The following is a 57,671-nucleotide window of genomic DNA, read 5'->3' on the forward strand; positions in this document are numbered from 1 at the left end:
CCCGCAGCGCTTCCTGAAAACAGGCCGCGGCCCGATTATAATCCCTCTGGCGCTCGTAAACCAGTCCCAGATTGTTCAGCGACTCGGCGGCCTCCATGCTGTCCGCTCCGGCCCCTGAAATCCTCATCGCCAACGCCTGGCGGGCATGGGACAGGGCCAGGTCCACCTCGCCGGTCCGCAGATAAGCGACGCCCAGGTTGTTGTGAATTTCGGCGGTGTCCAGTCCTTCAGCCGCGAAGCTTTCCGTCTGAATCTGTAAGGCCGTCCGCAGGCAGGTGATGGCTTCCTGATAAGCCCCTGTTTCCAGCAGCGCCGCGCCGAGGCTGTTGTTGATCTGGGCGATTGCCGGGGAACCCTTTTTCAACCGGCGGCCGGCCAGGTCCAGACTTTTGCGAAACCATGGGATGGCCTGGGGGTAATCACCGGAGCGTTCCAGCGCCAGGCCGAGGTTATGACAGGCCCGGGAATTTCCCGGCGCTTTTTTGACACCGTCCTGCCAGAGAGCGATAGGGGTCAGCCACACGCCATTCCGCTGCCAGGCCCACAGGCCGCAGAGGCAGATCGCCGCCGTCAGGACAAAAGCGCCGGCTCTGGCGGGCCGGAGATGACCGGCTGCCGACGCGACAACGGCCATGACCGGAAAGACCGACGGCAGGTAGGTGCGGTGCTCGAAGATGAGGGGCAGGCCGATGAATGAGGACTCGATGGCCAGGTTGCCCAGAAACCAGAAAATGGCGAACGACGGCAGCGGGTGTTCACGGGCCGCGGCTATTGCCAGGACGATCAGTCCGGCCAGGGCCGTCAGGGCCGCTATCGTGGGGAACGGGTCCGTCAGCGACAGGGACAGGGGAAAGTCGTAATCCACGGTCAGTCGGTCCGGATGGGGGTAGAACAGCAATGACACAAAGTAGATGACCACCCGCGGCTGGGTCAGCAGCCGCTGGCCGGGGGTAAACGGTTTGTCCCGGTACGTCTCGGCTATCCGTTCCAGGGGGTGGCCGCCCAGGCAGACGACGGCAAGCAATCCGCATAGAATCGGGATCACTATCAGCCAGGGAAACCGTTTTTTCAACCAGGCGGCCTCCCGATTCTGGAAGAAATACCATTCATACAGAAAGAGGAATATCGGCAGGGTGACGATCGTTTCCCTGGCGGTCAGACCGACCAACCCGCACAGGGCGCATCCGGAAAACAGCAGGACCCTTTTCCCCTTGCCGGAGGTTTCATTCTGCCTGATCCGTCCCTGAATATAGCAGATCAGTGCCAGCAGGTAGAACATCGTGGCCAGCAGGTTCATGCGTTTGACGATATAGGTGACGGATTGAATGTGCGGCGGCAGCGCCAGCCAGAGGAGGCAGGCCAGAAGCGGTGTCGATTGTGTGCGCTGATGCATTCTGCCCAGGGTAAGCCCTGTCAGATAATATACCAGCAGCGCGTTGGCAATGTGGAGGGCAAGATTGACGAGGCGGTAACCGGTGACGTCCAAGCGGTGCACGGTGTAGTTCAGGAGAAACGTCAGCTTGGCCAGGGGGCGGCGGGCGGAAGGTTCTTCGAATAAATTGGTCAACGCCTGCCAGGTAATGTCGGTGACCATGATCTGGGGGTTGTCGACGATAATACCGTCGTCGTCAAACACGAACGGGGCTGACAAGGTGTGGCCATAGATCGCCAGGGCGACCAGAGCCACAATCCCCGCCACGGTCAGCGGGTGATGGAAAAGGGTCGAAGGGGGAGAATGATTATTCATCGGCCTTGTTACCGGATCTGGTCGTGAGCGCTTTCAACTGCTGCCTGGCTTCGGCATGCTCCGGGTGGTCGGCGAGGATTTTACAATACTGGGCAACGGCCTCGTCCGTCAGGTCCTGCCGGGCCAGAGCTGCTGCCAGGGCCATTCGCAATTCGGGAAAATCGGGCCCCAGGGCCAGGGCCTTTTCCAGGTGCGTGCGCGTGTCCTGGTATTTTTCCTGCCGCAGCAGAAAAAGGCCGAGCTCGGCGCGGGCGGCCGGAGCGTCCGGCGCCAGAAAGACCGCCCGGAAAAGGTGAAATACCGCCATTACGGGGTCGCCCAGCCTGTCGCAGGCGATGCCGATATTGATGTTGACTTCCGCCAGGTCGGGCGACAGCTCCAGGGCTTTTTTTAAGTGGGGCAGGGCTTTGCCGGCATCGCCGGCCCCCAGGAAGATGGCGCCCAGATTGTTTTCGGCGGCGGCGTTTTCCGGGTCCAGCTCCAGGGCCCGGCGGCAGTGGCGGATGGCCGGCTCCACCTGACCGGTCTGATAATAGGCCCTGCCCAGGGCGTTATGCGCGTCGGAATCGTTCGGGGAAAGGCGAACGGCGGTTTCTAGCAGCGGCAAGGCTTCCACCGGGTTTCCTTTTTCGGTCGCGATGATACCCAGATTCGTGAACGCGCCGGCGAAACCCGGCTGCAATGCGATGGCCTGCCGGAATTCGTCTTCCGCCGCCTCCATATCTCCGGATTGATAGGAGAGCAGCCCCCGGTTGTAGTGAACCGGCCCTTTTTCGCCATGGGGGAGAACCAGGGCTTTTTCATACTCGGTCCTGGCCTTTTCCACCTCCCCGGCTTCGGCCAGGGCCAGTCCGTAGTCATTCCGGGGGGCGACCAGCCGCGGCGACTTCATGCAGCCGTCGCGCCAGAAAGAGACCCGGTCCTGCCAGGTGATGTTCCGCTGATACGTCCAGTACCCGTTGGCAATAATGAGTCCACCGGCCAGAATGATCGCCACCCCTCTGGATCGCAAGAGCCGGATCAGTAGAGCGGCCGCGGCCATGGCCGGGAAGATTGAGGGAAGATATAGACGGTGTTCGAAAGCCATGGCCAGACCGATCAGCGAAGATTCGACCGCCAGGGTCCCCAGATACCAGAAAACGGCAAACGACAACAGTCGCTGTCGCCGGGCCGTTTTTACGGCCAGGACGACCAGGGCCGCCAGGGCCGCCAGCGCGAGCGCGGTTGTCATCGGGTCGGTGACAGCACGGGAGAGGGGAAAATCATAGTTCAGGGTCAGCCGGTCCGGATGGGGATAGAACAGCAAGGACAGATAGTAGACCAGAACCGACGGCTGGGTCAGCAGGCGCTGTCCGGGGGTGAACGGTTTGCCGTGATAGGTGTCCGCTATCCGCTCCAGGGGGTGGCCGCCCAGGTAGAGACCGGCGAAAAGAACGCACAGCAGGATCGCCAGAAGCGGTCTCCGCCAATGCCGTCGCAGCCAGCCGCTGTCCAGATTCCGGAAAAAAAACCATTCATACAGGAAAATAAATGCCGGCAGGGTGGCGACAATCTGCTTGGACACCAGACCCGCCAGCCCGGCCAGGCAGCAGCCGGAAAGCCACAGGGCGATGACGCCTTTGCCGGCACCCCGCTCCTGGCGGGTTCGGGCCCGGACATAGCAGATCATGGCCAGGAGATAGAACAGGACGGCCAGGGCGTTCATGCGCTGGACAATATAGGTTACGGACTGGGTATGCGCGGGCTGGACCAGCCAGAGCAGGCCGGTCAGAAGGGACGGAAAAAAAGGCTTTCTTCCTGTCAGGCGAAAGGTCTGCCAGGCCAGGCAGAACACCAGCCAGCCGTTCACTACATGGATGAGAAGATTGGTCAGGTGGTAACCGCTTTCCCGATATTGATGCAGGTAGTAATTGGCGGCAAAAGTCATTACCGGCAGAATCCTGTCGGCGGGATTGTGTTTTATCGCATCAGCGATTTGCCCTTTTGTCAGCCGGGTCAGACGGATATGGGGATTCTCGCGGATCAGGGAAAGGTCGTCGCAATAAAACGGCGCCGGCAGCGAATTGCCGTAGATCAGCGCGCCGATGGCGTAAATCATCAGAAAAACGGCCGGAGCCGCTTTCCGGAAAACCATGGCGCTGTCGGAATGACCGGGGGTCATGGGGTGTCTTTCAGGTGATTCATCATCTGTTGAAAGCGGGGCGTGTCGCGGATCGATTCCAGATCCGGATCGGTCCGTAACGCCTCAATGTCATGATATCCTTTTTCCATCGCTTTTTCCAGCTGCCCCAGGGCGTTGTCGGTCTGGTTCTGCCGGGCATACAGGCAGGCCAGATTGAATGACACCGTCGCTGACCCGGGCAGCAGCTTTTCCAGTTTTTCCAGTACCCCGGCGGCTTCGCCGTATGCCTGGCTGCCGGCCAGGACCACCGCCAGCTGGTTGAGCAGGTCCGGAGCCTCGGGAGCGACCGACAAGGCCCGGCGGTAATAGTAGGCGGCCTCGTTCCATTGCCGCTTTTTTTCGCTGATCAGGGCCAGTTTCGCCAGAACAGCGGGATCGTCCGGTGACAGATCCAGGGCCCGGGTCAGCTCCGTCCGGGCCTCGTCCAGGCGGTTGGCGGCCAGCAGCGCCGATCCCAGTTCGGCCCGGGCCCGGGCCAGTTTCGGCGTGGCTTCCGCGGCCCGGGTGAGAAAGGCGACGGCCTCTTCCGGCCGGTTCAGCGTGTTTAAGGCGATGCCGGCGTTTAAATTGGCCTGGGGGTGGAACGGGAACCGGTCGAGTACCCGCTTCAGGTGAAACAGCCCCTGGTGCGGATCTCCTCCATGCTGCAGCAGGGCGCCCAGCATCACTTCGGCGTCGGCGTTATCGGGATCCACCGCCAGGGCCCGGCTGCAGATCTCCATGGCCCGGCCGATGTCTCCGTCTTTCTGGTAACCGGCCCGGGCCAGCAGGGGATAGGCGGGTGTCAGCCAGGGGGACAGCCGGACCGAGGTTTCCAGGTGGGTGACGGCCTCGTCCAGACGATTTGCCGTCAGCAGGGCCCGGCCCAGGTTCATGTGCGCTTCCGCCAGGTTCGGATTGATCTGGACGGCCCGCTGGCCGAAGTCGATGGCCTTTTCGGTGTCGCCCAGGTCATCATACATTCTGGAAATATTATTGTACGCGTCGGCCGTATTGACTTTGGGCGGGGAAAGGGCGATGGACTGCCGGCAGGCGGCAATCCCTTCCTCATTCCGGCGCTGTTTGCCCAGGGCCATGCCCAGGTTGTTGTAAGCGATAAAGCTGGCGGGCGACTTTTGAATGGCGTCCTGCCAGAGACGGACTTCGTCGGCCCAGATCCCGTTCCGCTGCCGGGTCCAGAATCCGCAAACGGCGATCAGCAGAACGATCGTTGTCATGGCCAGCCGACGGGGGGCGATGCGTTGCAGGAGAACGCAGGCCATGGCCATGAACGGAAAAACCGAGGGAAGATAGGTGCGATGTTCGACCAGCATGGCCAGGCCGATGATGGACGATTCCACCGCCAGGGCCCCCAGGAACCACAAGATAGCGAAGGAAAACAGGCGGCTGCGTCTGGCTTTCCGGACGGCGGTGATAACGGTCAGCAGCAGCAGAGCCAGCGCGGGCAGGGTGGTGGCGGGACGGGTCAGGGACGTGGAAACCGTCACCCAGTGATCGACAGTCAATCGTTCCGGCAGGGGCAGCAGCAGCAGGGAAATATAATGGATGATCACCCGGGGCTGGGTCAGCAGGCGCTCCCCCATGGTAAAGGGCTTTTTTTCATAGGTGGCCAGAATAGCCGTAACGGGGTCGCCTTTGAGATAGATGAAGACCAGGACGGTGAGGATGGCCGCCATGGCAAACAGGGTTGTCGCCTGCCTGCGGATGAAGCCGGTTTCAAGATCGCGGATAAAAAACCATTCATAGAGAAAAATCATCAGCGGCAGGGTGATGGCGCTCTCCTTGGAAGCCAGGGCGCATATTCCCGACAGCCCGCTGCCGATCAGCCACGGGGCCGCGGCGGTCCGCCGGCGCCCGGCTTCGGGTGGAACCGTTCTGGCCCGGATGTACATGGCCAGGGCGGCGAGGTAGAACAGGGCGGACAGGGAGGTCATCCGCTGAACAATATAGGTGACCGACTGGGTGTGAACCGGGTTGACCAGCCACAGGGCGGCGGTCAGGAAGGGTGCCGCCGGAATCTCTTTTTTCAGCAAGGCCAGGGTCTGCCGGGTCAGAAGGTAGACCAGCAGCCCATTAATCACATGAATCAGCCAGTTGACCGCATGATAGCCGGCGACCTGATAGCCGTGAAAATAATAATTCAGGGCGAAGGATAACACGGGGATCGGCCGGGTAATGGAACGGCTCCGGATAATATCAGCCAGGGAGGACGGGGACAGGTCCCGTACCCGGATATGGGGATTCTTCGGGATGTTCAGGTTGTCGTCAAAAACAAAGGGGGCCCGGAGGGTATTGCCGTAAACGGCCAGGCACAATAGACCCAGGGCCATAAAAACGACCGGTATCCGCCACCGCTCTTTCCCGGGCGCCAGAGGATCGATGCTCGCGTGCATGCAAGAGGACATTAAGTGTTAAGTGATTAAGTGGTTAAGTGTTAAGTGGCTACGGGGTATACATCGCATAAGTGTCAGGTGAATTCAAGAATCTTCAAAAGCGCCCGGCGGTCGTTATGGATGACGCGGCGCGGGGGCGATGATACGCCGAAATTTATCCTTGACATTTTTTCGCAATTCGGCAACCATAACACATAAACACTGTTCGCGGATACAAATTCAGGTGCTTGATTATGATCGATCACGCTGTACGATGGGGGGGGATGACCCATCCCGGATTCAAGTTTCGTCTAAAGATATTTTTTAGGATTATCCTTCTCCTCCTGGCGGCCTTCCTGCCGTTGCCTGGTATCGCCGGCATGGACGTTATGACCAACCATGAAATGGGTGAGCTGGAAGGCGGCAAAATGTGTGAACTGGCCATCAGCGACCCGAACTACTATTCTTCCACCACCCCTGTTACCGTGGTCCGGTTTGCCAGCGATATCTACCTGGAAGCATACGGAGAAGTCGGTTCGCTTAAAATGGGAGACTACCCCCGCTCGGTGGCCGAACTGGGGGACATGGCCTCCATGGACTCCAACTACACCATGGTTTACGGCCCGCAAGACCGGTCCAATCCGAGGGGCGGGGGGGCTCAGGTAAATGCAAGCTACATGGGGACCGGCGGGGATAATCCCTATATGACCAATACCAACCGGACCGACCGGATTCATGATCGTTACATGGGCACCGGCTCCAGCACCCTCGACCTGGGCACATCCGCCTATCAGCAGTCCGCCAACGCGCCGTGGGATAACTTCGGGTCCTATCTGGCCACCAATTATCCTGAAACTCAATGGGACATCAACTGGGAGGCCATGAAAACCGGGCTTTCCGCCGAATACCCCCTGCGCATTTACGGTCTGGTGTTAAGGGCGGAGTTTGATCACTGGGGCACCTCTCTCCAGCAGTTGCGGCGATTCGTGATCGGCTCCAATAACCTCTATGGCTATGCCTCGGCCCGGCCCCTGGTGAGCAGCGGCTGGCTGAATGCCGAAATGGCCCGGCTCAATAACGCCGTCATGCCGCTGGTGCGCCAGACCTGTTTTCAGGTCCAGCGGGATCCGATCATGGATCAGTACTGGTCCCTGTCCAGTTTTTATTTCAATCCCGACAACACCGGGGCCCATGGCTCCTTCCGCCAGTTCTGGTTTAATACCTGCATGAACGACGTGACCATCACCCCGGGCATTGCCAACCAGGTCGGCCGGTATCAGGATAAAAATCACGGGTTTTTCCTTATGGTCGACATGACCGACAAGCGGTTTTCCGGATGGAATTTAATCGGCGGCGTCAATGAATACCGGGACTGGCCGCCCCTGGAGCAGGATGACTCCCACTATTTTGAAAACGAGTACCGATAAATCATCAAGATTATTGATTCGGGATGAAGGTATGAAAAACAGCATTTATCGCGCAGTCGTGCTGGGGATTCTGCTGATGGCGGTTGGCTTGACGGGCGTCGATCGGGTGGCGGCCATGCAGGCCCTGTCTACTACCGACATGGGCGGGGTCACGGGCATGGCGGGTCTGACCATCTATTTCAAAGATCTGGACGCCACCCTGATCCAGTTGGACGACTACATGCTGGATTTGAGCCCCAGCGACACCACCGACTGCTCGTTCCGGATTCGCGATGATAACAACAGAACGTCCATGCCCCTTCCACCGGCCGGTTTAGACGGTAACAACATTGCCATGTCTTTTTGCGGGAGCCCCACCGACGAGAGCGTGCCGATCAATGTGGACTTTCTGGGGCTTGAAATCGATATCGGCTACGGGCGCTGCGCTGGTGAGACGATACTGGACGCCGACGCCATAACTTTTTCCCTGACCGGATACGGCAGTACCGAAATGTACAACGTCTGGGACCTGGCCCAGTTCGATCCCCCCACAGCCGCTCCGTTTGACGTGTTCGGTCTGACCCTGGGGGAAATCTTCTGGGCGGAAAAATATATCGACCCGGAGAAGCACCTGTTCATGCATATCCTGCTCTCCCCGCTTTCATCTTATGCTGACGCCGGTTTTGTCGATTCCAACGAAGGCGCCTGGCAGGTTCCGATCGGTACCGGCCTGACCAAGGCCCAGATCCGGGACAACACTGGCGTGGGCGGTGAACTGGGCCTGAAACCGGGCGGCGGCACCTTCGGGTTCACGGGATTTAAAAAGTCCACCGGCAGCCCGCAGCGAGCCACGATCAGCAGTGTCATGCTGGCCGGAAAAATTATCGATCAGGGGACAACGGCCGCTGGCCCTTATGCCTCAGCCGATACCGATCAGTATCCCAACTGGAAATCGATTAACCGGAATTATTATTACCAGGACAGCCTCAACAACTGGAATATCATGGGCGAAGCGGTCATCGGGGTCCACCATTACCGTACCTATAACAGAACCAACTATATTGGAAAGTATGCCAGCGGCGCCAATTTTGACATGTCGACCTTTGCCGATAACGTCATCGGCGCCACCAGCCCCACCCGGCCCCTCCGTTTCCAGGTGGCCACGGCCGACGCCGGTTATGACTGCGACGGTGACGGTCTGCGGGATACCTACCTGATCTCTTATATGAACGGCCACTATTCCCGGACGGTTTACTTTCCGGACAGTGCCGTCTCCTCCATGGGGGCGTCGCCATCAACTTCCCCCACCAGCACCGTCCCCCGGAAAAAGGAGTATATCCTCGGCGATATGCGGATCGGTTTTTCTGAGGAAAGGTACCCTTCCCGAGACTGGAGCAACGGCGTTTTTACCACCCTGATCATCAACGGCAGCGAGATCCGCCACGGCGGCTCCTGGGTGGTCAATGACATATCCCTGGAATACAACAAGGTGGTTATCCCCGGGGACCGGAACCTCGTCCAGGAAACATCCGCCGCCAGCGAGGATTACATCATTCCGGACCGGGATTACGGCAACGACGGCACCAACAACGTCAATCAGCTCGTGTTCCTCGGCGACCCCACCTCCTCTGCCCGTACCATGGAGATTGCCAATCCCTGCGACGGTGATGCCGGCGGTAATTATGGCTTGCCGATGAATGAGGGCGATACGGCAGCGGACCTTTCCCGTCCCAGTACCTGGTGGCGATAGGCCCCTTTTCCCATCCGTAAAGTTTCGAGAAGCCGACACTCCCGGTTCCATTTTTTTCGGAGGGGGGACCGAGGTCATCCTGTTTTGTGCTTTTTCCCTCTTCCGATATCTGATATTCTTCCGTCATGATGCGATACCTGTGGACAGGCCTCTGCCTGACGGCGCTGATTGCCGTCGTCTACCTTCAGACCGGTCGGTTTGAGTTCCTCGGGTTTGATGATCCCCAGCTGGTTACGGAAAACAGCCATGTCCGCCGGGGAGTGACCATGGAAAGCGTCAAATGGGCGTTTTTTTCTTCCTGGCGGGAAAATGTCTTCTATTATCCGCTTTCTCTGGTTTCCCATATGGCGGACGTGAGCGGGTTCGGCCTGGATTCCGGCCGTCACCACCTGACCAACGTCGCTGTCCACGCGGCCGCGGTACTGGCCTTGTTCGCGCTGCTGGCGCGGCTCTCGGGGGGGATATGGCGGGCCGGACTGGCCGCCGGTTTGTTTGCCGTCCATCCCCTGGGCGTGGATTCGGTGGCCTGGGTGACGGAACGGTCCAATCTGCTCTGTGCCCTGCTGACGGTGGCCGCCATGGGCGCTTACGCGCAATACCGGACGAGCCGGCGGAAACGCTGGTACGGCTTCAGCCTGGGGCTGTTTTTCCTGGCCCTGCTGGCCAAGCCCACGGCGGTCATGGCGCCGGTGGTAATGTGGCTGATCGGTCGTCTTGATTTTGATTCCGGTCCGGTGGCCGGCGCCCCCCGACTACCGGTCGTCAGGGACCTGCTGCCGTTTGCCGTCCTGGCGGCGCTCCGGATCATGGCGGTTCTGGCGGCGGAACGCGGGGCCAGCCCGGCGGTATCGGACGGGGTCATGACGACCGGGATGCTGGCCGCCAACGCCCTGACAGCCATGACCGCTTATCTGATCAAAGCGGTTTTTCCTTTCCGGCTGTCCGTATACTATCCCTTTCCCCAGACCCTGCCCCTGTGGCAGCCGCTGGTTTCCGGTCTGGTGATGACGCTGGTCACGGCCATGATCCTGAAGGCCGGCCGCCGGCGGCCCATGGTTTTACTGGGGTGGGTATGGTTTCTGGCTTTCCTGGCGCCGTCATTCGGCGCGGTGAGGTCCGGTCCCTGGCCGGCCATGGCCGATCATTACGTCTACATTCCCCTGATGGGGCTGTTTACCGCCCTGGTCTGGCTGGCGCCCGCGCCCGGCGGTTCACGCCGGCGAAGGACGGCGGCCGGGGCCATTGCTTGTTCTCTGGTGGCGTATTTCGCGGCCGTCTCGTATGTCCACGCCGGGCATTACCGGAACAGCGTCACCCTCTTTACCCGGGCCCTGGAACTGGACTCAAAGAATTTTCTGGCCCGGATCGGCCTGGGTAACGCCTTTCGCCGGCAGGGGGCGATGGCCGCGGCCGAGGAGCATTTCCGGGCGGCTGTCGCCATCCGGCCAGAATCTCCCGGGGCGCATAACAACCTGGGGCTGGTGCTGGCGGAACGGGGAGGCTGGAAGGAAGCGGAACAGCACTTTCTCATGGCCCTGGCCCTGGATCCGGGGTTTGCCATGGCGCGTGACAATTTAATCAACTTAGAGCGGAAGCGGGCGGCGGCGCCGGACGCAGGGGGTGATTCCCCGGGCCGGGCGGCCAGTGAACCGCCAAGAGAAGAATGAAGCGGCAAAAATGAGTCTGACTCCGAAACTCCGGCGAAGTCTCGCGGTTTGGCTGCTGCTGGCAGCCGTCATGGCCGCCGCCTCGTTCCATCGGGTGGGCCGGTATAAGGACCGGCCCCTGTATGATCCCCGTTCGGATGCCGGTTTTTTCTACACCGAGGAGGCCTTCCAGTACCGGTATGCCCGGATGACGGCCGGCGGCGAAGCCATCCCCTGTTTTGATAAAAAGGCCCAGTGGCCCGAAGGCGTCCGCCCTTTCCGGGACCTGACCCTTTTTCAGGAATATCTTCACGGAACGGCCTTCCGCCTTTTTTCGGTTTTTGTCAAAACAGTTCCCCTGCACGTATTCCTGATCTACTTTGTATCGTTTTTTTCCTCCCTGGCCGTTTTGGCGCTGTTTTCGAGTGCCCGCGCTTTGGGCGCGGACCGGGGCACGGCCCTGCTCTGTTCCGCCCTGTACGCGTTTACCGGGGCGGCCTTTGCCCGGTTGCAGTTTTACGAACTGGAAAATACGGCCTTCCCCCTCATGGCCCTTTCTTTTGCTGCCTTCCTGCGGGCCATACGCGGCCGCGGACAGGCCATGACCACCGCGGTTATTTCCGGCGGCCTGATGGCGCTGGCACTGATCACCTGGCATTTTACCCGGTTTTATCTGCTGATTTTCTGGGCGGCCATGGCCGCGGCCTTTTTGCTGCGCGGCGGCAACCGGAAGCACCTGGCCGCGGCCGCCATCCTGCTGGTTTCAGCCGCGCTGACGGGGTTGCTGTCGCCGGTCATGAGAAGCGGCGGTCTGATCGGCTCCCCGACCATGCTGGCCGCCGTTCTGGTGGTGACCGGTCTGCATTTGAATGACCGCCATGGGCTGAATGCGCTTTCCCGGCTGGTTCTGATGCTGATCGGCGGGTTTATTATCCTCATCGTTCTTTCCTTCGGGAACGAAACATACGCCTACGGCCATGTCTGGGATCTGTTAAAATACAAATTGTTTCATGCGCTGGTCAAACCGGCCGATTCGTCGCAACTGCCGTTTGCCGGCCGTCTCCTCTGGAACGGGCCGTTTGACACCCCTTCGCCCGGGTATCTGATTTACCGCTACGGCCTGTTGCTGCCCCTGGCCCTGGCTGCTCTTTTCCGGTTTGTCCGGCAGCGGCGGGGCACCGCCGGATTCGCGGACATGCTCACCGTTGCCATGACGGTGCTGTTTGCAGCGGCCAATATCATGGTGGAACGGTTGACCATCTTCGGCGCTTTCTTCCTGGGACTGTCCGTTGTTTATCTCTTTCCCCCGGCAACGGTCAAGGCCGCGTCGGCCGAGGCCGGGGTCTCCCCCGCCGGTTCCGGCCCCGGCCGGTTCCGGCTGTCCCATTTTTTTCTGGCGGCGTGCCTGATCATTCAGGCGCGGGAAGCGGTGCTGTGCGACCGGGCGTTTCTGGCCGAAGCGGTTCGGCGGCTGTTCCCGGACCGCTCCCCGGTCCCGCTTCTCCCGTACACGTCCGATGAGATGGACATGCTGGCCTGGATCCGTGACAACACGCCCGAAGAGGCCGTGTTCCTGTCCAACCAGGGGAACAGCCCTTCCATTTTGACCTACACCGGCCGGGCCATTAACCTTCACCCCAAACTGGAGACCGAGGGCCTTCGGAAAAAATATGAAACCGCGCTGTTTGCCCTTTTCGGAGAGGATGAAGAAGCGCTGTACCGTTTGCTGGACGCGATGGAAACCGATTATTATCTTTATCCCGCCAACAATCTGCTGTATGCCGGTCCGGACAGCGAGCGGTATATGGCCGGTCGCTCCCGGATATCGCGGGAAAATCTCACCTGGCGGCTGCATTTTGATCCCGGCGGCTTCCGGCGTCTGCGGCTGGTTTACCGGAACCGGAGCTATCAGATCTACCGGGTTCTGGACGCCGGGGCCGGCGCGCCGGCGGTCAATTATGTTCCGCCTTATTTCCCGGTATTTGATCCGGATCTGTTTGGCGCCCGCGGATCCGGACCGGCGGATGGTTTCGACGATGCCCTGGCCCATTCGGTTCTGGAGCGGGTGGATTATGCCGCCCGAATGATGGCGCAGGCCGGATCATGGCTGTCCCGGGGCAACCGCCGCCAGACGCAGGCATTGATTCAGCAGGCCCTGGCCATGGGCCTGCCCGACGGCCGTATCTGTTTTCTGGCCGCCGAATACATGACGCAAATGGAGAATGTCGATCAGGCTTTTTTCTATATCCGTCAGGCGCTGACCTATGACCCGGAAAATATGGCAGTCAAAAAGCTGCTGGCCAGGATTTATCTGCTTCGGGATGAACCGGACCGGGCCCGGTCCGTGCTGGCTGAGATCATCCGTCAGGATCCGGCTGACGCGGCGTCCCATAACGATATGGGCCTGATCCTGTGGCGGAAAAAGGAATTCGCGGCCGCCCGGGACTGTTTTTTGCGGGCGCTTAGTCTGAATCCGGAATTTGAGCAGGCCCGCCGCCATCTGGAGATACTGAACGGAAATTTTCAGTAATGATGAAATCCGACGCGGTTTAAAAAGAGCGACGCCTGAACTTTTCGATGATTTCCGTCAGCACCCGTTCCGTTTTTGTCTCCTGCCGTCCCCGCATCAGGTTGCTTATCATTCGCGGAAGCCGGGAGGGGTGACGGAACAGAGAGATGGCATGAAACTGGATCAGCCCCGTCCATTTTAGCAGCAGCAACCGGTTTTTTCCCAGCAGCGGATTCCATGACGCGGACGGAACCAGGGCGGTGGCGTCCGCCGTCTGGTAGCAGAAGTCGTCGTCGACCGGCACCGGCCGGATGGCGGAAGCGTCGGCAAAGGCCCGTGTCCCCGGCAGCAGGACGAAAGAGGAAATGGCGATTTCGTCAACGTCCCGTTGGGCCAGCCAGCGGATCAGCCGGTAAGTCCGGCGGATGTCTTTTATCGTTTCCGTGGGATAGCCGATGACAAACAGGGCGCTGACGATCATTCCCGCTTTTTTGGCGGCCACAACGGCCTGGCGGAAGCGGTCCAGGTCCAGGTGCTTGTTCATGGCCGCCAGCACGGCCGGGCTGCCGCTTTCCGGGGCGAACTGGATATGGCGGCATCCGGAGCGGAGCATCATTTCCGCCATGTCATCATCCATGACTTCCGGCCGGCCGCCCACCGGCATCTGCCAGCGGATCCCGGGATGACGCGCCAGAATCGTCCGACACAGGTCCCGGATCCACTCCCGGCTGATCAGGGGGCTGATGTCCAGAAACTGGAATTCGGTGATATGTTCTATTGATACGTATGCGGACATTTCGCGCACGATTGCTTCCGGCCTCCGTTTTCTCCAGACGCCTTTCCACATGGCCGGCGCCGAGCAGAAAACGCAACCGTGGGGGCAGCCCCGGGAGGCCAGCATAGTCATGGTCCGGGCCTGGGCCGGTCCAACATACAATTTGTAAGCCTTCCAGGGAATAAGGTCCCAGGCCGGAAAGGGCAGGGAATCCAGTTCGGCTATGGGCGGGCGATCGACGGTTTGATGAATTTCTCCGGTGTCCGGATCTTTCCAGGCGATTCCGGCGATGGCTGCAAGCGGCCGGCCGGTTTCCAGGGCGTCGGCAATTTCCACCAGGGTCTCTTCCCCTTCTCCCAGAACGCAGGCGTCCAGCGGCGCCTGACGGAGACAAAGATCAAACAGGGCGGTGGGGTGCTCGCCGCCGGCGATGACCGGCACATCGGGAAGAACTTTTCTGATTTGCCGGACCAGATCCCTGACCAGGGGCCAGGTATGGGAAAACATGCAGGACACGCCGATCAGATCGCTCTTGGGATCGATCCGGCGGAGAATGTCCTCCGTCGCCAGCCCCTGCCGCAGGAACCGCCTGGATAAGGGGTATGGCACAAACCGGTCAATGGCTTCCCCCACAGCGTCGATCACGTCGACGGTGTGTCCGTGGCGCCGCAGGAAGGCGGCCAGATAGGCCAGCCCCAGGGGAGGGTGGCAGAAGGCGGAATAATGGAACCGTCCCGGCAGGGCCGGCGGATTGATCAGGGTGACGCGCATCCCCGCCCCTTCGGGATATGCCGGATCAGCCGGAGGGCCAGCCAGACGTAGCGGCAATTGATGTAAAAATTGTTTTTGCTGACCCCTTCCTCTCTTCCTTTCCAGACCGTGGGAACCTGGCGGATGGAGGCGTTTTCCAGCAGAGGCTTCAGGGTCGTTTCAATGAAAATCTCATGGAGGGTCCCTTCCCAGGGGATGGCCTCGACCAGCGATTTCTGTAAAATTTTGAAACCGTAAGTCAGGTCGCCGATATCGGTGGCGTAAATCCGCTTGAAAATCTGCTGAAACAGCCAGTTGAGCCACAGTTTCACCGGATGGTAGTGGGTGAACCCGCCGCCTTCCATCCAGCGGCTGGCAACCACCGCCTGGCAACCGGTCCGTTGGATTTCCCTCACCATGCGGTCCACGGCTTCGGGCTCGGTCTCCAGGTCCGCGGACATGATGGCCACATAGTCTCCGGTGGCGGCCGCCATTCCCTCCCGGACCGCCCGGCCCACGCCCGGATTCTCCTGGAAGCGGGATATCACCCGCGGGTCCTCCGCTGACAGGGCCCGGCAGATATCCAGGCACCGGCGGGTGGAACGGGGGCACACCACCAGGATGATTTCGTGGATGTATCCCCGGTCATTGGCCTTCAGCCGTTCGATGGTCTGCTTCAGGGACCCTTCCTCCGAATAGACGGTGATCACGACGGTTAACCGGATCCGCGGATGGATATCATTCATGGCGATGGCCGCCGTGCCTGCGATTGTGAATTTATCATTGGACATTCCGCAAAATAAAAATACTATATACAGGATAGGGGGTGATGGCAATCGTTGTTTACCCGCTTTGACCGCATATAATATGACGCCTAAACCTTTTCATATCGTACTGACGACCATTCGCGTGCCTGACGTGCTGGACAGCTATCTGGATAACATCCGGCAATACGGGCACCTGGATGAGGTCAAAGTGTGGGTCATCGGTGACCGCAAGACGCCGGCCACGGCCGGGGATTGCGCGGGCAGGCTGACCCGTCAGGGCCTGGAGACGGTCTTCATGGATCCGGGGGACCAGGAAAAGTGGGGGAAGCGATGCGCCGACTTCTGCCGCCGTCTTCCGGTCAATAATGAGACCCGCCGGAACATCGGGTACCTGCGCGCCCTGGAAGAGGGTTGCCGGACGCTGATTGCCGTCGATGACGACAACTTCCCGACCGATTCTGATTTTATCGCCGGTCATGGCGAAACCGGCGGTCCTGCCCGCGGCCGCGCCCTGACCAGCGCCGCCGGTTTTTATAACGTCTGCGACCATCTGAATCTTGACCGTGCCGGCCGGGTTTACCCCCGGGGATACCCCTTTCTGCTGAGAAACGGATCGATCCCTGAAGTGACCCTGACGGACCTTGCCGATGGCGCCGGGTACGGCATCACCATGGGACTGTGGACCGGATCCCCGGACCTTGACGCCGTCACCTGGCTGAACGGCCCGGTGACCAGCCTGGCCTACACCGGGGCAAACCGTTACGTTCTGGCCCATGATACCTGGATCCCTGTCAGCGGGCAGAACGTGAGCGTCGCCCGGGACCTGATTCCGGCCTATTGCTGCATTCCCATGGGATGGCCGGTTCCCGGGGGGAACATCCAGCGCTATGGAGATGTCTGGGGGGGATATTTTCTGCAGGCGGTAATAGACCGCACGCCCTATCATGTGGCGTTTGGCCGGCCGGTGGTGGATCACCGGCGGAACCGGCACTGCTACCTGGACGATCTGCGGCATGAATACTGGGGCATGATGCTGACCGACTGGCTGGTCGGCCTCCTCAAGTCCGAATTTCATCCGGCCGCGTCGGGAATCCCTGACCGGACGATGGAGCTGGCGGGTTTCCTCGCGGATAATGCCGTGGCACGGATGCCGGAGTGGTGCCCGGATGAATTAAAAGCGTTCCTGCGGCAGACCGCGGACAACCTGTCTGCCTGGGTATCGGCCTGCCGCCGTTTAAGCTAATGTCTTTTGGGTCGGTAAATCCCTTTCAAGGCGCGGCGGGCGAAAATCGGCAGGTAGAGCGATAGCTTGTAAGGCTGGGGATAATTTTTCACCAGGCGGGCCAGCCGGGCGGGATTCAGAAAAAACCTCCGGTTGGCCCGGCGCTGACAGGCAAAGAGAACATGGTCCGGCACATCGGAGAGGTTGACGGCCAGGCCGGCATACTCCATGTCGTCATAGTTGATGCGTCGCAGCCGATCCGGGAACTGCTTTTCCGCCAGTCGGTACATCTCCGTGTTGGGAAAAGGCGTAGTGGTAAAATAGGAAACCGTGTGCAGCCGTGACCGGCAGGTGACGTCGATGGTCATCTCCAGATCCGCTTCGGTTTCCGTGGGGAATCCCATCATGGCAAACCCGTTGGAGAGAACGCCGAGCGAGGCCGCGTAATCCACGTTTTCAAGATACTTGTCAATATCCAGATTTTTCCGGATCAGTTTCTGAATCCGGGGGGAACCGGATTCCAGGGCGAAGCTGGCGTAGTACATGCCCATTTCCACCAGCAGATCAATCTCATCCCGGGTGAGGATATCGGTGCGGACGCCGTTGGGGAAGACCAGTTTCGTCTTGAGCCCCCGCCGGTTGATCTGCCCGGCAAGGTCCGCTATCCGCTGTTTGTTGAGATTGAAAATATCGTCCAGAAATTCGAAGTCCCTGATGCGGTGACGTTTTTGCAGCCAGGCCATTTCGTCGGCGATACGTTCGGCCGAATGCCAGCGGAAGGCGTCGCCGAAGATCCGGTGACAGTAGATGCAGTGGTAGGGGCATCCCCGGCTGGAAAACAGAGAGGCGTAGCGCCGGGTCGGCAGGGGCGGCATGGACTGGGTCTTCCAGTACGGGGCCAGATCGATGAGGTCATAGGCCGGCGGCGGCAGCGAGTCGATGTCGTTGATGTAGGGGATATTGCCGGGGTTGGCGATAATATCGCCGGCGCCGTCCCGACGATATATTCCGGGAACGGATTCAAACGAATCCCCTTCAAAACGGGCCCGGATGATCTGCTCCAGGGCCAGTTCCCCTTCCCGGGGTACCGCCAGATCGGCGCTGTTGTTCGCCAGGGACCGGGACTCAAAGGCGGATACATGGGGACCGCCGATGATGATCAGCGCCCGGGGAATCATTTTCTTTAAGTGGCGGGTCAGGTAGGGCAGGTTATGCGCCGTGGGCGTTGTCGCGCTTAACCCGATGATGTCGGGCTGAAATGAAACGGCCCTTTCGATGATGCGGTCGTTGGAGCAGTTCTCGACCTTCTGGTTGATCAGCAGAATATCGGCATCGAATTTTGACCGGACATAGGCCGCCAGGTACATGATGCCCAGCGGGGGGGTGACCAGCGGGAATTCGACCTGCCTTTTGCCGATATTGGCCAGAAAGAGTCGAAATCGCTTCAAGGCCGTCTTCCTCCGGCGATTATCTGTTTTAGCCGTTGCCGCGGAAATCGGTTGATGACCTTACCTCCAGCAGTTCAATTTCGATGATCATCAGCTGATTGGGGCCGACACAGCCGCCGTCGATGAAATTACCCATGTCTCCGTATGCCAGCGCGGAAGGGATGAAAAAGCGGTAGTGGCTGCCCGTGGGCATAAGGGAAAGGGCTTCTTCCCAGAAGGGAAGTTTGCCTTTGACCGGGACAAAGGTCGGTTCGGCAGTGGTGGACAGGGCCGTGACGATGGTGCCGTCGATCAGTTTCGCCCGGGAAAGGATCCTGGCGTAACCGTCGGCCGGGGGAGAGGGGCCGTCTCCTTTTTCCAGAATCTGGTATTGCAGGCCGCTGCCGGTGGTCATGATTCCCTCCCGGCCTTTATTCTGTTCCAGAAACGCGGTCTGCTCGGACAGGTTTTCCCCGGCGTCTTTCATGATTTCCTGGTTTCTGAAAATGCGTTCTTCTTCAAAAACCAGGGCCTTGATATCAAAACCCTGTTGCTGAGTCAACAGGGGGGGGGACTTTTGAAAGGCGTCCCGGATGCCTTTGATGAAAGCCGCTTCATCAATGGTCACGGTCTCCAGGCTGGAAATCGCGCCCACGGCCTCATAGCCCATGACATAACTGAATTTCTGGTCGACCGTGTCAATGGCGACATCATCATTTCCGCCGGAACAGGAAGTCATCAGGCAGATGAAAATCGCAAGGATGGTCATCATAAATGTTGTTCTCATGCGTCATTCTCTCTGTCAGTTCGCCGCCGAAGGCCGGCGGCAAGCGTGTTGTTTTGGATGCGCCCGGATAAACAGAAAACTTTTTACAGCGGGACGGGGGGTTTGTCAAACCGCTTTTTCATGTTGGTTTCACGCTGCCGTGTTTTCCGAAGTCTTTCCGGCGCGGGCAGCGGTAAAAAAGCGTGGACAATCGCGACGCTACAATAATATTATATACCGATTGCAAATCAAAGCACTCTCTCGGACAATATCATGAATTCGGCAAAAATCTTTTCCGGCACCATGGCCTCCGTTCTGCTGTTTGCTTTTTGTCTCGGCTGTTATGCGCTGATGGCCTACGGCGGCATCCGTACCGCCGACGGAGAGATCGTATACCGCACCGGTGAGGCCCTGGCCACCACCGGCTCTCTGGCCCTGGACGAGGACATGGCCGGATGGCGGGGATTCGCCGTGGCCACGGGAGTGGACGGCCGCCTTTATTCGGTATTCGCGCCGGGACAGTCGATCCTGATGGCCCCCTTCATCCGGCTGGGGCTGGCCGTCAATCAGACCCGCTGGTACGAGAGCGGGCGGTTTGCCGTACCGGTCAGTTTCACCGTTGATGAGGATTCCCTGAAGGATTATTTTTTCAACCGCCGGCCGGCGTATCCTGAAAAGCATGCCCGGCGCTTTGTGACATCGTTTTTTAACGCGGTTGTCACCGCCCTGGTGGCGGTGACTTTTTTCTTTGTCCTCCGGCACCTGGCCGTTTCAATACCAGCGGCGTTGGCGGCCGCTCTTCTGCTGGGCCTGGCTACGCCCCTGTGGAGTTATGCCGGCACCATGTTCAAAGAGCCGCTGACCATGCTCTGGACCCTGGTTGCTTTTGACTGCCTGATCCGCAATGACCCTGACGCCGGCGCGGCAGGGAAAAACCTGAGCCGGCTTTTCTTGGCCGGGCTCTGGATCGGTCTGGGCTTTTTTACTCACACCACCGTCATCCTCTTTGTCCCTTTCTTTTTCGCTTATGGTGTCTATCCCTTTGTGAAAAGTTCCGGACACGGCCTGAATCGTCCGGCAGCGGCTGCTCTGGTGTTTATCGCCGGGTTTTCCCTGTTTACGTCGGTTTTCTGCTGGCTGAACTACACCCGCTTCGGGAGCATTCTGCAAACCGGCCGGTCGATGTCTCCGGTAGCGTACGGCGCGGTGGTCGCTCCCTGGGAAGGATTGGCCGGACTGCTGGTCAGCCCCGGCAAGGGCCTGCTGCTGTTCTGCCCGATCGTGCTGGCGGGCATAGTCTGCTGGCCCCGGTTTCACCCGTCCCATCGTTTCCTGTCCACGACGCTGGTCGCCATGATCGCTTTCCGCTGGGTTTTTATCTCCTGCTTCAGCGACTGGCATGGCGGGTTCTGCCTGGGACCACGGCACCTGCTGCCGGTGGTGCCGTTCTTTCTGATCCCGGTGGCGTTTTATCTCTCGGAATGGTTTGCCGCCGATCAGCGGAGAACAGGCGGGATGAAGATCCCGGCGGCAATCTTCTTCTCGGCCTGCGTCATTCAGCAGATTTATTTCTGCCTGGGTGAACCGATTTCTTTTTATTATCTGCTGAAACAGTATGGACTGGAAAGAGGGGTTTCCATTATCTCCGATAACAGCATCTATTTCCAGTGGCGGGCGTCGCCGCTTTTTTATCTTCTGGAAGCCAACCGCGGCCCGTTTCTGCTGAAACATGTGCCGCTGGATAACTACAGGCTGTTTTTAATGGCTGTTGCCGTGATGGCTTTAACGGTATTTTTGATTTTTATACTGGTCCGGATGCTTTGCCAGACACGTTCTCGGCCCCTCGGCCCCTCGACCCCTTGACCCCTTGCCATCATTATCGGTACAGAACCAGTTTGATTCCCGTCTTCAGCTTTCCCGCGATGTCCTCCCAGCCGGTCAGATGGGAGAGGTATCGTTTCATCCGCCGGGGATGAAAGTAGTATTTCAGGTAAAATGTCTTGATCAGCCCGCTGATTTCCTTTTCCGGGATATGTGTGGTCCAGAGGCTGATTCGGGCGCGGCCGGCCGGATTTTCCACGAATCGCCGGAACCATTGGCTGTCGTAACCGGGGTCGCCGGAGGCTTCCTCGAAAATCTGCGTGCCCGGAAAAGGGATGAGGGGATTGCAGAAGACAAAATCCGCGTCCAGCCGGAAGACAAACGCAAAGGTTCGCCGGATATCTTCGGCGGTCTCCCAGGGGAATCCGACGATAAAGTTGCCGACGGTGACAATGCCTTTTTGCCGGCACAGAGAGAAAGCCCGCCGGGTCTGCTCCGGGCTGATGTTCTTGTTGATGCGGTCCAGGGTATACTGGCTGGCAGATTCGATTCCGAACTGGATCCGTTCACATCCGGCCGCGGCCATCCGGTCGATGAGCTCCGGGTCGACGCAGTCCACCCGGGTCTGGCATGACCAGGGCAGGCGCAGTCCGCTGGCAATTATTTCCTGACAGAGGGCCAGGGCATGTTCGCGGGAACAGGTGAACACATCATCGCAGAACTGGACGGATCGATACCCCAGTTTCTGGCACTCCGCCATTTCTTCGATCGTCAGGCCGGTGTCCCGGGGGAGAAAATACCGCTCCCGGTTATTACAGAAACTGCACTGATACGGACATCCTCTGCTGGCCACCATCAGGGCGCAGGGGTTGTGCCGGTTGACGTAGAAGTTGTGCTGGCGGATATCCAGCGCCGTGCGGTCGGGAAACGGCAGGGCATCCAGGGCGTCCCGGTCGATGGGGTCGGGGGGGTGGGTGATGACCTTGCCCCCGGACAGTCTGGCGGTCCCCGGGATCCCGTCCAGGTCACGGCGGTGAGCGACCCGGTTGGCGATTTCCAGAAACGGTTTTTCCCCCTGGCCCTGGACGATGATGTCGAATCGGCCCCGGCTGATGGTCTCTTCCGGATAGGTCCACATGTGGGGGCCGCCGCCCGCGATCACCGTTGCCGGCCGTCGGGATCTGATGGTTTCGGTGATCAGGCAGGTTCCGTACCAGAAGGGCGATAATACCGAAATGCCGGCGATGTCAGGCTGGAATTCGTTCAGGTGCGCGATAAAATCATGAAGCGAAGGCGGTTTCGGCTTCTGGAAGTTGAAAACATCGACCCGCACCCGGGAATGTTTTTCCAGAAAGCTTTTAAGGTAGAGCAGACCCAGGGGCGGCGCGAAATCGTGCATGCGGAAGGCGATCCGGTCATTGATGCTGGGAAAGACCATGCGGCCCGTATGGGGGGGGTTAATTAACAGAACACGGATTTTTTCGAGGCTCATATGTCGGCTCTTGTCCCGGGTTTGGCCTGAAGATGAAGATGGATGGTCCGCTGCTGGCGGCTGAAGCGGGTCTGGAACCCGGTTTCAGCGGGGCAGCCCCGGCAGGCGTCCGGCCGACCATTGCCGGAACGCATGTTCCCGCGAAACCGGTTGTAGTCGTTGTTTTTCCAGACCGCCTTCAATCCACCGGGGTCGGTGGTGCGGCCCATGCGGGCCATGTTCAGGCGGAAGAAACAGCAGGGGTATATGTCGCCGTTCCAGTTGACCACGGATATCAGCCACGGCCACAGGCACTTTCGCCCTTTTGCCCGGCGTGGAGGTTCCCTCCTCTGGCCGTCGGAATCGGCGGCGATGCCCGGCGGGCAGGCCCGCCATCGCACTTCCCTGAGCTCAAACCAGTCGCAGCCCTCTTTCTTGGCCATGGCGGTCATGGCTTTCGTTTCATGGCGGTTGTGGTCCATGACCAGGAAACGGAAAATAATCAGCGGTGTTTTTTTCTTCAGTGTTTTTCTGGCCTGCCTGACATGCCGTACGCCGCTGAGGACCTGATCCAGCCGCCCGCCGCGGTGATAGTGTGCATACGTTTCCTGAGTGGCTCCGGAAAGAGACACCACCATAACGGAGAGCCCCGACGCCACCAGCGCTTCGGCTTCCGCCGGGGTCCTGACAAAATGGCCGTTGGTACTGATGATCGAGGCGATGGCGTTTGCCGTCAGCAGGCGGATCATGTCCACGGCCGCGGTATGAAGCAGCGGCTCACCGGAGTTATAGAGTACCGCCAGGGCGGTATACCGGGCGACCTCGTCGATCAGCGAGGCGAAGGTTTCATAAGGCATCATCCCCTGATGGCCGTTGTTCCATCCCATTCCGGTGAGGCAGCCCGGGCAGCGGAGGTTGCACATGTCGGTGATGTCCACCTGGATTACTGGCGGCGGCAGCGGCGGCGGCCGGTTGAACAGGCTGGCCAGCAGATTGACGGGAACGCCCGCCAGCCGGCGGATGTCGATCTGCCTGAACAGCAGGAGGCGGCCGAGGACGTTAACCGTCTGGCCGTGTCTGTTGAAGAACTCTCTGACGGGTTGAAGCATGAAGCCGTTTTCTTATGTTAATCCGTTCGACAACCTTGCAAAACCTTCCGATTCGATTATGATGAAGTTGTAATATAAACGTTTCCGGATAACAACAGGCAACTGGGGGGTCTATTAAAAACGAATCGAGACAGGGCGGGTCTTCCCGCATTTCAGTCCGGGCACTGATCACGCTGGCCCGTCCGGGTCATTACATCAAGAACGGTTTCGTGCTGGTACCCCTGTTTTTCGCTCACCGGTTGACCCACGGCCCGTCCCTGGCCGCGGCCCTGACCGGATTTGCCGGGTTCTGCCTGGCGGCCAGCGCCGTCTATGTTTTTAATGATATAATGGACCGGGTCGGAGATGCCGCCCATCCGGTCAAACGACGCCGGCCGATTGCCGCGGGAAGGATCCGTGTTCCGCAGGCGCTGGTGTTCGGCCTGCTCCTCTCCGCCATGACCGGAGGGGTCTGCCTGCTGATTTCCCGGGCCGTGTATTGCCAGGTGATCCTGCTGTATATGCTGCTGAACCTGCTCTATTCCGTCAGGCTGCAGAAGATGGCGGGTATCGGCGCCGCCTGCGTGGCCGCCGGTTTTGTGCTGCGCGTTTATGGCGGGGCTGCGGTTATTGACGTGCCCGTTTCCGGCTGGCTGGCGGGATTGACCTTTCTGCTGGCCCTGTTCCTGGCTTTCTCCAAGCGGCGATGCGAGCTCATGGCCTCGGAAGAGGCGAACACGGATGGAAGTAAAAATCCGGGGCGTGCCGGCCTGTTGTTCCTTGCGGCCGCCTGCCTGGCCGGTTATGTGGCGTATACGCTTTCTCCGGCGGTTATCCGGGAGCACGCCGCGCCGCGTCTCTATCTGACATCCCTCTGGGTAGCCCTGGGGCTTTTCCGTTATCTCCGTATCGGAACGGATCCCGGGGGAAATTGTTCTCCTGTCTCCGTTCTCTTCAGGGACCGGCCGTTGCAGATTTATGTCCTGCTATGGATCGGCACGCTCTGGTGGATAATTTACGGGGCCGGTACTTGAGTCCGCGTCATGAGTATACTCCCGCCGTCTTACCGGATTCCTTGTGACGTTTTTGGGAAAAAGCGGGTACGGGTAATATTTTCCCGGCCGGGTAAAAAATATACACCCTTTATTTTCACAACGATTTGGTATCACTACATATAAAATTTGGCATGGATTTTGATAAAGCCAAGGCGCGACATCGTTCATCATCAACCACCGCTTACCTGATGGCGGTGTGTCATGAAAGAACAGACAAAAGCGTTGACGGTAGTCCCTCCGCGTCTTCCGCTGGCAGAAGATGACAGGAGGGTGAGGGGGAGGTGAGGGCCATTCGTCACCGATCCGGAGGGCTTGACAAGGGCTCTTCCGGTACTTATTGTTTAGGCCGGATTTTTTCTAACGGGTTGATTTGGATGAATAAAGACTGTGTGGACCACAAGGAGGAGCCGTGAGTGTAGAAGCGTTGAAACACCGGGTTGAGGAAGCCCATGCGATTGTCAGCAGCATCCGCCGGGAGATCGCCCGGGTGGTGGTGGGCCAGAACGAGATGGTGGACGGTCTGCTCATCGGCCTGTTCACCAAGGGGCATATTCTCATCGAAGGCGTGCCGGGGCTGGCCAAGACCAGCGCCGTCAAGGCCCTGGCGGGAACCGTGGACGCCTCCTTCAAGCGGATCCAGTTCACGCCTGATCTGCTGCCGGCGGACCTGATCGGCACCGAAGTCTACCTGCCCAAGACCGGCGAGTTCACCATCAAGAAGGGGCCGGTCTTCAATAATATTATCCTGGCTGACGAGATCAACCGGGCGCCGTCCAAGGTTCAGTCCGCTCTGCTGGAAGCCATGCAGGAGCGGCAGGTGACCATCGGCGACAAGACTTTCAAGCTGGCCGACCCTTTTCTGGTCCTGGCCACCCAGAACCCCATCGAACAGGAAGGCACCTACCCCCTGCCGGAAGCCCAGGTCGACCGGTTCATGCTCAAGGTGACGGTGGGCTATTCCAGCCGGGACGAAGAAAAAGAGATCATGCGCCGGGTGGGTTTTGAACCCGAGGCCGCCGTCAGCCGGGTGATCACGCCGGATCAGTTAAACGGCATCGTGCAGCTGGTCAAGGATATCTACATGGAGGAGAAGCTGCGGGACTACATCGTCGATCTGGTTTTTGCCACCCGCAAGCCGGCGGATTACAAGCTCGACATGGCTCCCTACATCCGCTACGGCGCCTCCCCCCGGGCCACCATTTATCTCAGCCTGGCGGCCAGGGCCTACGCCTTTCTCCAGGGGCGGGCCTATGTCACGCCCCAGGACATCAAGTCCGTCGCCCCTGAGATCCTGCGGCACCGCATCATTCTGACTTACGAGGCCGAGGCCGAGGACATGACCACCGACGACATCATCGGCCGGATTTTCGACGGCGTGGAAGTCCCCTGATTCTCTTCCTTCCGGTTGGAGATGCTGCCCATGTTTTCGCCTGAAGTCATCAAGAAGATCAAGCGGATCCATATTAAGAGCGGTCGCGTGGTGGATGCCGTCATGGCCGGCAATTACCGGTCGGTCTTTCGCGGGGTCGGCATGGAGTTCGAGGAGGTCCGGGAATACGCCGTCGGTGACGAGGTCAAGAGCATTGACTGGAACGTGTCGGCCCGTCTGGGACGGCCTTACATCAAGGTTTACCGTGAAGAGCGGGAACTGGTCCTGATGCTGCTCATCGACGTCAGCGGCTCCATGTCCTTCGGCACCACCGGCGTCCGCAAGCAGGACGCGGCCGCCGAAGCGGCCGCCATTCTGGCATTCAACGCCATCAGGAACAACGACCGGGTCGGCGCCATCCTTTTTACCGACCGGGTGGAAAAGTATGTTCCCCCCAAGAAGGGATCGGCCCATATCTGGCGACTGATCCGGGAGATCTTTACCCATCACCCCGAACATGAGGGAACGGACATCCAGGCGGCCCTGACCTACCTGGGGCATGTCTGCCACCGAAAGACCACCGCCTTTCTGATATCGGACTTTTTCGCGGCCGACAGCCGCAAGGGGCTGCGGACGGTTTCGCGTCGGCATGAACTGATCGGGCTCCATGTCAGCGATACGGGGGATTATGAGGTGCCGGCCGCGGGGATTATTCATATGCGGGACCTGGAAACCGGCCGGCGGCTGTTGTTTGACGCCTCGTCGTTCGCCGGCCGCCGGGCCCTGGCCGGTATAAAAGAGAAGAAGCGGCAGGCGGTCCTGGAGATGCTCAAAAAAAGCGATATCGACTGCGTGTCGATTTCGGCTGACGCGGCTTCCGTGCGGGAGACCCATGTGGCCGACACCCTGGCCGCCTATTTTCGCATGCGGGAGAGGAAACTCAGGTAAATGGCTTCGGTAAAAACCCAATATCTGCGTTGCGCCGTATCCCCTTTGGAGAAGTTGATCATGAAAGGCCACAGGGCCGGGAAAGGTTTTTTCGCTCGGATTTCTTGCGGCGACGTCCTTCATCAGACACGATCAATTATTTTGACAACGATTATAGCACTGGGGGCATTGATAGCGGTACCGGCGGCGTCGGCGGGATCGGCAACGGTTTCACCCGGGGTAACGGCCCCGGCCGGTCCGGCTGCGGCCCAGGTGCCCCTCCGGCCGGGGGCGCCGGCGAATCCGGGCCAGAGCGGTCAGCCCCAGGCGGCCGGTCCCACGGATATTCATGACATCCGTCAGCCGGTTCAGGTGGGCGTCAACCCCATGATCTATTACGGGATCTTTGCCGGGGTCGCGGCCCTGGCCGCCGGGGTCCTGATCTGGATCCTGGTCCGACGCCGGATGAAGAAAAAGAGCGGCGGCGTCACCGAGGTGACGGCCGCGGTTTATCGAACTCCCGAGGAGGAGGCCCTGGAGAACCTGACGGCGCTGGAAAACGGAATGTCCGGGGAGCCGGCCCTGTTTTATTTCGGCCTGTCGGCGGCTTTCCGCCGGTATCTGCAGCGGCGGTTTAATATCGACGCCCCGGAAATGACCACCGAGGAGCTGCTGCCCCGCCTGTCGGCTCTTGACGTTGAAAAGGAAATCCAGGCCGGTTTAAAGTCGTTTATCAAATTCGGGGACCAGGTCAAGTTCGCCCGGGCCCTGCCGGACCGGTCGGACATGACGGCCCACCTGGTCCTGGTGCGGGACCTGGTCAACCGGTTTGTCCCGTCTGAACCGCCCGCGGCCGGACAGGCGGAGGTGAAATGATGTTCCGTCTGGCTGATCCCTGGCTGGCCCTGCTGCTGATCATCATTCCGGCGGCTTTTTACTGGAGAAAGCATCGCTGTCCGCGGCCGACCCTGGCCGTTTCGGAAACCGACTCCGCCGGCGCCATCGCGCCCTCATTCCGGATCCGGACGCGATGGGTCGTGCCGGCGCTTTCGGCAACGGCTTTTGCTCTGCTGGTCCTGGGCCTCTGCCGTCCCCAGTGGGGAGAAAAGAAGATTGAGACCATCACCGAGGGAATCAATATCGTACTGGCGGTGGACCTGTCCGGGAGCATGGCGGCCATTGACTTCAAACTCAAGAAAGAGATGGTTAACCGGCTGGAGGCGGTCAAGAGCGTCGTGTCCGAGTTCATTGCCGGACGGGACGGCGACCGCATCGGCCTGGTAGTGTTCGGCACCAACGCTTATACCCAGGTGCCGCTGACCCGGGATTATAATACCCTGACCTTTATCCTGGACCGGCTTAAAATCGGGGCCGCCGGCGATACCACAGCCATCGGCGACGCCATCGGTATTTCTTTAAAACGACTGAAGGACGTGGAAAGCAAATCCAACGTCATCATCCTATTGACCGACGGCGTCAGCAACGCGGGAGAAATCACTCCGGCGGACGCGGCCGGCATTGCCGCCGAACGGGGGGTGAAAATCTATACCATCGGTGCCGGTTCGGCCGGCAAGGCGCCGTTTCTGGTTAATCATCCCCTGCTCGGCCAGCAGTATGTCTATCAGCAGGTGGACATGGACGAGGAAGCGTTGAAGGCCATTGCCGATAAAACCGGCGGACTGTATTTCAAGGCGGAAAACACCGAGGCGCTCAAGCGTATCTATGAGACCATCGACGCCATGGAAAAGACCGAAGCCAAAGCGAACGTCTATGCCGTGTATAATGATCTTTATCCCTGGCCGGTGCTGCTGGCCTTGCTGCTGCTGCTGGCGCGGATTGCGCTGGAAAATACCGTTTATCTGGAGGCACCGTGAATTTCGCGCATCCTTATTTACTGCTGTCCCTCTGGGCGGCGGTGCCGCTGCTGCTGATCGTTTTCTGGGGGGGAGCCCGACGCAAAAAAATCCTGGCCGGATTCGCCGCCGCCAACGGGCTGGTCCGGATCGCGGCGGACGCCTCCCCGGCCCGGCGGACCGCAGCGGGGCTGCTGCTGATCCTGGCCTCGGCCTCGGCCCTGGTCGCCCTGTCCGGACCGCGGTATGGGTTTCGCTGGGAAAAGATCGAACAGAGGGGCGTGGATATCATGGTCGCCCTGGACTGTTCCCGGAGCATGCTGGCCGAAGACATCAAGCCGACCCGGCTGACCCGGGCCAAGTATGAGATCATCGACCTGCTGCGGATGCTGACCGGCGACCGGGTCGGGCTGGTCGCTTTCGCCGGCAGCGCATTTTTGCAGTGCCCGCTGACCATGGACTACAGCGCCTTTCATCTGTTTCTGGACACCCTGTCGCCGGATATGCTGCCGGTGGGCGGCACCGCCATCGGTGATGCCGTGCAGACGGCCATTTCCGGATTCCATGAAAAGGACGCTTCCGACAAGGCCATTATCATTATCACCGACGGCGAGTCGACGGCCGGTGCCGATCCCCTGGAAGCGGCCCGGCAGGCGGCGGAAAAGAAGATCAGGATCTTCTGCATCGGCGTCGGCGGAAACGAGGGCGCGCCCGTTCCCGAGGCCGCCGGCGGATTTAAAAAAGACCGGGAAGGGAAAATCGTTCTGACCCGGCTGGACGAGGAAACCCTCAAGCAGATGGCGGCCGCCACCGGCGGTATTTATGTCCGCTCCGAGGCGGGCGACATGGACCTGGAGAATATTTATCAGGACCGGATCCGGGGAACCATGGAACAGACCACGCTGGAGAGCGGCCGGAAGAAGATCTGGGAAGACCGGTTCCAGTGGTTCCTGGCGCTGGCTTTGCTCCTTTTGGCGGTGGAGATGTTCCTTCCCCGGGGCCGGAAGGCCGGTCCGGCTGTTCTGCTGGTGATGCTGCTGGCCGTCTCGGGCGCCTCCGAGGTCCGGGCGGGCAATGTCTATGATGACGTGCGCCAGGGAAGAGAAGCCTATGACGGCGGTCAGTATGATCAGGCCCTCAAGCATTTCATTGACGCGCAACTGGCCGATCCGGACAATGCCGAGCTGTATTACAATATCGGCAGTGCCTATTACAAGGCGGGCAAACAGGATGAAGCCGTCGCCCATTATAAAAAGGCCCTGGAGCTGATCAGGAATAATGAGCCGTTCCGGGAGAATGTGTGGTATAACCTGGGCAACGCCCATTACCGCCGGGGAGATTTCACCAGCGCCATTGACGCCTACCAGCAGGCATTGAAAATCAATGCCGGCGACAGGGAGGCCGAGGAAAACCTGGCTCTGGCCAGGAAAGCCGAGGAAGAGAAAAATAAACAGCAGAACCAGGACCAGCAGAAGCAATCGTCTGATCAGGACAAACAGAAGACGGACCAGGAGCAACAGCAGCACCAGTCCGGTCAGGATCAGAACCAGGCGTCCGATCAGAATAAGTCGTCTGGTGAAAATCAGCCGCAGTCTTCGGAGCAAAACCGGCAGCAACAGGCAGGACAGCAGCCGGAGGATGAGGGCCAGCGGTCGGATAACGGTGGTGATGACCAGTTGACGGACGGACAGAACATTCAGCAGGAGAGTCAGCCGGATCAGCAAAGCGGAGGCAGCCAGGCCGCCGGAGGCGGCGACCAGGAGCCGGAGCAGGAACAGGCAGCGGGGAAGGCCATGGCCGGCCGGCAGCCGGGCGCCGATCCGGGCGATAACCGACTGAACCGGCTTCAGGATAGGCCCGGGGCTATTATGCTGCCGGAATACCGGAAAAAGGAGGTGGAACAGGACTGGTGAAACGACTGGTTTTTCTCGCATCATTCCTTGTTCTGACGGCACTGTCGGCCGCGGCGGCACACACCGCCAATGTCAGCGCCTCGGTCGACCGGACACGGATTACCGACGGGGAGACGCTGACCCTGACCGTTACCATCGAGGGCGGCAAAGGGGAGGTAAATGTCGGCGGGATCCGGGACTTTGAAGTGGCTTCCCGGGGCACCTCGTCCTCCTACAACATGATCAATGGCAATGTGTCCAGCCAGACGGCATATATTTTTACCCTGGTTCCCTTGAAGAAAGGGCACCTGGTGATTCCTCCCCTGCCCGTAGAAACCGGCGGCAAGACGGTATACACCGAAATGATTCCCGTGGAAGTGGGCGACAGTCCCCGGGCCGGCGGCGGAGCGGATACGGAAACGGCGGATGCGTTCACGCAGTTGTCGGTATCCGGCGACTCTCCTTTCGTGGGCGAGCAGATCACCTGTCGGTTTTCCCTGTATAACGCTGTCCCCATCGCCAACGCCGCCGTGAGCAAGGCACCAGATTTCCCCGGGTTTTCGGCGGAAAAACTGACCGATAACCGGTCCTATTCAAAAATCGTCAACGGCCGCCGCTTTGACGTCACCGAACTCGTCTACGTGCTGACGCCCGAACAGGCCGGCGTCCATGTCATCGGTCCGGCAACGATTTCCTGCGATCTGGTTGTCCGGACCGCCCCCCGGAGCCGGTCGCGGTTCGACTCTTTTTTCAACGATCCCTTCTTCGGCGGCGGCCAATCGCTTCAACCCCGTCGCCTGACCGCCGATCCCGTGACGGTGAATGTCCGGCCGCTTCCGGAATACAAAGGCGCTGAACCTTTTTCCGGTCTGGTCGGGGAATTTTCCATTGCCGCCGAAATCGGCCAGACCGAACTTGCCGAGGGCGACTCCTGCAATATCGCGGTGGTCATCAGCGGCCGGGGCAATATCAAATCGGCGGCGGCGCCGCGGTTTGATTTTCCGGCCGCTTTCAAGGTGTATGAAGACACGCCGACCGAAGATGTCACGGTCGGGGAAACCGGCGTCTCCGGGAAAAAGCGGTTCCCGGCGGCACTGGTGGCCGTCTCTCCCGGGAAATACACCGTGGGGCCATTTTCACTGACCTATTTTGATGTCAAACGGAACGCCTATGCGACCATTTCCACGGCGCCAATTGACATTACTGTCAAGCCGGGCGGGAAACGCCAGCCGGACGCCGTCGCCGGGGATAACTCATCCGATGGTGAAAAGATGTCCCCGCCGGTCCGCAAGCAGGCCGTGGAATTCACGGGCCATGATATTTTCCCCGTCAAACCGGATCTGTCGGCCCTGGAACACGCCCGGCCGGTTCCGCTGACCCTGTTCCTGCTGATGACGGGCGGGCCGTTTGTCCTTTACGGCCTGGCCGCGGCGGTCATGTCCCGGGTCCGCCGGAAGACGGGCGACGCCACCCTGATGTCCCGCAGGTCCCGGGCGGCTTTGAAAGAAGCCAGGCGCGACCGGCTGACCGCTGAAGCGCGCCTGGACCTGCTTTTCAAAGCCGTGGTTTACGCGGTTTACGCCAGGGCGGGCCGGAAAGGGGAATCCCTCACCTACCGGGAAGCCCGGCAGTTGCTGACGGACAACGGCTGTGATGAGACAATTGCCGAAAAGTCCTCCCGGCTGCTGGAGGAGATCGAACAGGCGCGCTACGGCGGCCGGGCGGTTGACCAGGATTTCATGACAAGAACGCTGGCCTCGGCCGGAACCCTGATCCGGAGGATTGTGCCATGAGCATTCGTTTCAGGCTTTTTATTTTTCCGGTTTTATTTTTTCTCCTGGCGATGATGCCGCCGGCGGCCCCGGCCCAGGATCAGGCCCGGGTGTTCCTGGATGCGGCCCGGGCCTATGACCAGGGTGACTACGTCGCTGCCAGGCAGGGGTTTCTGTTCCTGGCCCGGGAAGGCGTGGTCAACGGGAAACTTTACTACAATATCGCCAACGCCTGCTTGAAATCCGGGGATATCGGACAGGCGATCCTGTGGTATGAAAAGGCGCAGCGGCTGATCCCCGGTGATCCGGATCTGAAGTTCAACCTGGAGTACGCGCGTTCCCGGGTCAGGGACAAGGCACCGGAGGGCGTCTTTCTGCCGGAGATGCTCTTCTTCTGGCGGTACTGGCTGAATCACCGGCTGGTTGTGTTTCTGGCAGCGGCTTTCAGCTTTATCCTCTGCCTGCTCCTGTTTTTTCGAAGACACCTGATGCTGAATCCGCCCGGTTTCCTGCTTTACGGCGCGGCGGCGCTTTTCGTCTTTTTCAGTCTGACCGCCGCCGGAAATTATTTTTTTGAACACCGCCTTCCCCAGGGGGTTGTCCTGGCTGAATCATCTTCCGTCCGCTCCGGTTTTTCGGACCTGTCCACCGAACTGTTCGTGCTGCACGCCGGCAGCCGCGTGACCGTTGAGAAAAAAGAGAAAGATTCCTATCGCATTCGTTTCGGAAGTGATAAAATCGGCTGGGTAAGCCGAAACGAGATAGGAATCATTTGAGGCCACCTCTAAAAATTGCCTTTTGTCTCGATTTCGGTGTTGCGCTCAGATTTTAATCCTCGAAATACTCCCATGTATTCCTGCGGTTAAAATTTTCGCGCGCCTTGAACTCGAACCCCAATTCTAATTTTTAGAGATGGCCTTGATCTATTCAGGCAAGCCGAACATAGCCCGGATGGCCGGCTGGTTGCTGTTGCTGCTGCTGGCCATCATGTACCTGGCCTGGCCGGGTGATCATCACTGGGGAGACCTGGATCAGTCCCTGTATGTCAACCTGGCCCTTCAGGCCAACCAGGAGGGAAGGCTTTCGACCTGCTGGCGCCAGGGCAATGCCGGTATTCGTTATCATCCCTTTCCCATCTGGGTTTATCAGTGTTTTCTGGCACTGACCCACGATCTGGTTCTGATCAGTTTTGTCAAGGCCCTGCTCACCCTGATCGCCTGCCTGGGCGGGTTGTATTATCTGTCCCGGGTACTGTCTTATCCCCGCTGGGTTTTACTCCTTTTCTGCTTTTTCCCTCACTGCTACCTGTATGGTTCCGAGTTTACCGACGACTCCTGGCTGGTTCCGGTTTCTTTACTGGCAGTAGCTTGTTATGCCCGATTTTCTGAAAAACTGTCAACGGCCGCGCTGGCCGTGACGATTTTTCTGATGACCCTTTTGTTTTACCTTCATCCCCGGGGAGCACTGCTGTTTTTCCCGGTCATTTTCACCATGGCCCTGTTCGACCGCCAGCGACTGAAAAACAAACCGGCCTTTGTTTTACTGATCGTGGCGGCTATGCTTCTGATCATCTTCCCCTATCTGACACCGGTGAAAGATACCGTGCCAGGTGATGTCGCCGGCCTTGCCGTCCCATTTTCCGGCAGAGCGGCTCGATTTCTGTCCGCCGCCCTGACCGGCGGTCTGTTTTTCAGCTACGATTTTTTTCAGTTGCTGATCCCTCATCATTTCACCGGCAAAGTGCTGACCCCCGTTATGAAGGTCATAATCGGGTTAACCATGCTCAGCTACCTGCTTATGATCAGCGGTATCGGTATTACCGTTGTCAGCCTGATTCGAAAGCGCCGCAGCAAGATTCCGCCGGACCTGGAGGATCGGCTGGGCGGTCTGTCACTATTTTCCGTGGTCGTGTTTTCAATGGTCATGGCTTTTTTCGACCTGTTTCATGCTGTTGAATACTATTCAGCGGTTTGGTTCTGTTTCTTTTTTTTCATATGGCGGGCGATCAAAATTTTTCAGGAAAGGAGATACCTGAAAATCCTGCCGATACTGTATGGGCTTTCCATGGCCTTCTGCTGGATCTGTTTCTGGTTGATGGTTCACCTGGAAGGTGTTGGTTTGACGTTGGATAATGCCATGGCGGCAGCCCGTCAGATCAGTCAATATTCTCCGGAGAGCCGGGTGGTGCAGAAGGTCAGCCTTGAAAACGGAAACATGGTTGACATCATGAACGCCAACCTGGAAAGCGCTTTCGGGAATGTCTGGTATTATAGAGAAAGCGTTAATCTACTCAACAAAAATGAAATTCTTCAAAAATGTCTGAAGGGTAGTTATATTTATCTCGCCCTGGTCCCCATGTTGAATATCTATTACGCCGGACAGGATCTGAAGAGGCTGCCGGTCAGGACAGTCCGGTTGAGTTATCGCGATGCCGGGGGCAAGAACCATTTGACGGTGACGGTGGAACCGGAAGATGCTGCCCCGTAGCGCTGGGGGCAGGGCCGGATTCAGAGAGAGGCATGCAGTGAAGACGGGCATAAGGATTGACCGCATGGACCGGGCCCATATCGTGCGTAAAGACTGGAAATTTTTTGTGTGTGTGATAGCGGCGCTGTCCGTGTCCCTCGTCTGGCCGGGTGATTCGTTCTGGGCGGGTAATGAACAGGCGGAAATACTGGATCTGGCTTTACAGGCCAACAGCGCTCACCGGCTGGCTTCTTATCAGCGCGGCGGCAGTACGGCTGCCATCCCTCATCCCCTGACGATCTGGGTGTATCAGTTGTTTTTGCTGGTTACCCATGATGTCGTTAAAATTATCGCCGTCAAACAACTGATGGTGCTTTGCGCCAGTCTGGCGGGATTATGGTATCTTTCCAGAATTTTGCAGTTTTATAACTATCCGATATTAATCATTTTCCCATCGTTATGTTTTTACGCTTTAAGCAGGCAGATAGAAGACAGCAGCTTTCTGGTGGTCCTGTCCATGATGTTGTTTGTGTGTTACGCCTGGTTTTATCATCATAAGGGATACGTTTCCTTATCGTTTCTGGCGGTTTGTATCGTTGCTCTGGTCCATAACAGTCACCGGGGAATGATCGCCGCGATTCCTTTTGTTTTATGCTTTTCCGTTTTCGAATATGGCTGGGTGAGGCAACACCGTCTGGGCGTACTGGTGATCACCCTGGGGGCGCTGGCGGTTTGCTCGCCTTATCTGATGAAAATAGCGCAGCAGTTCTATACAAGAGGTTTCCCCGGAGACTATCCTTTTCCGGAAAGATCCGTCTCTCTGGCCTGGCTGTTTACAGCAGTGTCCGGTGGAATCTGGTACAGCTACGATTTGTTTCAGTTGATTCCGGATGAGTATTTTGACCGGCATGAAAATTTTTCCATCATGATCAGCGTGCTGTCGGTTATAACAATGGCGGCGCACCTCTACCTTGTTCTCGGGCTGGGGCAGACCATATCAAGTCTGGTAAGACGGTTCAGACAAGGCAAGCCGCTTTCTCTGGAAGACCGTTTCGGCGTCATCGCTCTGTTTACCCTCATTTTTTATATGATGCTGCTTTACGTGTTTCGACTTTTTAACCACTGGATCTATCATTCCGGGTTGTGGTTTTGCAGCTTTTATTTTATATGGAGAGCGGTGTCGACTTTCCACCGGGAAAAAATGTTGAAATATGTTTTTCCCGCTTATCTGGTATCCATGATGGTATTGTGGCTGGGCACCCTGGTCTATATTCACATGAACAATGACCGGTTGTTTACCATTCAAAAAGCCACCGATCTTGCCGCGAAAATAGCCGCCTATTCTCCGGAAAGCGATATTATCCAACTGGTCAACGCGGCGGAAGAGGCGGAAAGACTGGCTGATCTGGTGATTGCCAATTCAGATCGGGCGTTTCTTGGATTCTATTACCGGGCGGCTGGTTTGTCCCTGAAGTCAGCCAGCCGGGCGCTGCAATCGCTTCATGTCAACCCGCTGTATAATGCCCTGAAACCACTGGTCTATATCCAGAGACAGGGGAACAATGATTTTCTGCCTCCGAGAACGTTGATAATCAAGAAGGATGACGGGCCGGGAAAAAAAGGTGTGGTCCTGATTGAAGACCCCGCGCAGGTCCGGGTCGAGTTGAACCGGCTTCGTTAATTTTTAAAAAAATTATTTTTGACTTGTAAGTGATGATTGATGTGTTATAATCCAAAACCTTACTTGGAGCCGGTTGTTTTAGAGATGAGCCTGTTAACGATTTAATGGACAAAATAAGTTGAGATTAAAAAGGAGGGATACCTGATGAAAACACTGGTTGGTGGCGCGATCGCGTCGGTAGTTGGTCTTATTCTGCTGGCCGTCTGGTTTGATGCTTTCTTGCAGATTCTGGCGGGAACGCTTCCGCTGGTACTTCTGCTGGTCGGCTGCCTGGCGCTTTATCTGGGATTTGACGAGCTCAAGGATACCTGGAAGAACGAGGGGGCGAACGCCGCTTCTGAAGATAAAGAGTTGAAGTAGCGGAAGATCGACCGGTCGATAACACGAGTTTAAAAGCCCGCGCTTGGGTAAAGCGCGGGCTTTTTGTTTGGGAATTTCTACCCGGAATGTTCTTCTATGGCGGCCACGGCCAGACGGTCGGCCGTTTCGTTCTCAGGAATGCCGGCGTGGCCTTTGACCTTGATCAGTTTCAAGTCCCTGAATCCGGCCATGGTCTTTTGGATGGATTGAATCAGTTCATTGTTTTTCTTGGGTTTCCACCCCAGCGTCAGCACGCCGTGGGCATAGGCGCTGTCCGTAAATATCCTTACGGGCAGTTTTTTGTTTTTGATTTCCAGAAGCGCCGCCTGGATGGCCGTGAGCTCGGCGATGTTGTTGGTGGCCTGGCCGATGAACCGGGAGATGCATTTCTCCTTGTCCTTATAACGGAGCAGGACACCGATGCCGGAAGGCCCGGGATTGCCGGATGAGGCGCCGTCGGTAAACGCCAGGACGGCATTGTCCGGCAGGTTTGCCGTGATGTCTCCGCTGGCTTCCGCCCCGTCGCTTCTCTTGTCCCGGCTTTTCTTGTCCCCTGTTTTTTTCTGCCCAGCGGACCGGCCGATTTGTTCCACGGGAGCCACGCTGCTTTTGTGGACCCAGTATTCGTAATCCTGGTTCACCTGGTACTTGATGAGTACCTTGCCGTCTTTTTCCAGTGGCCGCTGCTCTTCATCAAGGGCCATCCAGACCTTGTTGCCTTTAAAGGCCATTCGTTTCCAGCCCGGTTTGTCGTCGCTCACGGTTTCATGCGCCTTTATTTATAAAGAAAATATTCTCTGCTGACAGCGGAGAATCGATCCAGGTCTTCGGTCCAGGATGCTTCCAGGCTTTCGATGGGCTCCTGTTGTTCCAGGCGACGACGGATCTCCGGGTTTCCCAGGATCAGGTCGATGGCCGGTTTCTCGTATTCATATTCATAGGGCTCCTTGCTCCAGGCGAACCGGTCCGGGTACAGTCGCAGGACCGCCCGCAACAGGGCCAGGGAAGCCGAGTAGGGCCGGAACCGGCCCGGTTCGGTTGGGTGGATCTGGAATCCCCGGCAGGGCTGTCCCGCCCACTTGTTCGAGGTAGGCTCGAACAGCACCGGGCGGAGAACGGCGCCGGCAAGCCCTTCCGGGCCGATGACCGCCGTTATTTCCCTGGGGTCAATAAAGGGCGCCCCGAAAAGCTCAAAGGGGCGGGTGGTGCCGCGGCCTTCCGACACGTTCGTGCCTTCCCAGATGACCTGTCCGGGATAGACCACGGCGGATACGGGCGTGGGCAGGTTCGGGGACGGCGCCACCCAGGGCAGGCCGGTCTGTTCAAAGAACATGTCCCGCCGCCAGTTTTCCATGGGGACCACCGTCAGGTCACAGCCGATTTCAAAGTGGTCATTGAACAGCCGGGCCACTTCGCCGACAGTCAGGCCGTGCCGCATGGGAATGGGGAACCGGCCGACAAAGGAGGCGTATTCCGGGATCAGCAGGTTGCCTTCCACGATGTTCCCGCCGACCGGGTTGGGACGGTCCAGCACCACCACCTGCTTGCCGTGGCGCCTGGCCTCTTCCAGGCAGTAGGCCATGGTGTAGATAAAGGTATAAACGCGGGTGCCCACGTCCTGGAGATCGATGATCAGGGTGTCGATGGGCGCCATCATCTCCGGGGTGGGGATGCGGGTTTGGCCGTAAAGGCTGAATACGGGGACGCCCAGTTCCGGATCGACGAAATTGTCAGAGGCTTTCATGTTGTCCTGCTTGTCGGCAAAAAAACCGTGCTGGGGGGCATACAGGGCAACGACGCGTCCGGGAAACGCCTGGCTGATCCGGTCCCGGGCATGGACAAACCGGCTGTCCACGGAGGCCGGGTTAGCCAGGATGCCAAGGCGTTCTCCCGGAAGATAACGGGAAGGATTTTCGCACAATACCTCTAAACCGGTTCGGGTCCGCATGGGTTCTGCTCCGGGGAAATATATTTAGTTTCCATCCATAAATGGCCTTTTTCCGCAATCTCTGCGTCAAACGACGGGGCTTTTTGTGCGGCGTACTTTAAGTACGCCTCCGCAAAACCCCTTGTTTTCCTTGACCTTGCGGAAAAATTCACCTTTCTGGATTGGAAACTGCTGCTTTGCTCATGTTATAAAAAGGATGGGCACTATTTACAAAAAGAAACGAGCATATTATAACCGGTTCATCAAAATCCAGGCCCGGTGAAAATTGAAAAGATGCTATCATAATTGATGAATTTGTAAAAAGTGAATTTTGAAGACGACCCGCTTTTTGTGTTGCCGTCTTGGAGAAACAAGCGATGAAGTTACAACCGCCCGAATACGTCCTGGCCGTCAAACCTTACGCTCCCGGCAAGCCGATCGAGGAACTGGAAAGAGAATACGGTTTGACCGGCTCCATCAAGCTGGCCTCCAATGAAAATCCCCTGGGGCCGTCCCCGCTGGCCCTGGAGGCCATCAGCCAGGCGCTTTCCCGGCTGCACCGCTACCCGGACGGCAGCGGTTATTACCTGGTCCGGAAGCTTTCCGAAAAATTCGGGGTCCGGCCGGAAAATATCATCCTGGGCAGCGGGTCCGACGACATCATCGGCATGCTGACCCGGGCCCTGCTCTATCCCGGGGACGAGGTCATCATGAGCCGGCCGTCCTTTTCCATGTATGAGATCATGACGCGCGTTTCCAATGCCCGGCCGGTCTTTGTGCCCCTGCGCTCACTGGCCGTCGATCTGGATGATATCGCCGGCGCGGTCACATCGAAAACACGGATGATATTTCTGACCAACCCCCACAATCCCGCGGGCACGATTTTCCCCGCGGACCGGTTCGGGGATTTTCTGAAAAACATCCCGGAAACGGTGACGGTCGTTCTGGATGAAGCCTACGTGGAGTTCGCCCGGGACCCCGCCTGCGCCGACAGCCTCGACTTTCTGGATGACGGACGTCCCCTGGCGGCCCTGCGGACCTTTTCAAAGATTTACGGATTGGCCGGCCTGCGGGTGGGCTACGGCTTCATGCCGCCGGAAATGGTGTCCCTGCTGAACCGGGTCCGGCAGCCCTTTAACGTCGGGTCCCTGGCCCAGGTGGCGGCCGTGGCCGCCCTGGATGATGATGCTTTCCTCCAAAAGACCCGGCAGGTCGTACATGATGGACTGGATTTTTTATTCCGGGAACTGAAACGGATGGGCGTCACCTGCTTCCCCACCCAGTCCAACTTTTTCCTGCTGGATGTGGAGCGGAACGCGGATGAGGTGTTTACAGCGCTTTTACGGGAAGGGGTGATTGTCCGTTCCATGACGTCATACGGGTATCCGACATACCTGCGGGTCAACGCCGGCCTGCCGGAAGAAAACGTCCGTTTCATCGAGGCCCTGGAGAAGGTGTTATCATGAGAGATATGGTGATTACGATCGACGGCCCGGCCGGGGCCGGTAAAACCACCGTCAGCCGCCAGCTGGCCGGGCGGCTGGGTTATCGCTACGTGGATACCGGCGCCCTGTACCGGGGCATCGCCCTGGCGGCCAGGGAAAAAGGGGTTGACGCCGGCGATGATGCCGGGCTGGCCGCCCTGTGTTCCGGCCTGACCCTGGAGTTGGTCGTCGGCCCGGACGGCTCCCGCCTGCTATCCGGCGGGGTCGATATCTCCGGCCGGATCCGGACACCGGAGATCAGCATGATGGCTTCGGCGGTTTCCGCCCGGCCCGTGGTCAGGGAGTTCCTGCTGGGGCTCCAGCGGAAGATGGGCCAGGATAAGCGGGCCGTGTTCGAGGGCCGGGATACGGGCACCGTGGTTTTCCCCGGGGCCGACGTCAAGTTTTTTTTGAGCGCCGCCGTTGAGGCCAGAGCCCTGAGACGGTTCAAGGAACTTCCGCCGGGCGCCGGCCTGACCCTGGAACAGGTGGCCGATGACATCCGGCTCCGGGACCACAATGACCAGACCCGCAGCCACGCCCCGCTGAAACCCGCCGAAGACGCCATCATGGTCGACTCCACGAATCGTACTCCGGACCAGGTCGTCGATTTCATGATGGAGCATATCCGGGGACGCAGTAAGACGTAAGGGTTTTAAGTTTTAAAGTGTTAAGTGTTAAGTGTTGTATGCCCTAAAACCTTAAAACGTGTCCATTCCCGTCCCGGCTGATCGCGAAACCCGGCATGAATCGAGAAAGAGAATATCCCGGTATGCATATTATTTTTTTGTTTGCTTTTTGAATGGCGTGTTGATAGGTTGCCAAGGTTGTTTAAGCTGTCATGGTACAGCCAAATAAAATAAGGTAAGGGGGTTTAAAGTTACATGGTAAACAAATTAACAAACAACAAAGACATGATGGAAGATGACGACGATCTGGATCTGCAGGAAGCCGGGCAGGGCGAATCGTCCGGCGAGAGCATGGAAGCCCTGATGGGGATGTATGAAGACAGCATCAAGCAGTTCGCCGAAGGCGAAGTGGTCACGGGAACCATCGTCTCCGTGGACAAGGACTACGTGCTGGTGGATATCGGCTACAAATCCGAAGGCCAGATCAAAACCAACGAATTCCGGGGCGAAGAAGGCAAGGCCAAGCTCAACGTCGGCGATCCTGTCGACGTGATGATCGAGTACTGGGACGAAGAAAGCGAAACCCTGGTCCTGTCCAAGGAAAAGGCCGTCAAGGTCAAAGTCTGGGAAACGATCAAGGACACCTACGACAAAGACGGTATCATCAAGGGCGTTATCGTCAGCCGGGTCAAGGGCGGTTTTTCCGTGGACGTCGGACTTCAGGCCTTTCTGCCGGGTTCCCAGGCCGATCTGCGGCCCATCCGGAATTTCGACGAGATGGTCGGCCAGACCTATGACTTCAAGGTGCTCAAATATAACCGGCGCCGCAATAATATCGTGCTGTCCCGGCGCGTGCTGCTGGAACAGGATCTGAAAGCCAAGCGCGCCGAGGTCCTGGAGAATATCGCCGAAGGCCAGGTGCTGGACGGCATCGTAAAGAACATCACCGAATACGGCGTGTTCGTTGACCTCGGCGGCGTGGACGGTCTGCTCCACATCACCGATATTTCCTGGGGCCGGGTCCGTCATCCGGCGGAGATGTTCAAGGTCGGCGACAATATCAAACTGAAGGTGCTTTCTTTTGACCTGGACAAGAAAAAGATTTCTCTGGGCATGAAACAGTTGTCGCCGGATCCCTGGACCTTTGTCAGCGAAAAATATCCGGTCGGCAAGAGAGTGTCCGGAAAAGTGGTCAGCATCACCAACTACGGCATTTTCATCGAGCTGGAAGAGGGCGTGGAAGGCCTGATTCATGTATCCGAAATTTCCTGGACCCGGAAGGTCCGCCATCCTTCCCGGGTGGTGAATGTCGGTGAGGAAGTGGAGGCGGTCGTCCTGGACGTTCAGCCGGACAACCGGCGCATCTCCCTGGGCATGAAGCAGATTGAACCGAATCCCTGGGAAGTCGTCAGCGAAAAGTATCCGGTGGGAACGGTCATCGAAGGCCGGATCAAGAATATCACCGACTTCGGTCTGTTCATCGGCATCGACGATGACATCGACGGGCTGGTTCATATCTCGGACATCTCCTGGACCAAACGCATCAAGCACCCCTCCGAGATCTATAAGAAGGGCGATGTCGTCCAGGCCGTGGTTCTGGAGATCGACAAGGAAAACGAACGGTTTTCCATGGGCATCAAACAGCTCGAGGCCGACCCCTGGGAAAGCGTCAGGGAACGGTATCCCATCGGGACCAAGGTTTCCGGCCTGGTCACCAACGTGACCGATTTCGGGATTTTCGTGGAACTGGAAGAGGGGATCGAAGGACTGGTCCATGTGTCGGAGATCAGCACCGAACGGATCAAGACACCGGTCGGGCAGTACGAGGTGGGTGCGGAACTGACGGCCCGCGTCATGAACGTGAACGTGGATGAGCGGAAGATCGGCCTGTCCATTAAACGGCTTGAAATAGATGATGAAAAGAGCCTTCTCAAGGATTATGTCGATAATTCCAAGCCGGCCCGTTCCGCTTTCGGGGAACTGCTGCGGGAGAACCTCCAGGAAGGATTGAGCGATATCGGCAAGAAAGGCAATAAGGACAAGGACGCGGCTGAAGACCCGGGAGCAAAATAACGGCATGCCCGGCGAAGTCGGATGAAATGAAAGCCATTCGACAGCGCCTTGATTTGACTCCATGACGGGTCGGACGAGAAAACAATACAGCAAAAACCGGGAACCGGCTGCCGGTTCCCGGTTTTCTTTTTAAGGTCACTCGATTTTTATCCTGTCGGAGGGGCGTGATGTTTTCCAGAAGGCATCCGTTTTTATTTTTTATCCTGATTTTTACCGGCATGGCGTTGAGTGCCGCCGTTGTCCTTTCGGCGCTTTTTGTCCTTTCGGACCCTGCTTCCCTCGAACTGGGAGAAAAGGTGGGAATTGTCGAAGTCATCGGCGCCATCATGGATGCCGGCGGCGTCATTTCGGATTTAAAGACATTCCGGGAAAATCCTTCCATCAAAGCCGTTGTTGTCCGGATCGACTCTCCCGGAGGGGCGGTGGGGCCGGCCCAGGAGATATACCGGGAGATCCGCAAAACCGCCGGGAAGAAGAAGATCGTCGCCTCCCTGGGTTCCGTAGCCGCTTCCGGGGGGTACTATATCGCCGCGGCGGCCGACACAATCATGGCCAACCCCGGCACCATCACCGGCAGCATCGGCGTCATCATGAGCTATACCAACCTGGAAGAACTGTTTGGTAAAATCGGGCTTTCGCCGGTGGTCATCAAAAGCGGTGAGTACAAGGACATCGCCTCTCCGGTCAGGACAATGACGGAAGCGGAGCGTGCGCTTCTCCAGGAATTCGCCGGGGATCTCCACGACCAGTTTATCAATGATGTTGCCACGGGCCGTGGCATGGACGTGGCGGCGGTCCGACAACTGGCCGACGGCCGGGTATTCTCCGGAAAAAAGGCCCGGGAAATCGGCCTGATCGATAACCTGGGCAACCTGGAGGACGCCATTGAAATGGCCGGGCGGATGGCCGGAATTGAAGGCGATGTCGTTTCCGTGTATCCCCCCAAAGAGGAGCCTTTTTCGCTGCTGGAGTGGATCTCCGGCATGTCGGCCGTGGAATGGGTTGGTCACATCACCACCCAGCTGGGCGGGCTGTCCGGCGGGTATCTTTTCCAGCCTGGAAGATAAACAACAACTTTATTGAAAAATACCGATATCCCCCAACCCCTCTCTTATCACTTCAGGCTCATCATTAATAAGGGAAATCACGCTGGATGGTTGTGACGGGACCGGCCCGCCGTCGATGACCACGTCGATCTGCCGGCCGTAATGGTCGTCGATAAACGAGGGGTCGTCAAATACCGTCTCGTCCGGGCTGGTGGCGCTGGTGGAGAGGATGGGATGGCCCAGCCTGCGGACGATATCCAGGCAGATGGCGTGAGCAGGCACCCGGATGCCGGCGGTTTTTCTTTTGGTCATTAAAATCTGCGGCAGCAGGCGGGATCCCTCCAGGATAAAGGTGTAGGGGCCCGGCAACAGCCGTTTCATGGTTTTGTAAGCGTAATTGCTGACCTTGGCATAATCGCTGATGTTTTTCAGGTCGCAGCAGATAATGCTGAAGGGCTTGGTCCGCGTCCGCTGTTTCATGGCGTAGATTTTCTCCACGCTTTTCTTGCAAGTGATGTCGCATCCGATACCGTAATAGGTATCCGTGGGGTAAGCGATGATTCCTCCGTCCCGAAGGATATCCACCACCCTGTCGACCAGTCGCTGTTGAGGGTTGTCCGGGTTGATACGAATGATCATAATCCAATATCCGCGTTATTCCGTTGCCGCTGTCATTGCGGTTTCCCGGTATTTTCGTCGGGTTTGAGGCCATGTAATATCAAAATAAAAAAGATTGTAAAGTAAATTATCTTTTGTTATGGGATGCTAAACAGCTCTCCCGGAGCCGGTGCCTTATCGCCAAAACAAGAATTTCATTTTTTGTCATGAAAAAAGTGTTCGGAGGTTCAATGGTCATGAAAATGTCCCCGGAAGAAGTTTACTCGTTTGATGATGTGCTGCTGATCCCCAGTTACTCCGATGTGCTGCCGGAAGATGTGGTCACCTCCACCCGGCTGACGAAGAGCATCATCTTGAATATTCCCATCGTCAGCGCGGCCATGGATACGGTTACCGAATCAGCCACGGCCATCAGCATGGCCCGGGCCGGAGGGATCGGTATTATCCATAGAAACATGAGCATAGAGAACCAGGCCCTGGAGGTCGGGCGGGTGAAAAAGTCCGAAAGCGGCATGATTGTCAACCCCGTGACCACGGAACCGGACCAGCCCATCAGCGCGGTACTCAGCCTGATGAAGGAATACAATATCTCCGGGGTACCGGTCACCAGGGGCAGCAAGCTGGTGGGCATCGTCACCAACCGGGACCTTCGTTTTGAAGGGGATTTGAACCGCAAGGTCTCCGAGGTGATGACCAGCAAGAACCTGATAACCGTCCCCGAGGGCATTACCCTGGAGGAGTCAAAGGAGCTGCTCCATCGCCACAAGATCGAAAAACTCCTGGTGGTGGACAAGGCCGGCGGCCTGGTCGGCATGATCACCATGAAAGATATTGAAAAACTGAAAAAGTTCCCGCAGGCCTGCAAAGACAGTTTGGGAAGGCTTCGCGTGGGCGCGGCCGTCGGTGTCAGCAGCGAAACGGCCGAACGGGTGGAGGCCCTGTTGAGGGCCGGCGCGGATGTCATATTAATTGATACCTCTCACGGCCATTCGGCCAATGTGATCCGGACGCTGAAGATGATCAAAAGCGGTTTTAAGGACGCCGAGGTGATCGCCGGCAATGTCTGTACCGCCAAGGGAGCCGAAGAGCTGATCGAGGCCGGTGCCGACGGGGTCAAGATCGGAATCGGGCCGGGATCGATCTGCACCACACGGGTGGTGGCCGGGGTGGGCATGCCGCAGCTGTCGGCCATCATGAACTGCAAATCCATATCCAACAAGACCGACGTTCCCCTGTGCGCCGACGGCGGCATCAAGTATTCCGGGGATATCACCAAGGCCATCGCGGCCGGGGCCCACACCGTCATGCTCGGCGGGCTGTTTGCCGGAACCGAAGAAAGTCCCGGCGAAACGATCCTGTTCCAGGGCCGCAGTTACAAGGTTTACCGCGGCATGGGTTCGGTGGAGGCGATGAAGCAGGGCAGCAAGGACCGGTATTATCAGACGGACGACGTGGATGACAGCCGCCTGGTCCCGGAGGGCATCGTCGGTCGCGTTCCCTACCGGGGGACCATCGCCAACAACATCATTCAACTCATCGGTGGGTTGAAGGCCGGAATGGGATATCTCGGCTGCCGGACGATCGACGAACTCAGGGAACGGGGCCGGTTTGTGAAAATAACCGCCGCGGGCCTCCGCGAGAGCCACGTCCATGACGTCATCATCACCAAGGAAGCGCCCAATTATCGGGTAGAATAAAAGAAAAGTTTTAAGTGATTAAGTTTTAAGTGTTAAGTTTTAAGTTTTAAGTGTTAAGTGGTTAGGTGTTCAGGGGTTTAGGCTTATATTCCTTAACACTTAAAACTTAATCACTTAAAACTTAAGAGCACCTCTGAAAATTGCCTTTTGGCCCGATGTCGGCGTTGTGCTCAAATTTTAATCATCGAAATACTTCAATGTATTCATCCGGTTAAAATTTTCGTACCCCTTGACCTCGAACCAAAATTTTAATTTTTAGAGATACACTTAAAACTTAAAACTTAATCACTTAAAACTTAAAACTTCCCGGAAAGAGCAATGACCGATATCCCTTCCCAGGATTTTGTCCATCTGCACGTTCATACGGAATACAGCCTTCTGGACGGTATTATCCGGCTGGAATCCCTTATGCGGCGTGCCGTGGAATACGGCATGCATTCCGTGGCCATTACCGACCACGGCGTCATGTTCGGTGTCGTTCATTTTTATAAGGAGGCGGTCAAGGCCGGACTGAAACCGGTCATCGGATGCGAATGCTATCTGGCGCCCAGAACCATTGCCGACAAAACCCCCCAGGATCATGAAGGGCTCTCCCATCTGGTGCTGCTGGCGGAGAATATGGAGGGATATCATCATCTCTGCCGTCTGGCGTCCATCGCCTCCATCAAGGGGTTTTATCATAAACCCCGCATCGATAAGGATTTGCTGCGGCAGTATGGGTCGGGACTGATTGCCCTGTCCGCCTGCCTGAAAGGGCAGATCCCTCAGTCGCTGACTAAAGGAAGGGTGGCGGAGGCGGACGCGGCGGCGCGGGAATTCCAGAAAATATTCGGCGAGGACCGGTTTTTTCTGGAAGTGCAGAACAACGGCGTTAAAGAGCAGGTTGCGGTCAATGAAGCCCTGCTGGACATGAGCCGGCGGCTGTCCATCCCCCTGGTCGGCACCAATGACTGCCATTACCTGGATTCCGGCGACAGCGGAACCCATGAACTCTTCCTGTGTCTGCAAACCGGCAAGACCATCTATGACGCGGATCGCATGAAGTTCGAGACCGATCAGCTCAATTTCAAACCCCGTCATGAAATGCGCGCTTTTTTTCAGGATTTTCCCGGCGCCGCCGACAACACGGTGGCCATCGCCGGCCGATGCAATGTGGCGCTGGATTTCAAAACCCTGCATTTTCCCCGTTTTGAAACGCCGGCGGAAAAAACGGTGGATGATGTTTTCGATGAGAAGGTCAGGGCCGGTTTTGAACGGAAAAAAGAGCGGATCCGGGAGAACAACCCCGGTGTGAATGAATTCGTATACGAGGAACGCCTGGCCTATGAAATCTCCGTTATCAAGAAGATGGAGTTCCCGGGTTATTTCATGATCGTGGCGGATTTTATCGAATATGCCAAGAACTGCGGCATCCCGGTGGGCCCCGGTCGCGGATCGGCGGCCGGCAGTCTGGTGTCGTACTGCCTGGGCATCACCGATCTTGATCCGATTGAACATGGCCTGCTGTTCGAACGATTCCTGAATCCGGAACGGAAAAGCATGCCGGATATCGACGTGGATATCTGCATCAACGGCCGGGACCGGGTCTTTAAGTATCTGGTGGAAAAGTACGGCGGTGACGAATACGTGGCCCACATTATCACGTTCGGTTCCATGAAGAGCCGGGCCGCCATTCGCGATGTGGGTCGTGTGCTGGATATCCCGCTGTATGAGGTTGACCGGATCGCCAAGCTGATCCCCCCGGACAGCAAGAGCCTGGATGATGCCCTGGAAAAAGAGCCGGCGCTTAAGGAATTGATCGGCTCCAAGCCGGAATTCGGCGAGCTGATGAAGGCCAGTCGCGTCCTGGAGGGCCTGCCGCGGCACGCCTCGACCCATGCGGCCGGCGTGGTCATCGGGGACCGGCCCCTGTTCGAGTATGTTCCGCTTTATTCGGTCAATGAAGGGGAAGTGTCCACCCAGTACGACATGAAGTGCGTCGAGGCCATCGGGTTGGTCAAGCTGGATCTGCTGGGTCTGCGCAACCTGACGGTTATTCAGGACACCCTGACCCTGCTGGAAAGTCAGGGCCGGACGCCGCCCGACATGTCCCGGCTGAAGCTGGATGATCTTTCGACCTATCAGCTTCTTTCCCGGGGGGATACCACCGGTGTTTTCCAGCTGGAAAGTTCCGGTATGAAGGAACTGCTGGTCAAGATGAAGCCGGCGGCGTTTGCCGATGTCGTCGCCCTGGTGGCGTTGTACCGGCCGGGCCCCCTGGGCAGCGGCATGATCGAGGATTTCATCGAAAGAAAGCACGGCCGCAGGAAAGTGGAGTACCTGGTTCCGGAACTGGCGCCGATTTTAAAGGAGACGCACGGCGTTATCCTTTATCAGGAGCAGGTCATGAAGATCGCCCAGGTTCTGGGCGGTTACAGCCTGGGGACGGCGGATGACCTGCGCAAGGCCATGGGCAAGAAGATCAAGGAAAAGATGGCCGAACACCGGGATTATTTTGTCGCCGGAGCGGTTAAAAACAACATCAACGAGGCCCGGGCCCGGGAAATCTACGAGCAGATGGAGTACTTCGGCGGCTATGGCTTCAACAAGTCGCACAGCGCCGCCTATGCCCTGATAGCTTACCAGACGGCTTTTTTAAAAGCCCATTTCCCGGTCGAATTCATGGCGGCGCTGCTGACCAGCGCCATGTCGCATCCCGATGACGTCGTCAAGTTCATTGCCGAGTGCCGCACGGCCGGCATTGAAATCCTGCCGCCGGACATCAACGAGAGCGAAAAGCGGTTCGCCGTGGTGGACGCAAAAATCCGGTTCGGTCTGCTGGCGGTCAAAAACGTGGGGGAAGCGGCCATTGAAGTGATCGTTGAAGAACGCCGGAAAGACGGCCGGTATACTTCTCTGTTTGATTTCTGTGAGCGCGTCAGTCTTTTCAAGGTGAACAAGAAAGTCGTGGAAAGCCTGATCAAGTGCGGCGCTTTTGATTCCACCGGAGCGGAGCGGGCCAGAATGATGGCGGCGCTTGAAGACGCCCTGTCTCACGGCCAGACAGTCCAGCGGGAACGGGCCGATGCCCAGATGACCTTTTTTGACATGGGTGACGTCAATAATACCATCAACGCGCCGGTTCTGCCGGAACTGCCGGAATGGCCGGAGAAGCAGCGACTGGCCTTTGAAAAAGAAGCCCTGGGATTCTACGTTAGCGGGCATCCATTGTCCAATTTCCGGGACCTGCTGGCCCGATACGCCAACGCGGATTCGGTCACTATCCGCGAGATGAACGACAAGGCTCATGTCATCATCGGCGGTACCATCACCACCATCATCCGGAAGCGCACCAAGACGGACAAACAGATGGCCAACCTGGTGATTGAGGACATATACGGCCCTTTAAGAGTCGTCGTGTTTCCGGATGTCTTCAAGGTGGTCGCGGATTTTCTGGCTGAGGACGTGCCGGTATTCGCGGAAGGAACCCTGGAAAAGTCCGAGTCCACCATTACCCTCCAGGCGGACCGGATCGTGCCGATCGAAAAAGCGCCTGAAGCCTGGCGGCCCAGCGTGCATTGCACCATAAACGCCGATACCGCCACCCGGGACACGCTGTCCGAGTTGAGAAAGATATTTAATGAGAATCCCGGGCCCTGCAACGGTTTCCTGCACCTGATTTCCTCGAGCGGAGGGGAAACGGTCATCGCCCTGCCGGATTCGATAAAGCTCTCGCCGGGTAGTGTCCTGACGGATAGAATCGACGGGCTGCTGGGGTACAGATCCGTGCGGGCCACCTGTCAGCTGCTGCCGGGAGCGGAGCAATGGGGCCCCCGCAGGTCTCCCCGGAAGAACGGCTTCGGCGGCAACGCCAGAAGAGGCCCCAATTGATGTCGCCGCCTACACTTTGAATTTACCGACCATCTGATTCAGTTTTTCCGACAGCGTTTTGAGCTCTTCGGCGCTGCTGTTGACTTTGGCGCTGGTCCGAGAAATCTCTCCGGCCGAATGATCGACGTTGCCGATTTCGTCGGCGATGCTGATGGCGGCCGAGGAACTGTAGGCGATCTCGTTGTTGGTGTCCTGGATCCCCTGGGACGCCTGCCCCACGTTGGCGGCGATTTCCCTGGTGGTAACGGATTGCTGTTCCACCGCCGTGGCGATGGTGGAAACGATGCTGTTGATCTCTTCGATGACCCGGATGATATTATCGATTCCTTCCACGGTCAGCATGGTGGAATTCTGGATCCCGTCTATTTTTTCCTTTATTTTTTCCGTGGCGTCGGCGGTTTGACGCGCCAGCACTTTTATCTCGTCGGCGACGACGGCGAACCCTTTTCCGGCCTCACCGGCGCGGGCCGCTTCAATGGTAGCGTTTAAGGCCAGAAGGTTGGTCTGCTCGGAAATTTCCGTGATTGCTTCCGTGACCATGCCGATTTCTTCGGCTGACTTTCCCAGTTCGTCAATCTGCTGGGAGGCTTTTTTCGTTTCCAGTACGGCCCGCTCGGTTATCTGGTTGGCTTTACCGGAGTGCTGGGCGATGTCGCTGATGGTCGCCGTCATTTCTTCGGCGGAAGAGGCGATGGAATCCAGCGTTGCCGATCCCTCTTCCATGGCGGTGGCCACGGAGTTGACTTTAGAGCTCATTTGTTCCGCCGCCCGGGCCACGGAGTTCGCCTTAAGAGAAACGGTCTCGGCGCCGCGCGACATTTCACCGGCCAGGGTGGAGAGGTCGCTGGACGAGTTGTTCAGGGTAGAGGCATGCCCGCTGATATTTTTGATCATGGAATGCATGCTTTCGATGAACACGTTGAACCAGTGCGCCAGTTCACCCAGTTCGTCCGCCTCGTTGGCGCCCTTGATGTTGAGCCGGCGGGTAAGGTCGCCTTCCCCTTTGGCGATTTCCCTTAACCCTTCCACGACTTTGGAAATCGGGCGCATGGCTTGCTTGATCAGATACTGGTTGGTGGGGATAAGAATGATAAAACAGATAAAGAAAACGATCAGCAGCGTTTTTATCGCCTGCAAGGTATGCGTCCAGGCGGTTTTGGTGGATATCAGCGAAACGATGACGCCGATGCACTTTGATTCGCTGTAGATCGGCAGATACCCGGCGAAGAAGCCGCCGTTGCCCTTGACGTCTATGGTTTCGTGATAAATATTTTGCCGGTCAAACTGCCATTCCGATGAGATGTCGGGGTATTGCTTGGCAATCTGCTGAAATGACGCCAGCGTTCCGGAGGTCAGTTTCCGGTCGATGAAGATGTTGATGGCGGTTTCCGTTAATTTCGCCATGTCTTCTGCAAATTTCTGGTTGAATCGATGATAGGAAACGACCCATCCGACCTGAACCGGTTCCATGGCGTCCGTTGCCATGTTGTATTCCAGGACGGTGGAGGGAGTTCTGATGACCACTGAAAGGAAACCATCCGTAATAACAAAGCCCATATTTTCGTTGCCGAAAATGGTACTCTGGGTAAAACGCAGATCAATTTCGGGCAGGGCCGAGCGGGTGGCCCAGTCCTGTTGCTGCAGGTTCATGTCGGCGCCCAGTTCCGTCAGATAAACCATCTGTTCACCCTGGTCCCGGAAAGGATAACCGATGACGGACTGACCGTTTTTTTCCATGGCAAAGGCGGACAGATCACCCTCCATGTCGTAAATGGCGATTTTATGGGTATCGCCGTCCTGGATAATCGTGTACAGGGTGTGGGCGACATTCCGGAAGGCGCTTTCGGTGAGAACGGTTTTCTCGTCGGCTTCTTCCTTTGCCATTTGTTTGAACTTGATCCACATGTTGCTGGCGGCAGCGGCGCTTTCCGCCTGGTCCAGTAACTTTTCCTTGATGGAGTCAATGCTTTTGCGGATGATATTAAACGTCAGATTGATAGCCAGTTGCGAGGATTGACGGTTTTGCGAAAAAAGCAATATGGAGAGGGCAATCGAGAGGGCGACCAGCAGCACCACCAGAACGAGACTGATTCGTAGCGTGATTTTATTACCGAGTTGCATAGTGAGTTACCTTTTCATAATGGTTACGGCTTCGTAACAGGGCTTTCTCCATCGCTCCGCTGTTTTGAACGGGCAAAGGGCCCGTTCTTTAAAAATAATATGAAATTTTTATGAATTTTTATCATATGCCGAAACATGAAATATGTCAACACGCGAAAACCGATAACCACCCGATATCCTTATCCCTCGGCGGGTCCATGAAGTCGCCTGAAAGGGCGCGGGGCATGACGGGCCTCTGGCGCGGTCAGAAGGATGTCATGGCAACCGGTTCTGCGCGTCGGTAAAAAGCCGTTCCATCTCTTCTATCCGGGAGGACGGAAGAGATCCCTTGTCCCGGGCGATGCGGAGGGTATGGATCCCCAGCTGGCAGTAAATGGCGAGCAGGTCGTTCTTGTGCCCGTAAATGCCGTTCACATGATCGGCGATGGTTTTGGTGTCTCCCCTGGCGATCGGTCCGGTCAGCGCGTCGGGAATGCCCGCGGTTTTGATGTTGGCCAGCGTCCCCTGGATGAGCGGCGCAAGAATGGTCATGGCGTCAGGACGCCTGATTCCGGCGGATTCCAGCAGGGAAAAGGCGATATCGACGATCGCGACCAGGTAGTTTGACGCCACCACCGCGGCGGCGTGATACAAAACCTTGGACTCGGTCGCAATGGTAAAACAAGTGACCCCGAGGGCTTTACCCAGAGCCGCCGCCGCCTCCAGCGCCCGGGGATCACCTTCGATGGCCGCCATGATTCCCTGAAACGGGTTGCTGTCCGTTGCGCCGACGGTGGCGAAACTCTGCAGGGGGTGGAACGATCCCCTGGCGACGCCGGCGGCGCCGGGGGAAGTCAGAATCGTGGAAGGATGCGCTCCGCTGCAATGGAGCACGGTCGTTCCCGGAGAAAATCCGTTGTGCGCCACGATGGAGGCATAAGCGCCGGCGATCTCCCCGTCCGGGGTCGTCAGCAACACCAGTTGCGCGGGCCGGGTGATCTCCCAGGGATCGGTCACCGCCTTTCCCGTTCCGATGGCGGCTGCCGCCTTGAGGGCGGATGCCATGGTCCGGCAGCAGACGCCGGTGATCCGGTAACCGGCCGCGGCCAGGTACTTTCCCATGGCCGTGCCGAGCTTGCCGCCGCCGATAATGGCAACCGCTGTCGTCATCTTAATCCCTCCGTTTATTTCTCCGCGATATGGAATTGGTATAGCACGCCCTGATGCTTAAGACAACATGCCGGGGTGGTCCGATTTGTCTTTGACTTGGTGATGGTTTTGTGAAAAAATTTAAAAAATTGTGACGACTGACTGCGAAAGTCAGGGGATCATAAGGATCTGAATGGCGGATTTACCTATGGCCAGAAAAAGCGACAGTGGCGCCAGTAAAAGGCGCTGGAAAAGATATCAGGTAAAAAACGGCGCCTTTGTCATGATTTACAAGCCTTCTCTGCTGAAACTGGGTAAACCCGCGCCGGTGAAGCTGGGACCAATCAAGGATATCGGCATGAAGGGGCTGGCGGTGCAGTACATGGATCAGAAGAACCTTCTGCGCAACGTGGAAGAATTGGCCATCGCCCTGCCGGACGGAACCATTGCCGTGGACAAACTGAAATTCACCCCGGTTACGGATTTTGAAGTCGCTCAAATGCCCAATGCCCGGTCTATCCGGACGCTTTGCGTCTCCTTTTCCGGTTTGCTGCCTTTGCAGAAAATTCAACTGGAACGTTTTATCGATGAATACGGCCTCGAAATGGTCAAAGGGCCCTGTTGAAAATCAGCTATGTCCTCATGACTTACCGCCGGCGGCATAGTCGGGGTCGAATGGTTTCGGCAGGAATTATAATAGAGTAACCCAGCCAACGGCAGCTTTCCCGGAGCGTGATGGATGAAATACGTCGGCGCGCATGTCAGTGTATCGGGCGGTGTCGAAAACGCCCCCCTCAATGCCGCCCGGATTGGCGCCCGCGCTTTCGCCCTTTTCACTAAAAATCAGCGGCAGTGGCGGGCAAAGCCCCTTTCAGGGGAATCGGTTGACGCTTTCCGGAAAAACTTTGCCGACAATGGATACCATCCGCGACATATCCTTCCCCATGACGGGTATCTGATAAACATCGGTCATCCGGACCGGGAAAGCCTGAAAAAATCCCGCGATGCTTTTATTGATGAAATGAACCGGTGCCGTCAACTGGGGCTGAACCGCCTCAACTTTCATCCCGGCAGTCACCTGGGCCGGATGACGCAAGACGCCTGCTTAGACAGAGTCGCCGAATCCCTCAACATTGCCTTGGACCGGACGGACGGCGTGGTTGCCGTGGTCGAAAACACCGCCGGCCAGGGGAATAATGTCGGTTTCCGGTTTGAGCATATTGCCCGGATCATTGAGGCCGTGGAAGATAAGACGCGGATAGGCGTCTGTCTTGACACCTGTCACGCCTTTGCCGCCGGCTATGATTTGCGGACGAAAAAGGCCTATGAAAAAACCATGGCGGATTTTGACCGGGTGATCGGATTTCGGTACTTGAAAGGCGTTCATCTTAATGACGCCAGGTCCGGGCTGGCCAGCCGGGTCGACCGCCATGAGCGTCTCGGTGACGGCACGCTGGGACTGGCGCCGTTCCGGTTGATGATGAACGATCCCCGGTTCGACGATATCCCCATGATCCTGGAGACCACGGACAGCGATATCTGGGCGGAGGAGATCGCGTCCCTTTACCGGATGATCAAGAACGGGATGAATGGCAAGGTTGCCGTATAAATGTTTAATTGAGAGAAGGGGAACATATGGGCTTTCTTGAAGGCAGAAAGGCGATCGTGACCGGCGGTGCCATGGGCATCGGGTTGGCGACGGCCAGACGACTGCTGGCGCAAGGGTGTGATGTCACCATCTGGGACATGAACCGGGATGCCCTGGAGAAGGCGTCGGATGAATTGAAAACCCTTAAACAAGGCGCTGTTTACGCCCACCTCTGCGACGTGACCGACCGGGAAAAGGTGATGGCCCTGGCGTCAACGGCCGAAAGGGAAATGGGCCGCGTCGATATTCTGATCAATAACGCCGGCATTGAAAAGCACGGCCGGTTCTGTGACGTGTCCCTGGACGAATGGGAACGGGAGACGGCCGTCAATTTCCGTTCCATCCTGTACACGACTCACGCGATTCTGCCCGGGATGTACCGGAGAAATGAAGGTCACATCGTCAACATTTCCTCGGCGGCCGGCCTGATCGGGGTGGCGGACGTGGCGGTTTATGCCGCCACCAAATGGGCGGTGTTGGGGCTGACCGAGTCCCTGAGGGCGGAAGCCGTCATGGACGGTAAAAACATTGCCTTTACGTCGGTTCATCCCCATTTTATCAGGGAAGGGCTGTTTTCCGGCGGGCGGCTTAATCTTCTGGGTGAATTGCTGGTGCCGCGCATCCGATCCCATGATGTCGTGGCCCGGGCCATCGTCGACAAGGCCCTCCGGCGGAGGCGGAACGTCGTCAAGATTCCGGTGACATTGCACCTGGGGTTGCTGTTCCGGGCGCTTCTGCCGGATCGATGGCTGCAGGTAGTGCTGGTCCGCCTGATCGGGACCGGCCGGTGCATGGAAAAACTGGTGGGATACGGAAACGAAAAACATTTGTAAAACATAACAACATAGCAGGGTGACCAACATGATGATGAAAGTTAAAAACGAAAATGGTATTTCCGGGGGCTGCCTGTCGATGATTTTTTTCTGCCTGGTGATGATGGCGGTTGCCGATGTAACCGTCAGCCGGGCGGAAGATACCAAGATAGGCATCATTGATACGGCCAGGATCGTTCTTCAATCTCAATACGCCCAGAAGGTCAAGGCGGATTTTACTGCGGAAATGGAAGAACAGCGGAATGTGCTCGACAAGAAAAGAGAAGAGGCCGAGAAACAGCGGCAGAAAGTGTTGAGCCTGAAAGAGGCGGGGAAAGATTCAGCGGCGACCAAAAAACAGGAAAAAGAACTGGAAAAGATGGTCCGGGAATTGAAATGGTTGAAGGAGGATTTTGACAAGGATCTGGTGGAGATGGATAACGCGCTTCTGGAAAAAATGAAGGAAAGGGTTCGCAAGGTTCTGGATCAGTTTATCGCCACCACGGATTATTGCATCATCATGGAAAAGCAGCGGGTGGCCGTTTATTGCAAAACCGTTGACGTCACCGATGAGATTATCAAACGGCTGGATAACTACCGGGAATAAATATCTTCCGATTCCGCTGACATCGGCGGAGAGAAGCTTGACCTGGCTGATTTGATAAAGGTGAAAAAGCGTCGCTGATCCTTTGCAAAAAAGAGGAGGAGGATAATGAAACATTTAAAATATGGCGCATGCCTGTTGCTGTTTCAGTTTCTGGCCGTCTGGCCCCTTTACGCGGAAATCAATTCCTGGATAGACGAAAGCGGGATCAGGCGCTATTCGGATACCGCTCCTGATAATCCCGAGGGATCCGTCGAGGTCCTTGAGGGAGTAGAAAACAAGGAACCTCCGAAGGCGGTTCAACCGGGAAACGATGGCCTGGAAAGCACTATCGATCAAATAAAAGCCGAAGAAGAGGCGGCTAAAGAAGGGGACATAACAAAAAAGCAGAAGGCGGAAAGAGAGGAAAAAGTAAAAAGCGCCTATGACGCCCTGGTGAAGCTTAAAAATAGCGTTACCGGAAAAATCGACTGGCGCGAATATGAAAGATTGCTGGCGGATGCGAAACAAAAGGTTGACGAACTTGACGGCATTCAGGAAATAAAGGATGTCAGAACACGGTTGATTGAGGCATATGAGAGCTACGAGGTCGTAATCGAACTGAAAAGCTTTGAAACGGCGGGACAGAAAGCGAGTTTAAATAATCGGATCAGGAAAATGAACGAAGACTGGGGAACGGCGGCTCCGGAAAATTATTTCAAGGCCCGGGAAATATGCTGGCAGCGCGCGGCTGACCGGCTAAACAGATCCGGCATCTCCCCATAGCCCGGGTCCGCGGCTCCTTCCCGGCGGTTCGGCAGGGCGTGTTGGCGGATATTCACGATTCCGCTGAGAAATATCCGGTGATCAAGCCCCTTGCCTTTTTTTGTTGAAGGCTTACCCGCCGGACCGCTCTTTGGCGATCAGAGCCGCGCCCATGGCGCCGACGGTATCCGGCAGT

General features: G+C 57.6%; 43 protein-coding genes (1 of these 43 running past the window's edge). 28 read left to right on the forward strand and 15 right to left on the reverse strand.

All coding sequences use genetic code 11. The annotated features are described in order from the left end of the window. The 3 genes from AB1724_12440 to AB1724_12450 form a co-directional block, all read right to left on the reverse strand. A partial coding sequence (locus AB1724_12440) for a tetratricopeptide repeat protein (GenBank protein ID MEW6078616.1) occupies positions 1–1,747 on the reverse strand: 1,747 nt, incomplete at its 3' end. Next, complete coding sequence (locus tag AB1724_12445) at positions 1,740–3,908, reverse strand: tetratricopeptide repeat protein (protein ID MEW6078617.1); 2,169 nt, start codon at positions 3,906–3,908, stop codon at positions 1,740–1,742. The genes AB1724_12440 and AB1724_12445, both read right to left, overlap by 8 nt. Further along, positions 3,905–6,322 (reverse strand): tetratricopeptide repeat protein, encoded by a 2,418-nt coding sequence (locus AB1724_12450; GenBank protein MEW6078618.1) that lies wholly within the window; start codon positions 6,320–6,322, stop codon positions 3,905–3,907. The genes AB1724_12445 and AB1724_12450 overlap by 4 nt, the downstream gene beginning before the upstream one ends. 233 nt (positions 6,323–6,555) lie before the next feature. Between AB1724_12450 and AB1724_12455 the strand changes: the two genes are divergently transcribed. From AB1724_12455 to AB1724_12470, 4 genes are all read left to right on the forward strand, one after another. After that, positions 6,556–7,728: a hypothetical protein gene (locus tag AB1724_12455; protein ID MEW6078619.1), complete on the forward strand. Its 1,173-nt coding sequence runs from the start codon at positions 6,556–6,558 to the stop codon at positions 7,726–7,728. Between the two features lie 31 nt (positions 7,729–7,759). Continuing rightward, the gene (locus AB1724_12460) at positions 7,760–9,457 is read left to right on the forward strand and encodes a hypothetical protein (GenBank protein ID MEW6078620.1); all 1,698 of its coding nucleotides are present in this window, start codon (positions 7,760–7,762) and stop codon (positions 9,455–9,457) included. 125 nt (positions 9,458–9,582) lie between these two features. Then, the gene (locus tag AB1724_12465) at positions 9,583–11,124 is read left to right on the forward strand and encodes a tetratricopeptide repeat protein (GenBank protein MEW6078621.1); all 1,542 of its coding nucleotides are present in this window, start codon (positions 9,583–9,585) and stop codon (positions 11,122–11,124) included. A gap of 10 nt (positions 11,125–11,134) precedes the next feature. Continuing rightward, on the forward strand, positions 11,135–13,633 hold the full coding sequence (locus AB1724_12470) for a tetratricopeptide repeat protein (protein MEW6078622.1): 2,499 nt from the start codon (positions 11,135–11,137) through the stop codon (positions 13,631–13,633). A 19-nt stretch (positions 13,634–13,652) separates the two neighbouring features. Here AB1724_12470 and AB1724_12475 read toward each other — a convergent pair whose 3' ends face one another. Both AB1724_12475 and AB1724_12480 read right to left on the reverse strand, forming a co-directional pair. Further along, positions 13,653–15,158, reverse strand: a complete 1,506-nt coding sequence (locus tag AB1724_12475) for a radical SAM protein (protein ID MEW6078623.1) — start codon at positions 15,156–15,158, stop codon at positions 13,653–13,655. Beyond that, positions 15,143–15,883, reverse strand: coding sequence for a glycosyltransferase family 2 protein (locus AB1724_12480; protein ID MEW6078624.1), 741 nt, complete (start codon positions 15,881–15,883; stop codon positions 15,143–15,145). The genes AB1724_12475 and AB1724_12480 overlap by 16 nt, the downstream gene beginning before the upstream one ends. Positions 15,884–16,004: 121 nt before the next feature. Here AB1724_12480 and AB1724_12485 point away from each other — a divergent pair, with 121 nt between their 5' ends. After that, entirely contained in the window at positions 16,005–17,147 is a 1,143-nt protein-coding gene (locus AB1724_12485; protein MEW6078625.1) for a hypothetical protein, read from the forward strand. On the opposite strand, the gene AB1724_12490 is transcribed toward AB1724_12485, so the two are convergent. Beyond that, positions 17,144–18,574 carry a radical SAM protein gene (locus AB1724_12490; GenBank protein ID MEW6078626.1) on the reverse strand — a complete coding sequence of 477 codons (1,431 nt, stop codon included), beginning with the start codon at positions 18,572–18,574 and terminating at the stop codon, positions 17,144–17,146. The two genes, AB1724_12485 and AB1724_12490, sit on opposite strands and share 4 nt — an antisense overlap. A 28-nt stretch (positions 18,575–18,602) precedes the next feature. Beyond that, entirely contained in the window at positions 18,603–19,340 is a 738-nt protein-coding gene (locus AB1724_12495) for an FKBP-type peptidyl-prolyl cis-trans isomerase N-terminal domain-containing protein (GenBank protein MEW6078627.1), read from the reverse strand. Between the two features lie 252 nt (positions 19,341–19,592). On the opposite strand from AB1724_12495, the gene AB1724_12500 reads away from it, so the two are divergent. Continuing rightward, entirely contained in the window at positions 19,593–21,182 is a 1,590-nt protein-coding gene (locus tag AB1724_12500; GenBank protein ID MEW6078628.1) for a hypothetical protein, read from the forward strand. 13 nt (positions 21,183–21,195) lie between these two features. Here AB1724_12500 and AB1724_12505 read toward each other — a convergent pair whose 3' ends face one another. Both AB1724_12505 and AB1724_12510 read right to left on the reverse strand, forming a co-directional pair. Beyond that, entirely contained in the window at positions 21,196–22,632 is a 1,437-nt protein-coding gene (locus tag AB1724_12505) for a radical SAM protein (GenBank protein MEW6078629.1), read from the reverse strand. Continuing rightward, the gene (locus AB1724_12510) at positions 22,629–23,720 is read right to left on the reverse strand and encodes a radical SAM protein (protein MEW6078630.1); all 1,092 of its coding nucleotides are present in this window, start codon (positions 23,718–23,720) and stop codon (positions 22,629–22,631) included. The genes AB1724_12505 and AB1724_12510 overlap by 4 nt, the downstream gene beginning before the upstream one ends. 209 nt (positions 23,721–23,929) lie before the next feature. Between AB1724_12510 and AB1724_12515 the strand changes: the two genes are divergently transcribed. The 11 genes from AB1724_12515 to AB1724_12565 all read left to right on the forward strand — a co-directional run bounded on the left by AB1724_12515 (position 23,930) and on the right by AB1724_12565 (position 37,074). Then, positions 23,930–24,733 (forward strand): UbiA prenyltransferase family protein, encoded by an 804-nt coding sequence (locus AB1724_12515; GenBank protein ID MEW6078631.1) that lies wholly within the window; start codon positions 23,930–23,932, stop codon positions 24,731–24,733. A gap of 430 nt (positions 24,734–25,163) precedes the next feature. Next, positions 25,164–26,144 carry a MoxR family ATPase gene (locus tag AB1724_12520; protein MEW6078632.1) on the forward strand — a complete coding sequence of 327 codons (981 nt, stop codon included), beginning with the start codon at positions 25,164–25,166 and terminating at the stop codon, positions 26,142–26,144. Positions 26,145–26,174: 30 nt separating this feature from the next. Beyond that, positions 26,175–27,071, forward strand: a complete 897-nt coding sequence (locus AB1724_12525; protein ID MEW6078633.1) for a DUF58 domain-containing protein — start codon at positions 26,175–26,177, stop codon at positions 27,069–27,071. Positions 27,072–27,212: 141 nt separating this feature from the next. After that, the gene (locus AB1724_12530) at positions 27,213–27,926 is read left to right on the forward strand and encodes a hypothetical protein (protein MEW6078634.1); all 714 of its coding nucleotides are present in this window, start codon (positions 27,213–27,215) and stop codon (positions 27,924–27,926) included. After that, on the forward strand, positions 27,923–28,924 hold the full coding sequence (locus AB1724_12535; protein ID MEW6078635.1) for a VWA domain-containing protein: 1,002 nt from the start codon (positions 27,923–27,925) through the stop codon (positions 28,922–28,924). Before AB1724_12530 ends, AB1724_12535 begins: the two co-directional genes overlap by 4 nt. Beyond that, positions 28,921–30,816 (forward strand): tetratricopeptide repeat protein, encoded by a 1,896-nt coding sequence (locus AB1724_12540; protein MEW6078636.1) that lies wholly within the window; start codon positions 28,921–28,923, stop codon positions 30,814–30,816. The genes AB1724_12535 and AB1724_12540 overlap by 4 nt, the downstream gene beginning before the upstream one ends. Next, positions 30,813–32,588: a BatD family protein gene (locus tag AB1724_12545; protein MEW6078637.1), complete on the forward strand. Its 1,776-nt coding sequence runs from the start codon at positions 30,813–30,815 to the stop codon at positions 32,586–32,588. The genes AB1724_12540 and AB1724_12545 overlap by 4 nt, the downstream gene beginning before the upstream one ends. Then, positions 32,585–33,343 (forward strand): hypothetical protein, encoded by a 759-nt coding sequence (locus tag AB1724_12550; GenBank protein MEW6078638.1) that lies wholly within the window; start codon positions 32,585–32,587, stop codon positions 33,341–33,343. The genes AB1724_12545 and AB1724_12550 overlap by 4 nt, the downstream gene beginning before the upstream one ends. 142 nt (positions 33,344–33,485) lie before the next feature. Next, positions 33,486–35,054: a glycosyltransferase family 39 protein gene (locus AB1724_12555; GenBank protein MEW6078639.1), complete on the forward strand. Its 1,569-nt coding sequence runs from the start codon at positions 33,486–33,488 to the stop codon at positions 35,052–35,054. Between the two features lie 37 nt (positions 35,055–35,091). Further along, complete coding sequence (locus AB1724_12560) at positions 35,092–36,714, forward strand: hypothetical protein (protein ID MEW6078640.1); 1,623 nt, start codon at positions 35,092–35,094, stop codon at positions 36,712–36,714. A 144-nt stretch (positions 36,715–36,858) separates the two neighbouring features. Beyond that, on the forward strand, positions 36,859–37,074 hold the full coding sequence (locus AB1724_12565) for a hypothetical protein (GenBank protein MEW6078641.1): 216 nt from the start codon (positions 36,859–36,861) through the stop codon (positions 37,072–37,074). 77 nt (positions 37,075–37,151) lie between these two features. On the opposite strand, the gene AB1724_12570 is transcribed toward AB1724_12565, so the two are convergent. Continuing rightward, positions 37,152–37,835 carry a ribonuclease H gene (locus AB1724_12570; GenBank protein MEW6078642.1) on the reverse strand — a complete coding sequence of 228 codons (684 nt, stop codon included), beginning with the start codon at positions 37,833–37,835 and terminating at the stop codon, positions 37,152–37,154. A gap of 14 nt (positions 37,836–37,849) precedes the next feature. Next, positions 37,850–39,022, reverse strand: a complete 1,173-nt coding sequence (locus AB1724_12575; protein MEW6078643.1) for a DUF1343 domain-containing protein — start codon at positions 39,020–39,022, stop codon at positions 37,850–37,852. A 356-nt stretch (positions 39,023–39,378) separates the two neighbouring features. Here AB1724_12575 and hisC point away from each other — a divergent pair, with 356 nt between their 5' ends. From hisC to sppA, 4 genes are all read left to right on the forward strand, one after another. Then, positions 39,379–40,467, forward strand: a complete 1,089-nt coding sequence (hisC, locus tag AB1724_12580; GenBank protein ID MEW6078644.1) for a histidinol-phosphate transaminase — start codon at positions 39,379–39,381, stop codon at positions 40,465–40,467. After that, positions 40,464–41,135, forward strand: a complete 672-nt coding sequence (cmk, locus tag AB1724_12585; GenBank protein MEW6078645.1) for a (d)CMP kinase — start codon at positions 40,464–40,466, stop codon at positions 41,133–41,135. The genes hisC and cmk overlap by 4 nt, the downstream gene beginning before the upstream one ends. Positions 41,136–41,399: 264 nt before the next feature. Then, on the forward strand, positions 41,400–43,187 hold the full coding sequence (locus AB1724_12590; protein MEW6078646.1) for a 30S ribosomal protein S1: 1,788 nt from the start codon (positions 41,400–41,402) through the stop codon (positions 43,185–43,187). A 167-nt stretch (positions 43,188–43,354) separates the two neighbouring features. Continuing rightward, positions 43,355–44,254, forward strand: a complete 900-nt coding sequence (sppA, locus tag AB1724_12595; GenBank protein ID MEW6078647.1) for a signal peptide peptidase SppA — start codon at positions 43,355–43,357, stop codon at positions 44,252–44,254. Positions 44,255–44,263: 9 nt separating this feature from the next. On the opposite strand, the gene AB1724_12600 is transcribed toward sppA, so the two are convergent. Further along, the gene (locus AB1724_12600; protein ID MEW6078648.1) at positions 44,264–44,872 is read right to left on the reverse strand and encodes an L-threonylcarbamoyladenylate synthase; all 609 of its coding nucleotides are present in this window, start codon (positions 44,870–44,872) and stop codon (positions 44,264–44,266) included. A gap of 215 nt (positions 44,873–45,087) precedes the next feature. Between AB1724_12600 and guaB the strand changes: the two genes are divergently transcribed. Next, entirely contained in the window at positions 45,088–46,548 is a 1,461-nt protein-coding gene (guaB, locus tag AB1724_12605; protein MEW6078649.1) for an IMP dehydrogenase, read from the forward strand. 318 nt (positions 46,549–46,866) lie between these two features. Further along, positions 46,867–50,418 carry a DNA polymerase III subunit alpha gene (gene dnaE, locus AB1724_12610; GenBank protein ID MEW6078650.1) on the forward strand — a complete coding sequence of 1,184 codons (3,552 nt, stop codon included), beginning with the start codon at positions 46,867–46,869 and terminating at the stop codon, positions 50,416–50,418. Positions 50,419–50,427: 9 nt separating this feature from the next. Here dnaE and AB1724_12615 read toward each other — a convergent pair whose 3' ends face one another. After that, the gene (locus AB1724_12615; protein MEW6078651.1) at positions 50,428–52,539 is read right to left on the reverse strand and encodes a HAMP domain-containing methyl-accepting chemotaxis protein; all 2,112 of its coding nucleotides are present in this window, start codon (positions 52,537–52,539) and stop codon (positions 50,428–50,430) included. Positions 52,540–52,794: 255 nt separating this feature from the next. Next, positions 52,795–53,688 (reverse strand): Rossmann-like and DUF2520 domain-containing protein, encoded by an 894-nt coding sequence (locus AB1724_12620; protein ID MEW6078652.1) that lies wholly within the window; start codon positions 53,686–53,688, stop codon positions 52,795–52,797. Between the two features lie 172 nt (positions 53,689–53,860). Between AB1724_12620 and AB1724_12625 the strand changes: the two genes are divergently transcribed. The 5 genes from AB1724_12625 (at position 53,861) to AB1724_12645 (ending at position 57,496) form a co-directional block, all read left to right on the forward strand. After that, positions 53,861–54,292, forward strand: coding sequence for a hypothetical protein (locus AB1724_12625; GenBank protein ID MEW6078653.1), 432 nt, complete (start codon positions 53,861–53,863; stop codon positions 54,290–54,292). Positions 54,293–54,406: 114 nt separating this feature from the next. Then, entirely contained in the window at positions 54,407–55,276 is an 870-nt protein-coding gene (gene nfo, locus AB1724_12630) for a deoxyribonuclease IV (protein ID MEW6078654.1), read from the forward strand. Between the two features lie 26 nt (positions 55,277–55,302). Then, positions 55,303–56,148 (forward strand): SDR family NAD(P)-dependent oxidoreductase, encoded by an 846-nt coding sequence (locus tag AB1724_12635; protein ID MEW6078655.1) that lies wholly within the window; start codon positions 55,303–55,305, stop codon positions 56,146–56,148. A gap of 28 nt (positions 56,149–56,176) precedes the next feature. Next, the gene (locus AB1724_12640) at positions 56,177–56,734 is read left to right on the forward strand and encodes an OmpH family outer membrane protein (protein ID MEW6078656.1); all 558 of its coding nucleotides are present in this window, start codon (positions 56,177–56,179) and stop codon (positions 56,732–56,734) included. A gap of 105 nt (positions 56,735–56,839) precedes the next feature. Continuing rightward, the gene (locus tag AB1724_12645) at positions 56,840–57,496 is read left to right on the forward strand and encodes a hypothetical protein (protein MEW6078657.1); all 657 of its coding nucleotides are present in this window, start codon (positions 56,840–56,842) and stop codon (positions 57,494–57,496) included. A 111-nt stretch (positions 57,497–57,607) separates the two neighbouring features. Here the strand turns inward: AB1724_12645 and AB1724_12650 are convergent, their stop codons facing one another. Further along, positions 57,608–57,671, reverse strand: partial view of an acyl-CoA dehydratase activase gene (locus AB1724_12650; GenBank protein MEW6078658.1) — the 3' end only. The gene runs 728 nt beyond the window's last position; 64 of the gene's 792 nt are visible here — the last part of the coding sequence; its start codon lies beyond the right edge, outside the window; it ends in the stop codon at positions 57,608–57,610.

The sequence above is a fragment of the Thermodesulfobacteriota bacterium genome, assembly GCA_040753795.1.
In the GTDB taxonomy this organism is placed as follows: Bacteria; Desulfobacterota; Desulfobacteria; order Desulfobacterales; family Desulfosudaceae; genus JBFMDX01.

What these genes read in the sequence shown, in the direction of transcription:
- AB1724_12640 (MEW6078656.1), top strand. Translation starts at nt 56,177, where the DNA reads ATGATGATGAAAGTTAAAAACGAAAATGGTATTTCCGGGGGCTGCCTG.
- guaB (MEW6078649.1), top strand. Translation starts at nt 45,088, where the DNA reads ATGAAAATGTCCCCGGAAGAAGTTTACTCGTTTGATGATGTGCTGCTG.
- AB1724_12590 (MEW6078646.1), top strand. Translation starts at nt 41,400, where the DNA reads ATGATGGAAGATGACGACGATCTGGATCTGCAGGAAGCCGGGCAGGGC.
- AB1724_12495 (MEW6078627.1), bottom strand. Translation starts at nt 19,340, where the DNA reads ATGAGAACAACATTTATGATGACCATCCTTGCGATTTTCATCTGCCTG.
- AB1724_12510 (MEW6078630.1), bottom strand. Translation starts at nt 23,720, where the DNA reads ATGCTTCAACCCGTCAGAGAGTTCTTCAACAGACACGGCCAGACGGTT.
- AB1724_12565 (MEW6078641.1), top strand. Translation starts at nt 36,859, where the DNA reads ATGAAAACACTGGTTGGTGGCGCGATCGCGTCGGTAGTTGGTCTTATT.
- nfo (MEW6078654.1), top strand. Translation starts at nt 54,407, where the DNA reads ATGAAATACGTCGGCGCGCATGTCAGTGTATCGGGCGGTGTCGAAAAC.
- AB1724_12535 (MEW6078635.1), top strand. Translation starts at nt 27,923, where the DNA reads ATGATGTTCCGTCTGGCTGATCCCTGGCTGGCCCTGCTGCTGATCATC.
- hisC (MEW6078644.1), top strand. Translation starts at nt 39,379, where the DNA reads ATGAAGTTACAACCGCCCGAATACGTCCTGGCCGTCAAACCTTACGCT.
- AB1724_12505 (MEW6078629.1), bottom strand. Translation starts at nt 22,632, where the DNA reads ATGAGCCTCGAAAAAATCCGTGTTCTGTTAATTAACCCCCCCCATACG.
- AB1724_12500 (MEW6078628.1), top strand. Translation starts at nt 19,593, where the DNA reads ATGAATTCGGCAAAAATCTTTTCCGGCACCATGGCCTCCGTTCTGCTG.
- AB1724_12600 (MEW6078648.1), bottom strand. Translation starts at nt 44,872, where the DNA reads ATGATCATTCGTATCAACCCGGACAACCCTCAACAGCGACTGGTCGAC.
- AB1724_12625 (MEW6078653.1), top strand. Translation starts at nt 53,861, where the DNA reads ATGGCGGATTTACCTATGGCCAGAAAAAGCGACAGTGGCGCCAGTAAA.
- AB1724_12445 (MEW6078617.1), bottom strand. Translation starts at nt 3,908, where the DNA reads ATGACCCCCGGTCATTCCGACAGCGCCATGGTTTTCCGGAAAGCGGCT.
- AB1724_12470 (MEW6078622.1), top strand. Translation starts at nt 11,135, where the DNA reads ATGAGTCTGACTCCGAAACTCCGGCGAAGTCTCGCGGTTTGGCTGCTG.
- AB1724_12550 (MEW6078638.1), top strand. Translation starts at nt 32,585, where the DNA reads ATGAGCATTCGTTTCAGGCTTTTTATTTTTCCGGTTTTATTTTTTCTC.
- AB1724_12620 (MEW6078652.1), bottom strand. Translation starts at nt 53,688, where the DNA reads ATGACGACAGCGGTTGCCATTATCGGCGGCGGCAAGCTCGGCACGGCC.
- cmk (MEW6078645.1), top strand. Translation starts at nt 40,464, where the DNA reads ATGAGAGATATGGTGATTACGATCGACGGCCCGGCCGGGGCCGGTAAA.
- AB1724_12615 (MEW6078651.1), bottom strand. Translation starts at nt 52,539, where the DNA reads ATGCAACTCGGTAATAAAATCACGCTACGAATCAGTCTCGTTCTGGTG.
- dnaE (MEW6078650.1), top strand. Translation starts at nt 46,867, where the DNA reads ATGACCGATATCCCTTCCCAGGATTTTGTCCATCTGCACGTTCATACG.
- AB1724_12460 (MEW6078620.1), top strand. Translation starts at nt 7,760, where the DNA reads ATGAAAAACAGCATTTATCGCGCAGTCGTGCTGGGGATTCTGCTGATG.
- AB1724_12475 (MEW6078623.1), bottom strand. Translation starts at nt 15,158, where the DNA reads ATGCGCGTCACCCTGATCAATCCGCCGGCCCTGCCGGGACGGTTCCAT.
- sppA (MEW6078647.1), top strand. Translation starts at nt 43,355, where the DNA reads ATGTTTTCCAGAAGGCATCCGTTTTTATTTTTTATCCTGATTTTTACC.
- AB1724_12525 (MEW6078633.1), top strand. Translation starts at nt 26,175, where the DNA reads ATGTTTTCGCCTGAAGTCATCAAGAAGATCAAGCGGATCCATATTAAG.
- AB1724_12635 (MEW6078655.1), top strand. Translation starts at nt 55,303, where the DNA reads ATGGGCTTTCTTGAAGGCAGAAAGGCGATCGTGACCGGCGGTGCCATG.
- AB1724_12480 (MEW6078624.1), bottom strand. Translation starts at nt 15,883, where the DNA reads ATGAATGATATCCATCCGCGGATCCGGTTAACCGTCGTGATCACCGTC.
- AB1724_12465 (MEW6078621.1), top strand. Translation starts at nt 9,583, where the DNA reads ATGATGCGATACCTGTGGACAGGCCTCTGCCTGACGGCGCTGATTGCC.
- AB1724_12575 (MEW6078643.1), bottom strand. Translation starts at nt 39,022, where the DNA reads ATGCGGACCCGAACCGGTTTAGAGGTATTGTGCGAAAATCCTTCCCGT.
- AB1724_12485 (MEW6078625.1), top strand. Translation starts at nt 16,005, where the DNA reads ATGACGCCTAAACCTTTTCATATCGTACTGACGACCATTCGCGTGCCT.
- AB1724_12455 (MEW6078619.1), top strand. Translation starts at nt 6,556, where the DNA reads ATGATCGATCACGCTGTACGATGGGGGGGGATGACCCATCCCGGATTC.
- AB1724_12645 (MEW6078657.1), top strand. Translation starts at nt 56,840, where the DNA reads ATGAAACATTTAAAATATGGCGCATGCCTGTTGCTGTTTCAGTTTCTG.
- AB1724_12450 (MEW6078618.1), bottom strand. Translation starts at nt 6,322, where the DNA reads ATGCACGCGAGCATCGATCCTCTGGCGCCCGGGAAAGAGCGGTGGCGG.